We start from the raw sequence: 56,348 nt of genomic DNA, 5'->3' as shown, positions 1-56,348 counted from the left end.
CCAGGGTGGCCCGACTGCGTCCCAGGGTTTCCAGGTCCTCTCCCTCCGGCATGGGGGTGGCCCGGGCCGCCGTTCTGGTCAGCACCACGGTCTGGCCGACTCCGGGGACGGTGAACTCCCTGTTCAGCGCGGCCGCCGCGGCGGAGAAGGCGGGTACGCCGGGAACCATCTCGTAGTCGATCCCGGCCTCGTCGAGCCTGCGCATCTGCTCGGCCACCGCGCTGAACACGGCGGGGTCCCCCGAGTGCAACCTGGCCACGTCGAGACCGTCGCGGTGGGCCCGCTCGATCTCGGCGAGGATCTCGTCCAGGTTCATGCGTGCCGTGTCGACCAGCCGGGCTCCCTCCGGGCAGTCGTCCAGCAGTTCACGCGGAACCAGGCTGCCCGCGTACAGGCACACCGGGCAGGAGGCCAGGGTGCGTTGTCCCCGGACGGTGATGAGATCCGCCGCTCCGGGACCGGCACCGACGAAGTAGACCGTCACTGTTTCGTCACCGCCCACTGGGTCACGCGCAGAGCCGGGCGCCAGGCGGTGAACCCTCCGACCGCCCCCGCTCGTTCGACTCCGATCCTCGTCAGTTCCCCGCCCAGGCGGGAGTACCATTCGGTCACTGTCGACTCCGATTCCATGGTGACGGCGTTGACCACGAGACGCCCGCCCCGGGGAAGGGCGTCCACACAGGTCTCCAGTACGCCGGGAACGCTCACGGCCCCTCCGACGAAGACCGCGTCCGGGGTCTCCAGCCCGCGCAGTCCCTCCGGGGCGGACTCCCGGACGACCCGGATCCCACCGGCTCCGAGCGCCGCCGCGTTCCGGGTCACGCGTTCGGCCCGCCGTGGGTCGTGCTCGACGGCGATCGCCGTGCCCCCGCTCGTGCGCGTCCATTCGATCGCGACGCTGCCGGAACCCGCGCCGACGTCCCACAGCAGCTCTCCCGGGCGGGGGGCCAGTCTGGCCAGGGTGCTCGCGCGGACGTCGCGTTTCGTGAGCTGCCCGTCGTGTTCGTACAGCTCGTCGGGCAGTCCCGGCGCCACGGCGACCTCCGTCGGGGCGGGGGAGTCCGCACGGTCGATCGCGACGATGTTCAACGGTCCCGTCCGCTCCCGCAGGCGCGCCGCGAGTTCCCGGTGGATCCGCTCCCCGCGCCCGCCCAGGTTCTCCAGCACGACCAGTTCGCTGTCACCGAAGCCGTGCTCGCTCAGCAGGGCACCCACCTCGGCCGGGGTGTCCCCGTCGGAACTCAGCACCATGATCCGGTTGTTCCGGGCCAGTTCGGGCAGCAGGTTCTCCACCGGCCGACCCACCAGGTTGACCACGCGGACCTCGTGGGCGGGCCATCCGAGCCGAGAGCAGGCCAGGGTCACCGAGGAGGGGTGGGCAACGACGTGCAGTCTCTCCGGTCCCACCATCCTGGCCAGGGTCGCTCCGATCCCGTGGAACATGGGGTCTCCGCTGGCCAGTACGCAGATCGAACGCCCGGCGTGCTTGTCCAACAGTTCGCCCAGGGCGGGCAACAACGGGGAGGGCCAGCTCACGCGCTCGGCCGAGGTCTCCGGGATCAGGTCGAGCTGTCTGGCGCCGCCCATGACGACCTCGGCGCTCTCGATGGTGCGACGTGCCACGGGGGAGAGGCCCTCCCAGCCGTCCGCGCCGATACCCACCACGTGGATGGGTTCCCGCGCCCCGCTCTCCTCGGTGCTCACGGGCGCCCCACGAGCTCGGGGTCGCCGCACGAGCCGGTGGCGGCCGTGGATCCTCGACGGTCTCCGCTGTTCGGGGTGTCTACGCTCACGTTCGGCGGGCCTCCTGGAAGGTCGGGATCTCGCGGGCCGAACGGGCCCGTCCACGGGAGGGGAACACTCCGTGGGGAGGGTGTCCGGTCGACGGACACGGTGCGCTCTGCCGGCGTCTCGTGGGGACACCGCGGCTCTCGCGGAGGAGCTCCCCGGCCTGGGTGCGGAAGAACGGGTGAGCCCGTCCCGGACGTCGAGCGGAGAGAGCGCGGTTTCCGGATACTAACGCACCTCCGGGGAAGGTCCGAGGACTTCCTGTCGGATGGGGGAGAACTCACATCAGCTGACCACGACGGTCAGACTCCGCCGTCCCGGCTGCTCCACCCGCAGTCCTGCCCGGTGCGCGATCTCCGCCACCTCGGCGGGGGTCTCCGGTTCCCGTTCGGCGAGGGCCAGCGCCCTGGCCAGCCTGCCCTTGTGCGCCTTGTTGTGGTGGCCGACGGTCTTGCGGGAGCCGTTCGCGTCCTCGGTGACCACGCGGACCTCGACGGGATCGGGAAGCGCGGCCAGCGCGGCGTAGGCCCCGGAACGCAGATCCACCACGGGTCCGGGGACGGACTCCAGCACGCGGCTCAGCTCGGGACGCCACAGTCGACGGAGGCTGCCTATCTCCGGCAGACGGGATCCCGCCGACAGGCGGTAGGCCGGCACGGGATCGGCGCCGCGCAGCACACCGAACAGGGCGGAGACGACGGCGAGCCTCTCGTCGGCCCGTCGGCGTTCCTCCCCGGAGAGGGAGCCCACGTCGAGCGCGTCGTAGAGCACTCCGCTGTAGCGGTCCAGGGCGGCGAGAGTGGGGGAGTTCCACAGCTCCCCGTTGCGTTCGACCTCCTCGGACTGTCGTGACGACAGGCCGAGCGCTTCGAGACTGGCCGGAAGGTCCTCGCTCAACCGAACCAGCGTCTCGACGAGTCGTCCTCGGGTGGGGGTGAGTTCGGGGAAGGACAGCGCGTCCAGCCGCAACGGCGGCCCGGTCCCACCGGGCGACTTGGTCTCGGAAGGAGGCAGGAGTACGAGCATGTACGGGCAGTCTAGTCGCCCGCCGGTGGCGGTTCGGTGGGGAGCTCGGCGGGCGACGATGGGACGTTCTCGCTCAGCAACAGCTCCCAGCACTCGGGACAGGTCGGATACAGCAGCCACTCCACCGCGGAGACGGGGGCGGGATCGAGGCGGCGGCCGCACAGTGTCCCCCTCGGGGACCATCCGTCCGCCGGCGGCGCTCCGGCGAAGACGTGCCTGGTGCCGTCGGCTCGGCGCGCGGGGTACCAGAACCGTTCCGTGGGCCGCTCGGTACCCAATTCCTCGCCTCCTCCGAAACGGGGACAGTCTCCCCGATTGAGCCATATCCCCGTGGGGAGGAAATCACGGAGGAGAGAAACTCCCCCGAACGTGGGGCTCGGGGGCGGTGGGGAGAATGGGAGCTTTCCGCTGCCGGGCGTGTGTGCCGCGGTCGTCCACGGAGCTCGGGGCGTGCCCGGCGCGGGAGTCGTCGACACCCACGGTCGTAACACCCGCTAGGCTCTCCCGCGAGACGCGAGGAGAGCGCGAGGCGTAAAGGAGCGCGCAGCCTTGATCACGAGGATGTCCACGTTGTTCCTGCGTACCCTGCGTGAGGATCCGGCGGATGCCGAGGTGCCCAGCCACAGGTTGCTGGTGCGCGCCGGATACGTGCGCCGGGTAGCACCAGGCATCTACTCCTGGCTGCCGCTCGGACTGCGCGTTCTGCGCAACATAGAACGCGCCGTGCGGGAGGAGATGGAGGAGATCGGCGCCCAGGAGATCCATCTCCCCGCGCTACTGCCGAAGGAGCCCTACGAGGCCACGGGTCGTTGGACCGAGTACGGGCCCAACATGTTCCGCCTCAAGGACCGCAAGAAGGCGGACTATCTACTCGGGCCCACGCACGAGGAGTTGTTCGCCCAGACGGTGAAGGGCGAGTACAACTCCTACCGGGACTTTCCCGTCATCCTGTACCAGATCCAGACGAAGTACCGGGACGAGGAACGCCCGCGCGCCGGGATCCTGCGCGGTCGGGAGTTCGTCATGAAGGACTCGTACTCCTTCGACCTGGACGACGAACAGCTGATGACCTCCTACCGACTCCATCGGGAGGCCTACACGAGGCTGTTCGACCGGCTCGGTCTGCGCTACACCATCGTGGCCGCCACGTCGGGAGCGATGGGGGGCTCGGCATCCGAGGAGTTCCTGGCCGAGTGCCCCACGGGGGAGGACACGTTCGTACGCAGCAGCGAGTCCGACTACGCGGCCAACGTGGAGGCCGTGACCACTCCGCCCGCCCCGGAACGGTCCGTCGAGGGGCTCCCTCCCGCCGAGGTGCACCACACACCGGACACCCCGACGATCGAGACGCTCGTGGAGTTCCTGAACGGAGCGGGATGGGAGCGGACGTTCACCGCCGCGGACACACTGAAGAACGTGCTGGTCAAGACGCGGCGTCCGGGTGACACGGAGTGGGATCTGCTCGGAGTGGGGGTTCCCGGTGACCGTGAGGTGGACATGAAGCGGCTGGAAGCAGCCCTGGAACCCGCCGAGGTCGCCCTCGTGGACGACGAGGACTTCGAGGCACGTCCCTTCCTGGTCAAGGGCTACGTCGGACCGAAGGCGCTCCAGCACAACGGGGTGCGTTACCTGGTCGATCCCCGGGTCGCCCGGGGCACCGCCTGGGTGACCGGGGCGGACAAGACCGACCACCACGTGGTCGACCTGGTGTGTGGTCGGGACTTCGTTCCGGACGGCACGATCGAGGCGGCCGAGGTGCGGGAGGGCGATCCCTCGCCCGACGGGCGGGGGGTTCTCCAGTCCGCCCGGGGGATCGAGATCGGACACATCTTCCAGCTCGGACGCAAGTACACCGACGCGATCTCGCTGGACGCCCTCGGGCAGGACGGCAAACCCAAGCGGGTGACCATGGGCTCCTACGGGGTGGGGGTGTCCCGGTTGGTCGCGGCGATCGCCGAACAGCACCACGACGAGCAGGGACTGGTGTGGCCGCGTGCGGTGGCCCCGGCCGACGTGCACGTGGTCGTGGCGGGCAAGGACGAGACCGCCGCGGGCGAGGCCGAACGCCTCTGCGCCGAACTGGACACCGTCGGTGTCCGGGTGATCCTCGACGACAGGAACGCCTCGCCCGGAGTGAAGTTCGCCGATGCCGAGCTGGTCGGGGTGCCCACCATCCTGGTGGTCGGCAAGGGGCTCTCCAGGGGAGTCGTGGAGGTCAAGGACCGCGCCAGCGGTGAGCGCGTCGAAGTGTCCACCGACGGCGTGGTGGACCACCTCGTCGAGCTGGTGCGAGGCTGAGGGCACCTGCCGGCACGGCCGGCCTGGCCGACTCACGCGCGGAAGCCTGCCGGTGCGCGTGGGCGGGTCAGCGCACCGGCCGTGCGCTGTCCAGGATGCGGGGGACGAGTTCCTCGCCCTCGGCGGGCGGGGAGGAGTCCGGACGCAGGCTGTCCGCTCCGGCGAGAAGCACGACGTAGGTGTCCTTCGCCCGGATGACCAGGGTCGCGATCCTGGCCTTGGTGGGCAGACAGGGGGAGCTCTCCGGTACGCGCACCGTGCCGGAGAGTCGCACCGCCTCGAAACCTCCGACGTCGGTCGTGCTGGGGGTGCCCGTCTCCACCGAGACTTCGGACTCGGCGCCCCCGGCGGCGTAGAAGTTCCTCCCGGACCGGCGGAGGAACTCGCGCGCCGTCTCCGCCATGCTCCGGTCCGGCTCGACGGCGGTGCTCACCACCCGCCCCGCCGTGCGGCGTTCTCCGGCGCACTGGTAGTAGGGACCATCGACCAGGCCGTGGAACGTGACGTCTCCGAGGGCGGGGACCGAGTATCCCCGGGAGGGATCCAACACGTTCCAGTCGGAGGGAACGTCGTAGGCGAGCCGGTTCCGCGGGTTGTAGCCGACCTGCCAGCCGTGTATCCGGGGTGCGGGGGCTTCCGGAGCGTTTCGGGTGGTCGAGGGGGACTCCGTCCCGCCGGCGGGGGCCGCGTTGTCGTGGGAGGGCCGCACCGCACCGTAGTAGACCCCGAGCCCCACGGCGCCGACCAACAGCACGGCGGCGAGCGTGAGAGCCACGATCACACCCCGGTTCGGTCCTCCGGGAGGTCTGCTGCTCGCGGTGGGCTCCTCGAAAGTGCCGAAACCCCGGTAGACGGAGCCGCCCCCGGCAGCGGAGCGCGTCGGGTCCGTCTGCCACCCGTAGGGACTGGGGAGTCCTCCCGCGGAGTTCCTAGCGGGGGTGGGCCACCGGGCGGAGCCACCGCCCCGTGAGCCGAACCCCGGTTTCCCGGAGGTGCCGTCGTACCCACCGTATGGCTGTCTCACGAGATCGAGACTACCGGTGCGCGGCACTCGTCCCGGACGGGCGCGGTCCGTGCGGGCGAGACAGGGATCAACCCGCCAGGAAGCTCAGTCTGACCCGCCGTACGGGATTGTCGGTGTTGGTGTCCACAAGGCACACCGACTGCCAGGTTCCGAGTGTCATCCTGCCGCCGAGCACCGGAACCGAGACGTGCGGGGGTATCAGGGCGGGAAGGACGTGATCCCGGCCGTGACCGGGGGATCCGTGTCGGTGCTTCCAGCGGTCGTCGGCCGGAAGCAGGTCGTGCAGCGCCGCGAGCAGATCGTCGTCACTGCCCGCTCCGGTCTCGATGACGGCGACTCCCGCCGTGGCGTGCGGCACCCACAGGTGCAGCAGCCCCTCGTCCCCGCCGATCTCGCGCAGGAACCTCGTGCACTCCGCGCTGAGGTCGCGAACCGTCTCCCGGCCGCCGGTGTGTACCTCGACTTCCTCACTGTGCATGGTCGCGAGTCTAGGTCCGGTGCGACGGTGACACGCGGCACAGTGGAGGAGGACGATCGGTTAGGTTCCGGATATGAGAGAAGCTTTCGGAACATCCTTCGAGCTGGAACCGGGATACCTGAACACCGCCAGTATCGGTGTTCCCCCCGCCGTGGTGGCCGATTCGGTGAGCGCGGTCGTCTCCGGCTGGCGGGGCGGCCGACTGTCCCCGCCCGAGTTCGACGAGTACGTGGCACGCGCCCGCGAGGGTTTCGCCGCTCTCGTCGGCGTCCGCCCGGAACGGGTGGCCACGGGCTCCTCGGTGGGACAACTGGTGGGCGCGGTCGCCGCGAGCGTGCCGGACGGCAGCAGCGTGCTGGTGGCCGAGCGGGAGTTCACGAGCGTGACCTTCCCCTTCGCCGCTCAGCACGGACGCGGGGTGCGGGTCACCGAGGTGGCCCCGGAACGACTGCTGGACTCGTTGTCGGGACACGACGTGCTCGCGGTGAGCCTGGTGCAGTCCTCCGACGGAAGGGTGTTCGACCCCGAGTCCCTGCGGGAGGCGGCCGCACGTCACGGGGTGCGGGTGTTGCTCGACGTCTCACAGGCGGCCGGTTGGATGCCGTTGGAGCTGGACTGGGCCGACTGGGTGGTGGGATGCGCCTACAAGTGGCTGCTGGCCCCACGGGGAGCGGCCTGGCTCGCGCTCGGCGCGGACGCGGTCCGATCGACGCTGCCGGTCGGGGCGAACTGGTACGCGGGCGAGGACCCGTGGCAAAGCCTCTACGGGCTGCCGTTGCGCCTGGCCCACAACGCGCGTGCTCTCGACGCCTCCCCGGACTGGTTCGCCCAGCTCGGGGCCGCCGCCGCGTTGGACTGGTTGCGGACCCTCGACCTCTCCGCCGTCCGGGCACACTGTCTGGAACTGGCGGGCAGGCTGTGCGGGCAGCTGGGGGCGGCTCCGCCCGCGTCCCCGATCGTCACCCTCGACGTGGCGGAGGCTCTTCCGGAGCTGCGTGCCGCCGGGATACGTTGCGCGGAACGCGACGGGCGGGTGAGGTTGTCCTTCCATCTCTACAACACGCGGGAGGACGTGGATCTCGTGCTGGACGCGCTGTCCCGGGCGGATCCGAGGTCGTCGCGGTGACGTCCTGTTCTGCCCCCGATCGTTACCCGCTACGGTAGGTGTCTGTGTCGGATCACCACGGCGCACCCGAACAGATGACAGGGTCGCAGCAGAACTTCGAGCGCGGGGACACGGCGCCACTCAACGCGATCCGTGACGGAGGGGGAACCCCACCTGATCGGATGAGGCAGGGGTGGGGTTCGGGGGCGCGTTCCGAGGGTGCGGCCGGCGAGCGCACTCGCCCGGCCTTTCCCCTGTCCAACCAGGTGAGTCCCCACGCCGCCTCCTCGCCGGCGGCGGGATCCGGTCCGGTACCCGCGCCCGGCCCAGGACCGGCGGCGAGCGGCGCCGGCCTCGTGTCTCCGAAGGCGGGCACGGGAACCGGCGGCGAAGGAGTACCGGCCGGTCCCGACGGTGGGGGGAGTCCGGAACCCGGGGGTGTCGGCCCGACCGGGTGGTTGCTCCGGGCCCTCGTGCTGTGTGCCGTCTCGGTGGTCTCCGGCCTGCTGTGGCTGGCCGTCAAACCGAGTCCGCCCTCGCCCCCCTCCCCCGCTGCGGAGAGCTCCGGGACGGACGAGCCGGACACCGAGTACGAGTTCGACCGCTACATGCTCGACGAGCCGTCGAGCTGCGCGAAGCACTCGACGATGAAGGTCGCGGAGTTCTTCGCGTCGAATCCCTGTTCACACGCCACCCGCGCTCTCTACACCACCCGCCTGCCGAACGGGGAACGGGTGCTGACCTCGGTGGTGACCGTGTTGATGCCCGACCAGTCCTCGGCGACCGAGCTGGAGGAGCTGGTCACCAGGAACAACACGGGCAACATCCGGGATCTCGTCTCGGCGGGGCACGAGGTTCCCGAGGACTATCCCGACCTCACGCACGACTACGGCTACGCCTCGGAACAGCGGGACAGGCTCGTGGTCATCGGGGAGTCCTCGTACTTCCACCGCAGTGACCGGGACGACGGCAGGTTGAAACACGTGACCACCGAAGCCCTGCTGCTGGGGCCGGACCAGGACCGCGATCCGGGCTGAGTGGCCGTGGGCGGATGACACCTTCGGTCCTCAACCCGGCCCGGCGGCTCGTTCCCGAACGGCCCCTCACTCCCTCCCGGGGAAGGGCGGGACACTCGGCCGTTCGCCGAGCTCGACCCGCCACTTCGTGGCTCGTCTGGCGGCCCCGGTGAGTCCCCGCAGGGCCAGTTCGCTCAGCTCAGTGCTCCGCGAGCGCTCCAATACGGCCATCCAGCCGACCGAGCAGTCCCGCTCCACCGCCAGCAACGCGTGTAGCGCCGAGTTCCGGTCCCGCACCGGTGAGGGAGTGCGGTAGGCCGCTCGGGGAGCCGGTGGCGTGGCCCCCGCCGCGCGCAGCAGTGTGCGCGCGCGGTCACGGTGCTCGCGGTGGGAGGAGGCTCCCGCCTCCACGGTGGAGCCCGTTTCGGACTCCGGGACGAAGGCCCTCGCCAGGCCGTACACCCACACGGCCGCGTGCTCGGCGCCGAGAGCTCGTTCGAGGGCCCCGCTGCCGTCCTCGCTCAGCTCGGTGGAACTCATCACACGACCTCCAGCAGGCTCGCGCAGGCCGCCGAGACGGAGCCCACCAGTCCCGCCTGGTGACCGGAGACCAGAGGAACCGTCTCCTCGGCCCGCCCCTGCGCCTCGCGCAGTGCGGAGCGCAGCCGCGCCCGCCCGGGCTTCGTGGAGTCCGAGCCGGGGGAGGGAGGTGAGGTGTTCGTCGGCGTGCCCGGATCGCCCCCCAGTCGTTCGATCTCCCGGCGCAGCGCCTTCGCGTGTTCGGCACGCACCTGGGCCACCAACTCGGCCTGCTCGGAGAACTCCGCCTCCGCAGCCGTGGCCCGGGCGAGTCTCTCGTCCTCGGCGGCGTTGGTGGCCAGTGGCACGAGCGGTTCCGGGCTCGGTGCGCCGGAGGCGGAGCAGCCGAGCAGTACCGGAGCCCACGGAAGCAGGGCGGACAGACCCAGCAGTCGGCGTCTGTTCAGGGAAACGGAGCTGGACAGGGTGCCGCGAGGGATATCCACGGTCTCCATCCTGCCAGGGTGTCCGGAGACCCCGTCACCGGCGATCCCGGTCCGGTGGGGGGATCGCTGTCGGGAGTCCTCTCCGTCGCGACCGGGGGCGCGTGCCGCGCTTTCCTCCGGAAGGACGCGATACCCTGGTAGACCACGGTTCCATCGGTGTACTCGGCCGTGGAGCTTCGCTCCCGCGAAGCGAGCGACGTCGGATTCGTGACGAGGATCCGGGACGTCGCCGTGCATCGGACAACTTCAACCGTCAGACGTTTTTGGAGTGCCAACGTGTCCAGCCCGCCGCGGGACGAAATAGTCGCGCACCTGAGGCCCACCGTGTCGCGAACCGTCGCCGAGGTGGGGTTCGATCTCGAAGAGCTCGATGTGCAGCAGTCCGGTCGTCGCCGTCAGCTCAGGGTGATCATCGACGCCGACGACGGAGTCGGACTCGACGACATCGCCAAGGTGAGCAGGGCTCTTTCCCAGGCGTTGGAGGAGTACGACCACGTGCTCGCCGGGCCCTACACCCTGGAGGTCACCTCTCCGGGAGTGGACCGCCCGCTGACGAGGTCGCGGCACTGGCATCGTGCGCGCAACAGGCTCGCGAGGATCCGACTGACCGACGGTGGCGAACTTCTCGGCAGGGTCGGTCCCGCCGAGGAGACGGGAGTGTGGGTTCTCGTCGACGGCCGGGTGCGGCGGTTGGTTTACGGTGACATCGAGCGCGCGGTGGTCGAGGTTGAGTTCCAGCAGCCACCGGCGGAAGAACTGGTCAAGCTCGATCGGGCTGCGGACGTCGCCGCCGAGGGCGACGGAAAAGACACGGAGGAGTCGAGGTGAACGTCGACATCGCCGCGCTGCGGGCGATCGAACGCGACAAGGACATCCCATTCGAGACGGTCCTTCAGGCCATCGAGTCGGCCCTGCTGACTGCCTATCGGCACACCGAGGGACACCAGCCGCACGCCAGGGTCGAGGTGGACCGCAAGACCGGCGTGGTGCGTGTGATCGCACACAGCCTCACCCCCGAGGGGGAGGTCGCCGAGGAGTGGGACGACACCCCGGAAGGGTTCGGCAGGATCGCGGCCACCACGGCACGCCAGGTCATTCTGCAGCGTCTCCGGGACGCCGAACACGAGAAGACCTTCGGCGAGTTCTCCACCAAGGAGGGGGAGATCCTCGGCGGTGTGATCCAACGCGACGCCAAGGCCAACTCGCGTGGTATGATCGTGGTGGAGGTCGGTGACAGTGAGGGTGTGATCCCGGCCGCCGAACAGGTTCCCGGGGAGCGCTACGAGCACGGGACCAGGATCAAGTCCTACGTCGTGGGAGTTTCCCGGACCGTGCGGGGTCCCCAGATCACGCTGTCCCGGACGCATCCGAACCTGGTCCGCAGGCTGTTCGCCCTGGAGGTCCCCGAGATCGCCGACGGAACGGTGGAGATCCCTTCCGTGGCTCGGGAGGCCGGGCACCGTTCGAAGATCGCGGTGCGTTCCACGGTCGAGGGGGTCAACGCCAAGGGAGCCTGCATCGGCCCCATGGGGGCCAGGGTGCGCAACGTGATGAACGAGTTGGGACAGGAGAAGATCGACATCATCGACTTCTCCGAGGATCCCGCGACGTTCGTCGGTAACTCGTTGTCGCCGGCTAAGGTAGTCTCGGTGGAGGTCGTCGACGAGCGCGCGAAGACGGCGCGGGTGATCGTGCCTGACTTCCAGCTTTCGTTGGCGATCGGCAAAGAGGGACAGAACGCCCGACTGGCCGCGCGGCTGACCGGGTGGCGCATCGACATCCGGAGTGATGCGGACCCGAGTTCGCCCACGACCATGGCTGGGCATCCGGACGCCGAACCCCCCGGTGTCGAGGGTTTCGTCCCACCGATGGACGATCTTCCCACGGTGGGTTCGGCAGAGTGACAGCGGCAGGTTAGAATCACAGGTGGCTCAACGAGAGGGAGCGAGAATCCGTACACGATCAGCTGGTGCCCGTGGTGGAACTCACGAGCCGATTCGAACGTGTATCGGGTGTCGGACCCGAACGTGGGCCGCCGATCTGCTGCGAGTGGTGGCCGAGGACGGTTCCAGGGCCGTCCCCGATCCTCGGCGCAGGCGCCCGGGTCGAGGTGCCTGGTTGCACCCCGATCCCGTGTGCCTGCGTTCGGCCGAGCGGCGTCGGGCCTTTTCACGTGCTTTGCGTGTACAAGGACAACTCGACAGCAAAACAGTGCAGGCCTACGTGGAGCAGGTTGCTCACGAGCAAGCCGATGCGAGAGTTTCTCGTGCCAGGCAGTTGAAGGAAGCAGGTCGACCCGTCATGAATCAGCCGTGAAGCTGAAGCCATGAACGCGTACCGGCAGTAGGACGAGGTCGAGCGGGTCTGCCGCCCGACCTCACCAGACGAGGAGAGTAGTGGCAGGCAAGGCCCGCGTGCACGAGCTCGCCAAGGAGCTCGGCGTTACGAGCAAGGATGTACTGAACAAACTCGCCGACCAGGGCGAGTACGTGAAGTCCGCGTCGTCCACGGTGGAGGCGCCGGTGGCGCGCAGACTGCGGGACGCGTTCGCGAAGACGGACGCGTCGTCCAAGCAGAAGTCGGGTAACGGCGGTCCCTCCGGAAGCACGGGGACGAAGTCGGAGAGCGGCGCGGCGACGAGGCAGGAGACGAGTGCCTCCTCCGGGACCGCGGGTTCGGAGGGGCAGGGCGAGAAGCCCGCCTCGAGGGTCCCCAAGCCGGGACCGCGCCCCAAACCCGGACCGCCTCCGCAGACCCAGCGGCCGGCTGCGGAGTCCGCCGACGGAGCCGGAGAGTCCTCGACCCCGGCCGCGGGTGCCGCCGCGCCGTCGCGGGGCGACTCCGGGCAGAGCGAGCAGAAGTCCCGCAAGTCCGAGCAGGCCCCGGCGGCGAAGTCCGAGCAGCAGAGTGCTTCCGGTTCGGCCAAGACGGAGCGTTCGGTACCCAAACCGGGACCGCGCAACGTTCCCAAGCCGGGACCGCGTCCGTCCAAGCAACAGCAGCAGTCCGGCGGTACCGACGGTGGCGAGGGCAGTGTCGTTCCGCCCAAGCCCCAGGCTCCGAAGCCGGGACCGCGTTCCCCCCGTGTCGGCAACAACCCGTTCGGTGTGGGAGCCGGTTCGACCGCACAGCGCGGTTCCGGTGGTAAGCAGCAGGGCGGACAGGGCGGTCAGCGCCAGTCCGGACGTGGCCAGGGTGGGCAACGTCAGGACAAGGGCGGTCAGCGCCAGGACAAGCAGAGCGGCCAGCAGGGGACCGAGCAGCAGGCCCCCGCTGCCAAGTCCGGCCAGGGGCAGCGGCCGAATCCGGCCATGATGCCTCCCCGGCCGAACCCCGGCATGATGCCGTCGCGTGCTCCCAAACAGGGCAGCGGTTCCGGAAGCGGCTCGGGCGGTGGTCGTGGTGGCCCCGGTGGCGGTCGCGGCGGTCCCGGTGGCGGCCGTGGCGGCCCGGGCGGCGCTCCCGGTGGCGGTGCTCCCCCGAGTGGTGGCTTCCGTGGCCGTCCCGGCGGTGGTCGCGGTGGCGCGGCCGGTGCCTTCGGCAAGCCGGGCGGTCCCTCCCGGCGCGGGCGCAAGTCGAAGCGCCAGAAGCGTCAGGAGTACATGGACAACATGCAGGCGCCCTCGGTGGGTGGGGTGCGTCTGCCTCGCGGCAACGGGGAGTCGCTGCGCCTGCGTCGGGGCGCCTCGCTGACCGACTTCGCCGAGAAGATCAACGCCAATCCGGCTTCGCTGGTGCAGGCCATGTTCCATCTCGGTGAGATGGTCACCGCCACCCAGTCCGTCTCCGACGAGGTGCTCGAACTTCTCGGTCAGGAGATGAACTACAAGATCGAGATGGTCAGTCCCGAGGACGAGGACCGGGAACTGCTGGAGTCCTTCGACCTCACCTTCGGGGACCCGGGCAGCAGCTCCGACCAGCTCGTCTCCCGGCCGCCGGTGGTCACCGTGATGGGCCATGTCGATCACGGTAAGACCCGTCTGCTGGACACCATCCGCAAGTCGAACGTCCAGGAGGGCGAGGCAGGCGGAATCACCCAGCACATCGGTGCCTACCAGGTGCAGACCGAGCTGGAGGGGGAGAAGCGCCCGGTCACCTTCATCGACACTCCCGGTCACGAGGCCTTCACGGCCATGCGTGCCCGGGGGGCGAAGTCGACGGACATCGCCGTGCTGGTGGTGGCGGCCGACGACGGGGTCATGCCCCAGACGGTGGAGGCGATCAACCACGCGCAGGCGGCGAACGTGCCGATCGTGGTGGCGATCAACAAGATCGACGTGCCCGGCGCCAACCCGGACCGGATCAAGCAGCAGCTCACCGAGTACAGCCTGGTCGCCGAGGAGTACGGCGGCGAGACGATGTTCGTGGAGATCTCCGCGAAGCAGGGCGAGAACATCGAGGGGCTGCTGGAGGCGATCCTGCTGACCGCCGACGCCATGCTCGACCTGCGGGCGAACCCGGACATGCAGGCCCAGGGAGTCGCGATCGAGGCCCATCTCGACCGTGGTCGCGGCCCGGTGGCCTCCGTGCTGGTGCAGCGGGGAACGTTGCGCATCGGGGACTCGGTCGTGGCCGGTGGCTCGCACGGTCGGGTGCGTCGGATGATCAACGAGTACGACCAGGACGTCACCGAGGCGAAGCCCTCCCAGCCGGTGCAGGTGGTCGGTTTCACCTCGGTGCCGGGTGCCGGTGACACCTTCCTCAAGGTCGACGAGGACCGGGTGGCCCGTCAGATCGCCGATCGTCGCGCCGCCAGGGCGCGGGAGGCGCAGAACGCGGCCAAGCGCAAGCGGGTCAGCCTCGAGGACCTGGACAAGGTGTTGCAGGAGACCAACCAGCTCAACCTGATCATCAAGGGTGACAACTCCGGTACCGTCGAGGCGCTGGAGGAGTCCCTGAACAAGATCGAGGTGGGCGACGAGGTCGAGCTGCGGGTGATCCACCGGGGTGTCGGCGGGATCAACGAGAGCGACATCAACCTGGCGACCGCCGAGAACACCATCGTGCTCGGGTTCAACGTCCGTGCCGAGGGCAAGGCCGCCGAGGTGGCCAACCGCGAGGGTGTGGAGATCCGGTACTACTCGGTCATCTACCGCGCCATCGAGGACATCGAGCAGGCTCTCAAGGGCATGCTCAAGCCCGAGTACGAGGAGGTCCAGCTCGGCAGGGCCGAGGTCCGCGAGGTGTTCAAGTCCTCGAAGGTGGGTGTCATCGCCGGTTGCATGGTGCGCGGCGGGATCGTGCGGCGTAACGCCAAGGCCCGTCTGCTGCGCGACAGCGTCGTGATGGCCGACAACCTGACGGTGAACTCCCTCAAGCGGTACAAGGACGACGCCACCGAGGTGCGGGAAGGCTTCGAGTGCGGTCTGACCTTGGGGTCCTACTCGGACATCAAGGAGGACGACGTGGTCGAGGTCTACGAGATGCAGGAGAAGCCGCGGGTCTGAGCGGCTGTGTGGGGCGGGGTCGCTCTCGACGGCCCCGCCCCCACACTCGTCGACACTGTGCTGTTCGCTGATGTATGTCGGTACTCTCGAACTGGACGTGCTGTTCGGTGACGTCCGTTCGCTGAAGCAGAAGCGTGCGTTGGTCCGTCCGTTGGTCTCCGAGCTGAGACGACGTTTCGAGGTGGCCGTCGCCGAGGTCGGTGGGCGGGATCTCTACCGTCGTGCGGTTGTGGGGGTCTCCGCCGTGTCCGGCGAACCCGGACAGGTTCGTGAGATCCTGGAGGCCTGCGAGCGCACCGTCGCCGGTTACCCCGAACTGGAGCTGCTTTCGGCTCGACACCGCATGTTCGGTCCCGAGGACTGAGCTTGTTCGGCGGTGCGGTGGTGTGCTCTGCTTCCGCGGTGAGGCGAGTCCGTTCCGGCGGGTTCGCGTGGATTTCGGGTGACGAGGACGAGTGTTTCCGTCCGTCAAGTGGCGGAGCGACAGAGGAGGTGCGCCGTGGCTGATACGGCGCGCGCCCGCAGGCTTGCCAAGCGCATCGCGCAGATCGTGGCGTCCGGGTTGGAGTACGAGGTCAAGGACCCACGGCTGGCCATGGTGACGATCACCGACGCGCGGCTCACGGCGGATCTGCGGGACGCGACGGTTTACTACACCGTTTTCGGTGATGACGCCGACGAGGCCGCCACGGCGGCCGCGTTGGACAGCGCGACGGGGGTGCTGCGTTCCCGGGTGGGAAGGCAGACCGGTGTGCGGTTCACCCCCACGCTGACCTTCGTCGCCGATTCGGTGCCTGCCAACGCCCGTCGGCTGGACGAGGCCCTGGCCAGGGCCAAGGAGGCCGATGCGGAAGTGGCGCGGCTGGCTTCCGGGGCCGCTCCCGCCGGGGAGGCCGATCCGTACCGGAAGCGGGAGGAGTCCGTCGAGGCGGACGGCGTTTCCGGGGCCGGGGAGGACGAGCGGGACGGCGAGGTCTGAGGAGGCCCTCCTCCCTCGTGCGGAGGTGGGTTCCTCGCTGCCGGAACGGTTCGTTGCCGGCCTGATCCGGGCGGGCCGTTCCGGGGATTCCGTGGGGCCGCCCGCCTGGTGTGGGAGCCGGATCCGAGGCGGAGCCCCACCGTTCTCAGCCGCGTCGACGTTCGCGGAAGGCGGCCACGTGAACCCGGTTCGCGCAGCGTGTGGAGCAGAACCTCTTGTTCCGTCCGGTCGAGGTGTCCAGGAAGTAGGAGCCGCAGTTCGGTGCCTGGCACCGTCCCCAACGGTCGGTGCCGTGCAGCACGATCCCCTGCGCCATTCCCCAGGCCGCCGCGGCGGCGATCTCGGTGCTCGGAGGCTGCTCGGGGTCGGCGACGTGGATGTGCCAGCCGGGGTCCTGCCCGTGCCCGTGCCTGGACAGGCTCGGCCGGGGCGGGTACTCGCGCAACAGACTGTTGACCTCGGTTGAGAGCCTGTCGGTTTCTCCCGTGGTCGCGGATTCGAGTGCCCTGCGAAGACGGGCCGCCACATCCCGCAGCAGTTCCAGGTCCCGCCCGGTGAGTCGGGAGGACCACCACGGCTCGTCGCGCAGTTCGGCGCGCAGGCTCTCCAGGTCGTCCGTGCTGGCGTTCGCGAGACGCAGCGCACTTTCGATGTAATCGGCATTGTCCATGTGATCCCCTTACTATATCCTCCTTGTCAGGGGATAAGTCCGCATGTGCAGCTTACAGGAGGTCGGGTGTCCGAGACCGCCGAACGTGTTCCGGTGCGGCGACTGCTCGCACTCGCGATACCGGCGTTGGGAGTGTTGGCCGCCGAACCGCTGTACGTGCTGGTGGACACGGCGGTGGTGGGACACCTGGGGGCCGTTCCCCTGGCCGGACTCGCTCTGGGGGGAACGCTGTTCACCGTCGTTTCCAGCCAGCTGACCTTCCTCTCCTACGGGACCACGGCGCGGGCCGCCCGACTGCACGGTGCCGGGCGACGTGCCGACGCGCTCGCGGAAGGAGTCCAGGCGAGCTGGTTGGGAGCGGGGGTCGGTGTGGTGATCCTGCTGCTCGCGCAGGTGCTCGCCGCTCCCGTGGTGGGGTTGATGACCGGCGGAGGCGCGATAGCCGAAGCCGCCGTCGGCTGGCTGCGCATCGCTCTGATCGGGGCGCCGATGGTGCTGATCAGCCTGGCCGGGCACGGATGGATGCGGGGAGTGCAGGACACGGTCCGCCCTCTGCGTTACGTGCTGGCGGGCAACGGTGTCTCGCTGGTGCTGTGCCCGGTGCTGGTCTACCCGGTCGGCTGGGGACTGGAGGGCTCGGCGGTGGCCAACGTGGCCGGGCAGACCGTGGCGGCCACGTTGTTCGTGCGCGCTCTGCTCGTGGAGGCAGGGGCGCGACGTCCGGACACGGAGGTGATGCGTGCGCAACTGGTGCTGGGCAGGGATCTGATCCTGCGCACCCTCGCCTTCCAGGCCTGTTTCCTGTCCGCCACCTCGGTGGCGGCACGGACCGGTGCCGACACCGCCGCCGCCCACCAGGTGGTCTGGCAACTGTGGACCTTCCTGGCCCTGGTGCTGGACTCGCTGGCCATCGCCGCCCAGTCCCTGGTGGGGGCTGCTCTGGGCAGGGAGTCGGCCCGGGAGGCCAGGGCCATCGGCAGACAGGTGAGCTGGTACGGACTGGGCTTCGGGATCGTGCTGGGAGTGTTGTTCGCGGCACTGTCCGGCTTGCTGCCGCACGCCTTCACCAACGATCCCGCCGTACTGGCCGAGATCCCCTACGCCTGGTGGTTCTTCGTGGGGCTGCAACCCGTCGCGGGGGTGGTGTTCGCCCTCGACGGCGTGCTGCTCGGAGCCGGGGACGCCGCCTATCTGCGCACCGCGACCATGCTCAGCGCGGCGTTGGGGTACCTGCCGCTCATCTGGCTCTCGTTGGTCTCCGGGTGGGGCCTGGCCGGCATCTGGACCGGGCTGAGCCTGTTCATGTTCGGCAGACTGCTCACCCTGCTGCTGCGGGCCCGTTCCGGACGCTGGGCGGTTGTCGGGGCCACCCGTACGAGCGAGCCGAGCTCGACCCACTCCTGAAACCGCGCGGACGGAGCCCCACCGGCTGTGGGAACGCCGCTCGCGGCGGGGCACCGGACGCCTCCCGTCGCGCTCAGCCCGCCTTCCAGAACCAGTCGGTGGCGCGGACCTCCTTCAACGCGGAACGTCGCCGCTCGGGGTCCAGGCGCTGGAGGTAGACGATCCCGTCCAGGTGGTCGGTCTCGTGCTGCAGACAGCGGGCCATCAGTCCCGAGCCGGAGACGGTGACCGGCTCGTTGTGCAGATCCACTCCGCGCACCACGGCGTGTTCCGCCCGGGTGGTGGGAAAGCTCAGACCGGGCACCGAGAGACAGCCCTCCTCGCCGTGCTGTTCCCCGGAGGTCTCCACCAGCTCGGGGTTGAGCACGTAGCCGCTCCGCCCGTCGACGTTGTAGCTGAAAGCCCGCAGGCTCACCCCGATCTGCGGAGCGGCCACCCCGGCCCTGCCGGGCTCGGCCACGGTGTCCAGCAGATCGGAGACCAACGCGGTGAGCCTGTCGTCGAACACCGTGACGGGATCCGCAACCGTACGCAGTACCGGGTCACCGAAGCGCCGGATCGGCCTGATCGCCACCGTCGAACCTCCCGCTCGTCACGACGCACCACCGTAGCGAGACCCGACGGCCGGACCTCCGCGGGGGAGGGTACGGCCGGTTCCGGAGAACTCCGGGGGATCGGGGATGATGGGGCGCCGTGTCGCGACAGAGTCGGAAATCCACGCAGCGGACAGCACCGGCCGGTTTGCTGGTCATGGACAAGCCTGCCGGGATGACGTCGCACGACGTCGTCGCCCGGGTCCGTCGCATCATGGGAACACGCAGAGTGGGACACGCGGGAACCCTGGATCCGATGGCCACCGGGGTGCTGGTACTGGGGCTGGAGCGAGCCACCAAGCTGCTCGGTCATCTCGCCCTGGACACCAAGGCGTACCTGGCGACCATCCGCCTGGGTTCGGCCACCGACACCGACGACGCCGAGGGGGAGCCGTTGTGGTCGGCGGACCCCTCGGAGGTCTCCGAGAAGGACGTCACGGAGGCAGTGGCCGGGCTCACCGGCGAGATCGAGCAGGTACCCAGCGCGGTCAGCGCGGTGAAGGTCAACGGAAAACGCGCCTACGAACTGGCGCGGCGGGGTGAGCGGGTCGAGCTGGAGCCCCGTGCGGTCACGGTGTCGCGGTTCGACCTGCTCGGACTGCATCACGCGGAGGGACGGGTCGACCTGGACGTGGTGGTGGAGTGTTCCTCCGGAACCTACGTGCGTGCCCTGGCCCGTGATCTGGGGAGTTCACTCGGAGTGGGGGGGCATCTCGCCCGACTGCGCCGCACCCGCGTGGGTCCGTTCGGTGTGGCCTCCGTGCGGACTCTGGAGGAGTTGGAGCAGAGCCCGGGACTGTCCATGGATCTGGACCAGGCGGTGGCCGCGGCCTTTCCCCGGGTGGACGTCGACGCGGAGACCGCACGGGCCGTCTCCCACGGCCAGACCGTCGCCGGGGCCGGTCTCGCCGGGACCTACGGGGTTTTCGCTCCGGACGGTGGGGTCGTCGCCCTGATGCGGCAACAGGGGAGGGGCGCCAGGCCCGTTCTCGTGCTGCGTCCGGCCGGGTGAGCCCCGCGTCGTAGCCGGCTTCCGTCGATCCGCCCCGATTCCCGTGATCGACGTGCTAGGGTCCGCCTCCGGTACGCGGCTCACTCCGGAGGATCGTCGTTTGTTCACCGTACGTGTCTAAGGTTTGGGGCACTCCTATCGGGGACGTCGGGCGCTGGAGAGCGTCGACACGGCCCTGCCGCTGGGGGTGACGGCGTTGTTGGGGCCGAACGGGGCGGGGAAGAGCACCCTGTTGGGGGTGTTGTCGACGGTGTTGTCGCCGCAACGGGGCAGGGTCGAGTTGAACGGCCTGGATCCGGTACGGGATCGGCGGCGGTATCGGGAGTCGTTGGGGTTTCTGCCGCAGCAGTTCACCGCACCCGCCCACTTGACCGTCGCGGAGTTCGTGACGCTGTCGGCGTGGTGGCGTCGGGTGCCGCGTCGGGAGCGTGCTTCCGCGGTGGAACGGGCCTTGGAGTCCACGGGTTTGGGGGAACGTGCCCGGAGCAGGGTGGGGCGGCTTTCCGGCGGGATGCTGCGGCGTGTGGGGATCGCCCAGGCGTTGGTCAACGAGCCGCCGGTGCTGTTGTTGGACGAGCCCACGGTGGGGTTGGACCCGCGTCAGTGCAACGCGTTGCGTGGGATGATCACCGAGCTGGGGCGGGAGCACACGGTGCTGTTGAGTACGCATCTGACCGAGGACGTGGCCGCGACCACCGACCGGGTGGTGGTGCTGGACGAGGGCCGGGTGGTGGCCGATTCCACGCTGGCTGAGCTGACGGGGAAGGCGGCTCCGACCGCGTCCGATCTGGACGAGGTGTACGAACGAATGCTGGGGGTGGGGCAGCCGGTATGAGTGTGTTGTGGATCGCGCTGCGCCGTAGCGGTGCGGTGTGGGCGGCGGTGCCGGTGTTGGTCTTCACCTGGGTGGTGGCCCGGGACCGGCCGGAGCTGTGGAACGGAGACTGGTCGATGGCCTCGGGGCATCTGAGTGCCTCGGTGCTGTGGCCGGTGGCGTTGGTGGCCGCGGTGGCCGCCTGGGACACCTCGCGGATGCGCCGTCTCGGGGCCGAGGTGCTGGAGCGTAGCTATCCCCGGTCGGGGCTGGCCTATCTGCTGGTGGCCGGGCTGCCCGCCCTGGTGCTCGGCGGTGCTGTGCTCGGCGGTGCTGCTGTCGACGGTGGCGCTGTCGATGCGGGATGGGGGCCAGCCGCTGTGGACCTATCTCGCGGTGGCCGGAACGGTCTTCGTCGCCGGTGTGGCGGTGGGCGTGGCCGGTGGCTACGTGCTGCCGCGCTATCTGGCCGCCCCCGTGGTGGGCATCGGGCTGTGGCTGGTGATGGCCTACGGCTCGATCAGCGACAACAAGTACGTCCGCGCGCTGGTGGTGCGGGACATCCAGTGCTATGACGTCTCCCAGAAACCGTTGCTGGTGACCCTGGTCGGCCAGTGGTTGTGGCTGGTGGCGGTGATCGTCGACTGCGCGGCGGTGCTGTGCTGGCGCCGGCCCCGACTGGCCGTGCGGGTCGGCCTGCTGGCGCTGGTGGCGCTGCTCGGCTCGGGCAAGTTCTTCACCGAAGGACATGTCCAGCTCACCACGATGCGCCAACCCGACCAGGGCATCTGCCGACAGACCCCCGGCGGGGCGCGGGTGTGCGTGTGGCCGGCCCACAGCGCCGACCTGGACCGCTGGAGCCGGGTGATCGACGACTACCGGCAACGGTTCCCCGAACTCGACCCGGCCGAGAGCTACGTCGAGAAAGGCCTGGACTGGTCCGGCGGCTCGGCCCGCATCGGCCCCATCGCACCGGGCACCCCGGACACGAAACTGCTGAAGCAAGTGGCCATGCGGACGGTGGGCCGCCCACCGGAGTGCGCCCGCTCCTCATCCGCCGAGGCCAGCGCCTCCGGGCAGCACCAGACCGTCAGCTACCGCCGCTACCCGGGAACGCGCGCTCGCGCGCTGCTGCGGGCCTGGATACTGCACCGGCTGCATCCCGAGAGGAACATCGAGCGGCTCGATCCCCCACCCGACCGGGCGCGGGAGGTCGAACGACTCCTGACCGCCCCGCCCCAGCAGCGACAAGCCTGGGTACGTCGGGCGGTGCCCGCCGTCAACGACTGCACCACCCCCATGCCGGAGCTGCCCACATGAGCCCGTTCCGGCTGCTGCTGCGCGCCCACCACTGGCCGCTGTACCTGCTGGGCTGCGCGGGGATCGCCCTGGTCAACGCGCTGCTCGGGGCCGAACGGCTGCCCGTTCCCGTGCCCAACGTCGACCAACTCGACGTGCCGCTGGGACTGTTCAGCCCGCTGCTGCTGGCCTGCATGCTGGTACTGCATCTACGCCCGCCCACCCCCCTGTGGGACACCGCACCCCGGGCCCACACAGTGATCCGGCTCGCACTGCTGGGCACGGCCACGCTACCGGCCGCGCTGGCCTGCCTGCCCCTGTGGACACACGACCCCGGGCTGGCCCTGAGCGGGCTGCGCAACCTGGCCGGACTCACCGGCATCACCCTGGCCACCGCCACACTCGCCGGAGCCACCCGCGGCTGGATGAGCGCCTTCCCCTACGTGCTGCTCGCCCTACTGCTGGGCACCCACAGGAGCAGCACCACGGGAGGCCACGCCCACCACCCCTGGTGGGCCTTCCCACTCGAACCCGCAGGTGATGTCACCGCGGTGGCGCTGGCCGTGCTGGTGTTCGGGACCGCCATCGCGAGTTACTCCCTCCGTGGGACCCGTCCCGAGCGGTGATACCCGGGAACCTCTCCGCGACACGCCGAGGTCGCGGCGCCGCGACGCGCACCGGTCGATACAGTGGGAACCCGTGCAGCGTTGGCGTGGCTTGGAACAGCTTCCGGGTGGATGGGGCAGGTGCGTGGTCACCATCGGTGTCTTCGACGGGGTGCACCGTGGGCACCAGCGGTTGATCAGCCAGGCCGTGCGGCGGGCCAGACAGCGGGACCTGCCTTGCGTGGTGGTCACCTTCGACCCGCATCCCGCTGAGGTGGTGCGTCCGGGAAGCCACCCCGCTCAGCTGACCACCCTGCAACGCAAGGCGGAGCTCGTCGAGGAACTCGGAGTGGACGTGTTCTGCGTGCTGCCGTTCACCCCCGAGCTGTCCAAGATGCCCCCGGACGAGTTCGCCCACGAGATCCTCGTGGAGCGGCTGCACGCCGCGGTGGTCGTGGTCGGTGAGAACTTCACCTTCGGGCACAAGGCTGCCGGAAACATCGACTCGTTGCACACTCTGGGGCAGCGTTTCGGGTTCGAGACCGAGTCGGCGGATCTGCTGGGAGGCCACACCGACGGTCTCGACCGGGAGGAGTCCCCGGTCACCTTCTCCTCCACGTTCATCCGTTCCTGTGTGCACGCCGGGGACGTGGGCGCGGCGGCCGTGGCCCTGGGGCGGTATCACCGCCTGGAGGGGATCGTGGTGCGCGGCGTGGGCCGGGGAGGTCGGGAGCTCGGTTTCCCCACGGCCAACCTGTCCATGCCGGAGTTCGCCGCCGTTCCGGCCGACGGTGTCTACGCCTGCTGGTTCACCCATCGGCAACGCGGTGCCACTCAGCCGGAGAGCACCCTGCCCGCGGCGGTCTCGGTGGGGAGCAACCCGACCTTCTCGGGGACCGAGCGTACGGTCGAGGCCTTCGTGCTGGACGTGGACCGTGACTTCTACGGGGAGTACGTGGAGCTGGACTTCGTGCGCAGGCTGCGCGGCATGGTGCGTTTCGACTCCGCCGAGGAGCTGATCGAGCGGATGCGGGCGGACGTGGCCGAGACCCGTGCCTGCCTGCTGGGCTGAGCACTCCGCCGCACCGTCCGGGCACGCGCCCCGCTGCTTCCCGGCGCCTCCCGTGTATGTCAAGCCGTTATGAACGTTTTTTCGTGTTTCGGACCTCCCGGTGCGGCCGGGCTGGCACGATGCGAGACCCGAGGGTTCTGATTCGACACGGCATCCGGGGGAGCCAAGGTGCAGGAAAGGGAGATCGTCCAGCGGAACCTGGCCTTACAGCGTCAGTGGTACGGGGAGCCGTTGGGCGATCGGGTACGGCGGCTGATCGTCGCCTACCGGACGTCGCAGACTCAGCTCGCCGAGGTGCTGGGGATCAGTCCCCCCATGCTCAGCCAGGTGATGAGCGGCAGACGAGCCAAGATCGGAAACCCCTCGGTGGTGGCCAGACTGGTCATGCTGGAGCGGAAGGTGTTCACCCCGGGGGTGCTGGCCGGGGAGCCCGAGGCCGTCGAACAGGCGTTGCGGGACGTGAAGGGTTCCCGCCCCGCCCTCGGCAGGGACAGCGTTCCCGTGGAGCACCGGGCCGAGGACGAGGAGACGGCCTGGCCGGTTCTGCGCAGCGTGGCTCGACCCGAGGAGCTGGAACACGTGGCCGAGCTGCTCGACGAGCACCACCCCGCCCTGGCCGGGCTGCTCCGCAGGGCAGCACACGCCGACGGCGCCTCCCCGTGATCCACCGGCCCTTCCCGCCTCCGACACGCGCCGTTCCGGGCTTCCACACCCGTTCCCCCGGGGATCCGATACGTAGTGGTATACGGGGACCATGCGTGTGTTCACCGCCTTGTGGCCTTCGGAGGCCGCTGTCCGGGACCTGTCGGAAGTCCTGGACGAGGAGCGGACCGTCTGGTCCGCGCTGTCCGGTGAACTGCGTGGTTTCCGGTTCGTCTCCGCCGGTCAGTGGCATCTGACGCTGTGTTTCCACGGCGACGAGGCCGACCCCGACGAGGTGGCCGAAAGGCTGCGTACCGGTGTGGCCGCACTGCGGGAGAGCGACTCGGAGTTCACCGTTCCGGGATTGAGGCTGGCGGGAGCCGGAACGTTCCGGGGGGTGCTCTGGACGGGGGTCGTCCCCGGTGGTGAGCCCGAGACGCGGGACCGAACGGACCGTCTGTTGCGTGCACTGGCCAGGACGGCCGGGGCCGACCCTCGGCGCTTCCGGCCGCACGTTACGGTCGCCCGGTGGGCGCGGGGTACACTCGACCCCAGCCGGATTCCCCACCGGCTGACCGAGTACACGGGGCCGGTCTGGTCCGCCGGAGAACTCGCCGTGGTCGCCAGTGAACGTGGGCGGGGCGGGTTGCGGTACCGAACGGTGCACCGGATTCCACTGCTTCCGTCGTGACACGCCGTGTGGGTGTCCCGCTCGTGGCGGGCCCTGCTGTTATGCTCGGTGGCAAGCCTCGGCTGCGGTCCGTGGTGGCCGGGGATCAACCCGACGGGTGATTGTCGACGTGAACAGTCCGACTGTCAGCCTGACGGTGACGATACGTAATTCGATGTCGTGTTTCGGCGGCATCGACGACACGGGACGCGAACAAGGAGATTCACTCGTGGCGCTGTCCACTGCCCAGAAGCAGCAGATCCTGACCGAGTACGGGTTGCACGAGAAGGACACCGGCTCGGCCGAGGCGCAGGTGGCCCTGTTGACCCACCGGATCTCGGGGTTGACCGAGCACCTCAAACAGCACAAGCACGACCACCACTCCCGACGTGGTCTGCTGTTGATGGTCGGTCGACGTCGTCGGATGCTCAACTATCTGACGCGGACCGACATCGAGCGCTACCGCTCGCTGATTCAGCGACTGGGACTGCGCCGCTGACAGCTGCCGAGGGGAGTGGCCGTGAGCCACTCCCCTCGCTGTATGGCACGGGCCTCCGCGAGGGAGTCTCCCGGACGGCACAACAGGCAAGTGAGACGGGCTGCCGACACACAGAGTCCACACCGCTGCTCAGCAGGGGCCTTCGCCGGTCCTCGGTAGTGGCCGCAGGGGGACGCGGTTCCCCTGGGCTTCGATCGATGACCGGCCCCGTCGGACCACGCTGCGTGCGGTTGTTGTGGCCTCTGCGTTCCCGGCCCGTCGGACTAGGAGTACGACATGACCGAGGCACAGTCCTACGAGGACGGGGTCTACGAGAGCACCGCCGTACTGGACAACGGCGAGTTCGGCAAACGCACCGTCCGTTTCGAGACGGGCAAGCTGGCCAAGATGGCCGCGGGCAGCGTGGCCGCCTACCTGGACGACGGCACGATGCTGCTGTCGGCGACGACCGCCTCCAAACAGCCCAAGGAGAACCTCGACTTCTTCCCGCTGACCGTCGACGTCGAGGAACGCATGTACGCGGCCGGGCGGATCCCCGGTTCGTTCTTCCGGCGGGAGGGACGTCCCTCCACCGACGCCATCCTCACCTGCAGGCTGATCGACCGGCCGCTGCGGCCCACCTTCGTCGAGGGGCTGCGCAACGAGGTCCAGGTCGTGATCACCGTCATGAGCCTCGACCCCGAGGACTCCTACGACGTGTTGGCGATCAACGGCGCCTCGGCGTCCACCCAGTTGTCCGGGCTGCCCTTCTCCGGGCCGATCGGCGGAACCCGCATGGCGTTGATCGACGGACAGTGGGTCGCCTTCCCCACCCACGAGCAGCTCAAGCGGTCCGTGTTCAACATGGTCGTGGCCGGCAGGATCGTCGGTGACGACGTGGCGATCATGATGGTCGAGGCCGAGGGAACCGAGGAGAGCGCCGAGCTGATCGCCGCCGGAGCGCAGGCTCCCACCGAGGAAGTGGTGGCCGGTGGCCTGGAGGCCGCCAAGCCGTTCGTCCGCACCCTGTGCGAGGCACAACAGCGGTTGGCCGAGGCCGTTCCCCCCGCCGAGGAGGAGTACCCGGTCTACCCGGACTACGCCGAGGACGCCTACACCGCCGTGGAGCAGGCCGTTTCCTCCGAGCTCGCCGAGGCCCTGACCATCGAGGGCAAGCAGGAGCGCGAACAGCGGCTCGACGAGCTCAAGGAAGCCACCCTGCAACGCGTGGGCGTGGGTGAGGGCGAGGCCTTCGCCGGCAGGGAGAAGGAGATCGGTGCCGCGCTGAAGGCGCTGACCAAGAAGCTGGTCCGCCAACGGATCATCCGGGACAAGGTGCGCATCGACGGTCGGGGACTCGCCGACATCCGTCAGTTGTCCGCCGAGGTCGGTGTGGTTCCGCGGGCCCACGGCTCGGCGTTGTTCGAACGCGGTGAGACCCAGATCCTGGGGGTCTCGACGCTGAACATGCTCCGGCTGGAGCAGACGATCGACAGTCTCGGGCCGGACACCAGCAAGCGCTACATGCACCACTACAACTTCCCGCCCTACTCCACCGGGGAGACCGGAAGGGTCGGTACCCCGAAGCGGCGGGAGATCGGGCACGGTGCGCTCGCCGAACGGGCCCTGGTTCCGGTGCTTCCCAGCCGTGACGACTTCCCGTACGCGCTGCGGCAGGTCTCCGAGGCCCTGGGCTCCAACGGCTCGACCTCGATGGGCTCGGTGTGTGCCTCCACGCTGTCCCTGCTCAACGCAGGTGTTCCGTTGAAGGCTCCGGTCGCGGGGATCGCCATGGGGCTCGTGTCCGACGAGGTGGACGGCCAGACGCACTACGTCGCGCTGACCGACATCCTCGGGGCCGAGGACGCCTACGGCGACATGGACTTCAAGGTGGCCGGCACCAGGGAGTTCATCACCGCCCTGCAGCTGGACACCAAGCTCGACGGTGTTCCCTCCGAGGTGCTGGGTCAGGCGCTGTCCCAGGCCAGGGACGCCCGTTTCACCATCCTCGACGTGATGTCGCAGGCCATCGGGGAGCCGGACGAGATGAGTCCGCACGCCCCACGGGTGACCGCGGTCAACGTTCCGGTGGACAAGATCGGTGAGGTCATCGGCCCCAAGGGCAAGATGATCAATACCATCACCGAGGAGACCGGCGCCGAGATCACCATCGAGGACGACGGGACGATCTACGTGGGAGCCTCGGACGGGCCCTCCGCCGAGGCGGCGATCGAGCGGATCAACGCCATCGCCAATCCGCAGCTTCCCAAGGTCGGCGAGAGGTTCCTGGGCACCGTGGTGAAGACGGCGGCCTTCGGTGCCTTCATCTCGTTGATGCCGGGCAAGGACGGCTTGGTTCACATCTCGAAGCTGGGCAACGGCAAACGGATCGGCAAGGTCGAGGACGTCGTCAACGTCGGCGACAAGCTCCGCGTGGAGATCGCCGACATCGACAGCCGGGGCAAGATCAGCCTCGTGCCGGTCGACGAGGACGGCGACTCCGGCGATGCCGGCAAGGACACGGCCCAGAGCGAGACCGAGAAGCAGTGAGGCACGCGGACGCTACCTCCTGAGCCGAGCGCGGCGGCCCTTCCGGACTCCCGGGAGGGCCGCCCGTTTCTCGTGGCCCCGGGGACGGGGGGACGGGAGGCCGCGGTGGAGAATCGGTGCGACAGCGTGTCCCGGACACGGCAGGAAGCCTGGAGGGAGTCGAATCGGTGGAGTCGATCAGGGTCGGAGTGCTCGGAGCGCACGGCAGGATGGGAAGCGAGGCCGTTCGTGCGGTGAACGAGGCTCCGGACACCGAACTGGTCGCCGAGGTCACACGTGGGGACCCACTGCGGGAACTGTCCGACTCGGGGGCGCGGGTGGCCGTCGATCTGACCCACCCGGACTCGGTGATGGACAACCTGGCCTACTGCGTGGAGAACGGTGTTCACGCGGTGGTCGGCACCAGCGGGGTCGGCGAGCCCGAGCTGGAGACCCTGCGCGGCTGGCTGGGTGAACGGCCGACGACGGGGGTGATCGTCGTGCCGAACTTCGCCATCGGGGCGGTGCTGTCGATGAGGTTCGCCGAGATCGCCGCCAGGCACTTCGAGTCGGCGGAGATCGTGGAGATGCACCATCCCCGTAAGGCCGACGCTCCCTCGGGAACGGCGGCCCGGACCGCACACGTGGTCTCGCGGGCGCGTGAGACCGCCGAGCTGCCCCCGATGCCCGACGCCACCACCAGGGACCCGGACGGGGCCCGGGGGGCGAACGTGGACGGAGTGCCGGTGCACGCGGTCCGGATGGCCGGACTGGTCGCCCACCAGCAGGTGCTGTTCGGCACCGAGGGGGAGACGCTGTCGATACGACACGACTCCCACGACCGCCGCTCGTTCATGCCGGGGTTGTTGCTGGCCGTCCGTGAGGTCGGGAAACGCCCCGGGGTGACCGTGGGCCTGGATCCCCTGCTGGGGCTGTGATGGCCGAGAACGGTTCACGTCCCCGCTGGTTCGGTCCGCGTTTCTCGGCCCTACTGGTCGCGGTGATCCTGCTCGGCTACCTGGTTCTGATGGGCAGCCGCGCGCTCACGATGCTGCTCAGCGGCAAACCCGTGGTGATGCTGCTGGGAGCGGCCGTGCTCGTGCTGCCGATCCTCGGAGTGGTGCTGGTGGTCGATCAGCTTCGTTTCGGGATGAGCACGCAGCGCCTCGCCGCGAGGCTGGCCGAGGAGGGACGGTTGCCGGACCACTCGCACCTGCCGCTGCGTCCCTCCGGACGCGTACGACGCGACGCCGCCGACACCTGGTTCGAGCAGAAGCGGGTCGAACTCGAGGAGACCCCCGGGGACTGGCGGGCCTGGTACGCCCTGGCACAGGCTTACGACCTGGCCGGTGACCGCAACCGGGGCAGGAAGGCCATGCGCAAGGCCATCGACCTGGAGCGGTGCGAGGGCACGGAAACCTGATCCCGGACCCCCTCCGGTGAGAGCCCTCAGGCCAACCGTAGGTCCAGGCCTCCGGTCAGCCTCAGCTCCCGCACCGGACGTCCTCCGGCGTCGAGGGTGCGGACCGTCCCGTCCGGTTCCCACCCGATTCCCCGGTAGAAGGACATGGAGGCCTCGTCGGCTTCCGGGATCCAGGTGATCGCTCTGGTGAGCCCCTCCGCGCGCAGGCGTTCGGCCAGATGCCAGAGCAGCCTGCCCCCGTGGCCGCGTCGCCCCCATCTGGGTTCGACGAGCAGAGCACTGACCAGTCCCACGGTGTCCGCGTCCTCCGGAACACCTCCGTGGGCGTCGGCCGACTCGCCGCCGGGGGCTTTTCCTCCGGCGCAGAACCCCACGGGCCAGCCACCCTCGAGGGCGAGCAGGACGGTGGAGGAGTCCTCGCCGATGGCCTCGGCCCACTGGCGTTCGGTGTCGTCCCGGTCCAGCCTCTCCAACACCTCGTCGGGAAGGATCCCGCCGTAGGAGGTGCGCCACGTGCTCAGCTGGATGCGGCCGATCTCCGCGGCGTCGGCGGGGACGGCGGTCCGTACTTCGGCTTCTGCCATGGCCGACAACCTAACGTGTCCTCGTGGCGGCACGAGGTCGTCTCCCCTGTTCTCTCGGCCACCGGAACTGACTCGTCCGGAGTGTCGGGCGACGATGGCATGATCGGGGCTCGTGCGGACCATGAGCTCGGCGGAGGCACGCAGGACCGCGTTGGCCGCCCAGGGATTCACCGATGCTTCGGTTTCCGGCGTCCCGGATCGCAGACAGCTGCGTCGGGTGCTGGCCCGGACCGGTCTCTTCCAACTCGACTCGGTCAGTGTGGCGGTTCGCGCCCACTACATGCCGCTGTTCAGCAGACTCGGCCCCTACGACAGGGAGCTGCTGGACTCGGCCGCCTGGAACCCCACCCGAAGGCGCCCCAGGATGCTGGTGGAGTACTGGGCCCACGAGGCCTCGTTGCTGCCGGTCGCGGACTGGCCGCTGCTGCGCTGGAGGATGCGGGAGCTCGGCGATCCCCGACGACGTGGCAACAGGGAACTGCTGGAACGTTCCCCCAAACTGCCGGACGAGATACTCACGGCGGTCAAGGAGGCGGGACCGGTCAGCGCGGGTGCGCTGGAGCGCGAACTCGGCGGCGGAACCCGGAGCGGCAAGGGGGTGTGGTGGAACCGTTCGGACACCAAACGTGCCTGCGAGCTGCTTTTCGCCGCGGGCGAGCTGACCACGGCCACCCGTCGTGGGTTCGAACGCCTCTACGACCTGCCGGAGCGGGTGCTGCCCCCGGAGGTGCTCGCCGAGGAACCCGACGCGGAGGAAGCGAGCCTGCACCTGGTCTCGCGTGCCGCCCGGGCCCAGGGCGTGGCCACGGAACCGGACCTGCGCGACTACTACCGTCTGTCCGCGCGACGTTCCCACGCCGCCGTCTCCGAGTTGGTCGAGCGGGGCGAACTGGAGCCGGTCCGGGTGCGCGGGTGGTCGGAACAGGCCTACCTGCACCGTGGCGCGCGTACTCCGCGTTCGGTGCGTGCCCGGGCGTTGCTGTCCCCCTTCGATCCTCTGGTCTGGTACCGCCCCAGGGCGGAACGCGTCTTCGGCTTCCACTACCGGCTCGAGATCTACGTCCCGCGGCAGCACCGCAAACACGGCTACTACGTGTTTCCCTTCCTGCTGGACGACGGACTGGTGGCTCGGGTGGACCTCAAGTCCGACCGGAAGTCCGGACAGCTGTGGGTTCCCGGCGCCTTCGCCGAACCGGGAGTGGACACGGGCAGGGTGGCCCGTGAGCTGGCCGCCGCGCTCCGTGAGATGGCCGGATGGCTGGGGCTGCACCGGGTCCGGGTGGGACAGCGAGGTGATCTCGCTCCCGTGCTGCGTGCGCTGTGTGACTAGCGGATCGTGTCGGTGCTTTCGCGGGCGGGGCTTGCCGGTGCTCGCTTTCGGGTCTCGTCGAGCGGATGGGGTGGGGAAGGGCGACGTCTGAGTCACAGCGCCGCTGTGAGCAGTGCCCGTCCGCTTCCGGTACGTCCGAACACGTGCAGCCGGGGCGGCTCGGAAGGGGGTTCGTCGTCGACCTCGAGTTCACTGGCCACGCTGCCGGTGGAGGAGACGAGATCCACCTCGGCGTGCACTCCCGCGCCGACGGCGACCTGGATCTCCCCTGATCCGGTGATCAGTTCCACCCGGCCCGCCGTTCCCTCCGCCACGGCGATGCCGCCGCTGCCGGAACGTACCAGCAGATCGTCACGGACCCGACCCAGCCACACGCTCCCGCTGCCGGTCACCACGGAGGAGGCCGCTTCGACTGCGGCGATCTCCACGGGGCCGCTGCCGGTGCGAGCCTGCACACCGGCGTGCATCTCGCCGAGCCGTATGCGCCCCGAACCGGTACGCACCGTGGTGGTGCCCGTGGTCTGTCCGGCCTCCACGGTTCCGGAACCGCTCTGCAGGCTCGTCCGCCCGGCACGTCCGGTCACCCGGATTCCTCCCGGGCCGGTGTGGATGTTCACCCGTGAATCCATCGGGGCCCGCACCAACACCGCGAGGGGAACGGTGCGCAGGGGCACGGTGGTCGGCGGGTGCACGGCCAGTCGGTGGTCGTTCATGTCGATCCGTGTCGTTCGGACCGCCTCGGCGGCGGTCTCGGAGACACGGTCGCTCTCACCGCCGTTGCCCGTTCCGAGACCGCTCTCGTTGATCTGCCCGCTGACCCAGCTCAACAACGCGCCGAGGCCGCCGCGCCAGTCGGGATAGCCGTGCTTCGGTTCGTGGCGCACCTCGACACGGACGATCTCGGTCTCGACCAGCTCCACCTCCACCGGACCCACCCCGTTGCTGAGTTCCAGCTCCACCGGCCCCGGGGCCGGGAACTCGCGGACACGGGACTCCTCCGCCGCTGCATCCGTTCGTTCGGCCATTTCCGGTCTCCTCACCCGTTCTCGCGGGGCTCAGCCCCGCACCCAGCCGTGGATCCGGGATTCCGTGGCCTCGGAGTCCGCCGGAGGCTCTCCCGCGGTCGAGGTGCCCTCCCGTTCCGGGGGACGGTCCCAGGGGCCCCGGGGCCGGTTCCCGTGCAGCGCCGACTGGACCGCTCTGGCCAACCAGGCGTTCAGGGACATCCCCTGGGCGGAGGCGGCCTGTTCGGCCTGACCCTTGATCTCGTTCAGCAGGCGCAGTGTGATTCTGCTGATGTCCCCGCTCTCGTTGCCCCGGGGAGATGGCGGGGGCTCCTCCTCGGTCTCGTTCCGGGAACGCGCCGGGCGGCTGACCACGGCACGTACGTCCCTGCCCTCGAGACGCAGGTCGACGACCTGCCCGTCCAGTTGGGTGGTCACTTCGGCGGCGAAGTCGGAGAGCGCGTTCATCAACGTCAGCCGCGCCGCCGGTTCCAGGGCGGCGGTGAGCAGGGTGGCCGCGTGTCGGGTCTCCTCGTCGCCCGTGGAGGCGGCCGAGGTGAGGTCCTCGCGCAGCTGGTCGATGTAGGCACTCAGATCCATGACGTCACTATGACGTCTCACTGGTGTCGGGACAAGGACGTGGTTTCCGTCTCTTCCGAGACGGTGCGCCCCACCGGGTACGTGCCTCACCCACGGCCAGGTGTTTTCGGGTCCCGCGTTTCCGCCGCCCGCGACGCGGAGGGTTAGGGTGTGACCTCGGGACGGTGGCCATCTCGCCCGGTGGGCGTCAGCCCCGTCATCAGGGGAGTCAGTGCCGGAGAACAGCCGGCTTCAGCATGCTGGAAAGGGGTTCGCCCATCGTGACCGAGATCGTTCCGCCGAAAGTACGGCTGATCGGCAAGACCGAGTTCTTCCCCCCGGAGGACGTGGACTGGTCGACGGATGCCGACGGTGGCCAGGCGCTGGCGGAGTTCGCCGGTCGCGCCTGCTACCAGTCCTGGAGCAAACCCAATCCCGCCACGGCGACCAACGCGGGATACCTGGCTCACATCATGGAGGTCGGCCATCTGTCCGTGCTCGAACACGGGACGGTGACCTTCTACATCAGCGGTGTCTCCCGGTCGCTCACCCACGAGCTCATCCGACACCGTCACTTCTCCTACTCGCAGTTGTCCCAGCGTTACGTTCCCGAGCGGGACGCGGGGATGGTGGAGCCGGAGGTGATCGCCGAGGACCCCGAGCTGCACGAGAAGTTCCTCGCCGCGACCAGGGCCAGTCTGGACGCCTACAACGATCTCCAACAGGCGTTGCAGGACAAGTTCGCCGACGAACCCAAGGCCACGTTGCGGCGGAAACAGGCCAGGCAGGCCGCTCGGTCGGTGCTACCCAACGCCACCGAGACCAGGATCGTGGTCACCGGCAACTACCGCGCCTGGCGGCACTTCGTCGCGATGCGCGCCAGCGAACACGCCGACGTGGAGATCCGCGCGTTGGCGGTCGAGTGCCTTCGTCAGCTCCAGAAGGCGGCACCGAACGTCTTCGGGGACTTCGAGATCACCGAGCTGCGGGACGGTACCGAGGTGGCCTCCAGCCCGTACGTCACGGAGGGCTGAGGTGCCGGCTCCGGTAGGGAGGTGCTACGGCGCTCCGTCGGGGCCGACGGGGACGCGGCCGCTCGACGACCGTGTCCCCCGGCGTCCCGCGGCGGGACGGCGCGGTCGTCTCCTTCCCGTCTCGGACGATCGTGATCGCTTTCGGTGCGCCGTCGACGACTCCTCGGTCGGCCGGGGGCTAGAGTGCGGGCATGGGTGTGGCCAACGACGAACGTCAGCAGTTGTGTGATCTTTTCGACCAGGTGGGCCCGGAGGCTCCGACGCTGTGCGAGGGGTGGTCCACGCGTGATCTCGCGGTGCACCTGGTGATGCGCGAACACCGCCCGGACGCCTTCGGCGGTCGCCTGTTCAGGAAGCTGGCAGATCGCGGTGAACGTATCCGGGCCGAGCTCGCCCAGCTGTCCTGGGGTGAGCTGATCGACAGGGTGCGCCAGGGGCCCCCGAAGTGGAACCCGCTCGGTCTCTCCGCCGTGGACGAGGCGGTCAACGGTGCCGAGTTCTTCGTGCACCACGAGGACGTGCGTCGGGCGCGGTCGGACTGGCAGCCCCGTCCGGAGGACCCGGATCGGGCGGAGGTGCTCTGGAAGGCCCTGTCACGCACCGCCAGGTACTTCTACGGGCGCAGCCCGGTCGGAGTGGTGCTGCGTCGGGAGGACGGTTACGAGATCGCTGCCCGGAACGGGCCGCGCACCGTGCGGATCATCGGCCCCTCCGAGGAGCTGCTGCTGCACGCCTTCGGGCGCAAACCCGTACGGGTGCGTGTCGAGGGGAACGAGGCGGACGTGGTCGCGGTGGAGGACCTGCGCCGCGGCCTCTGAAATCACGGACGTGTGCGGTGTTCCCCACATTCGGGTGTGATGTGAAACACTGTTCGTACGGGTGGAAGAATCGGTGCGTGTCCGGTTCGACACCGGAACAACGCCGGGTGACGGGCGAAAGCGTGATGATGTTTCCGCCGGACGTCTCCCGGCGTGTTCGGTGGTTCGAGGCGGTCACGCCGGACGGTTTCCTCGGAGGTAGCGTCGACAGCCATGACCGTGTGCCCCACAGCTACCGAAGGTCGTCCGTTCGGACGAGTTCTCACGGCGATGGTGACCCCCTTCGACACGGAGGGGAAACTGGATCTCGACCACGCCCAGCAGCTGGCCGCGTACCTGGTGGACCGGGCCGGAAACGACGGGCTGGTCGTCAACGGCACGACCGGGGAGAGTCCGACCACGAGCGACGAGGAGAAGGAGCGTCTGCTGCGTGCGGTCTCCGAGGCGGTCGGTGACCGGGCCACGGTGGTGGCGGGGGTGGGAACCAACGACACCGCGCATTCCGTGGAACTCGCCCGCGGCGCGGAGAAGGCCGGGGCGCACGGGCTGCTGGTGGTGACTCCGTACTACTCGAAACCTCCGCAGGAGGGGTTGTACACGCACTTCACCACCGTCGCCGACGCCACGGAACTGCCGGTGATGCTCTACGACATCCCGCCGCGTTCGGTGGTGCCGATCCAGGTCGACACCCTGAAGCGTCTCGCCGAGCATCCTCGGATCAGGGCCGTCAAGGACTCCAAGCACGACCTGCAGGCGGGCACCGAGGTGATGGCCGACTGCGATCTGGCCTACTACTCCGGGGAGGACCCGCTGAACCTGCCGTGGTTGTCGGTCGGGGCGGTCGGTTTCGTCAGCGTGATCGCCCACGTGGTCGGGGACCGGCTGCGTCGGATGCTGGACGCCCACGAGGCGGGGGAGGTGTCCACGGCACGCGAGATCAACCGCGGGTTGCTGCCGGTGTATCGTGCCATGAGCTCCGTGGGCGGGGTCGTGTTCGCCAAGACGGCCATGCGGCTGTGCGGCTACGAGACCGGCCAACCCCGCCTGCCGCTTCCCTCCGCCACCGAGGAGCAGGTACGCGTCATCACCAGTGATCTGTGGGATGCTGGTCTGGTCCTGGTCAATCCCGATTCGGCAACCGAGGTGACACCGCGTTGACAACACGCGCAACGTCGACCGAGAAGTACCCCCTGGCACCGACTTCGGCGAGTCCGGCGCCCCCACCGTTGCGGGAGGGGGGGCTGCGAGTCATGGCGCTCGGCGGTATCGGCGAGATCGGCCGGAACATGACCGTCTTCGAATACGACGGTCGGTTGTTGGTGGTCGACTGCGGCGTGTTGTTTCCGGAGGACGACGCGCCGGGGGTCGATCTGATCCTGCCCGACTTCGGCCCGATCGAGGACCGACTGGACGAGATCGAGGCCGTGGTGCTCACGCACGGGCACGAGGACCACATCGGCGCGGTGCCCTTCCTGCTGAGGCTGCGTCCGGACCTGCCCGTGGTGGGCTCCACGTTCACCCTGGCCCTGCTGGCCGCCAAGTGCCAGGAGCACCGGCTGGATCCCCAGCTGATCGAGGTCGCCGAGGGGCAGCGCAGCAAGCACGGAGTTTTCGACCTGGAGTTCTTCGCGGTCAACCATTCGATACCGGACGCGTTGGCGGTCGCGATCAGGACCCCGGCCGGGACCGTTCTGCACACCGGGGACATCAAGCTGGACCAGCTCCCGCTGGACGGGAGGCTGACCGACCTGGCCGGTTTCGCCCGGATGGGTGCCGAGGGCGTGGACCTCTTCCTCGTGGACTCCACCAACGCCGAGGTTCCGGGATACGTCACCCCCGAGCGGGAGATCGGGCCGGTTCTGGATTCGGTGATAGGGCGGGCGACCCAGCGTGTGATCGTGGCCTGCTTCGCCAGTCACGTGCATCGTGTTCAGCAGGTCCTGGACGTGGCGGTGGCCTACGACCGGAAGGTGTGCCTGGTCGGCCGGTCCATGGTGCGGAACATGGGGATAGCCGCCGAGCACGGCATTCTCCGGGTTCCCGAGGGGCTGCTGGTCAGTCTGGAGGAGGCGCTGGAGATGCCGGCCGAGTCGGTCGTGTTCGTCTCGACCGGTTCGCAGGGGGAGCCGTTGTCCGCGCTGTCCCGTATGGCCCGCGGGGAGCACAAGCAGATCAGCATCCGGCAGGGGGACACGGTCATCCTGGCCAGCTCGATGATCCCCGGCAACGAGACCGCCGTCTTCGGTGTGGTCAACGGCCTGGTCCGGCTCGGTGCCGAGGTGGTGCACCAGGGAAGCGCCAAGGTGCACGTTTCCGGGCACGCCTCGGCGGGTGAGCTGTTGTACCTGTACAACGCGGTGCGTCCCGGCAACGTCATGCCGTTGCACGGGGAGTGGCGTCATCTGCGGGCCAACGCCGAGTTGGCGAGGTTGACCGGTGTGCCCGCCGACCGGGTGGTGATCGCCGAGGACGGGGTCGTGGTGGACCTGGTCGACGGGATCGCCGAGGTCGCGGGAAGGGTGGAGGTCGGTCACGTCTACGTGGACGGTCTCTCGGTCGGTGACGTCGGCGAGTCGACGTTGTCGGACCGTCTCGTGCTGGGGGAGGGAGGATTCATATCGATCACCGTCGCGGTCGATTCGGTGACGGGGCGTGCCGTTTCCTCTCCCACGGTGTCCGGGCGCGGGTTCTCGGACGATCCCAAGGCGCTCGACGAGGTGGTCCCGCTGGTGGAGATGGAACTCTCGCGGACGGAGTCGGAGGGCATCACCGACACGCACCGCATCGCGCAGGCGGTGCGTCGGACCGTGGGCAAGTGGGTCGCCGACACCTACCGACGCCGGCCGATGATCGTTCCGAACGTGCTGCCGGTGACGTCCTGAACGTGTCCGAACCGCTCGGAGGGCCGGGGCCGTCGGGCTCACCCGCGGCGTCGCCGCGGGTGTTCCGGGAAACGTGGTGACCGGGTCTTCCGTTCTCGGGAAAACCCGCGACGGGCGGAAGTTGTCGCGAGGAGCGGATCCCTACTTTCACCTGTTCAGGCGATAAAGGATGCTCGCTGTCCGGGGTGCTTTTGTACACGGACTGTTTTTGTATACCCGATCGTGTGGTGTTGATATCTCGATGGTGTGAGTGCGCGCGCTTGGTTGGACCACTGGTGCCATCGTGAAAACAGCCGGTCGACGGAAAGCTTTCGCGGAAGGTTTCCCGCTTCCGTGCGTCGTTCCGGTGTTCACCACAGTCAAACAGATTGGGGTCCGATCGTGCGTAAATCGCTTCGTTTTCTCGCGGCGTCCGCCGCTACGGCCGGATTGATGGCAGTCGGTTCTCCCGCGTTGGCCGACAGTTATGACAACGACGGCATCAACATCCTCAACGACAACAACGTGAGCTTGGTGCCCATCCAGCTCTGTGGCAACAACGCCGCGGTGCTCGGCATCGTCGCGCCGATCGGATCACCGCAGTACACCCAGTGTGTCAACGCGCCGATCGTGGATTACTGAGGTGACACGGCGGTGGAGGCTCGGTGGTCCGGGGAGACCGCGCCTCCACCGTGAACACGATGTGGCTCGTGTCCGAGTGGGGCGCGGCCGACGTGAGGCGCGCGATTCCTGCCGTGGGACTCGCCTCGCGTGCGGGGAGGGGGCGTCGGCCGCGCCGAACCGGGCGAACCCTCGGTCCGTGCTGACGGGGTGGTACGGACGGAGTTCACCCACCCCCGGGCACCCGGCCACATCGGAAAGAGGGGGAGCGTTCGGCGCCGCACCGAGGTGCGGCGCCGAACGTTGTGTTGACCGGGCCCGCCGCGCGGGAACGAAAACCGGTCCCTCCCGGATCCGGGCACCCTCGCCGCGAACACCGCGGCACTCCTCGTCGACTGGTGTTACACGACCGACGGAGCACCGATACCGTGTTGAACATGGCCAGCGGCACGACGAACAAGGGCTCGGCGGGAGCACGGGGCAAGGGCACGCGAGGTCGTTCGTCCGGTTCGGGTACGAAGAAGTCCGGATCAGCCGCCTCCAAGTCCTCCGCATCCGGGTCCGACGGCAGGAACTCCCCGGCGATGAGGAAGAAAACGGACTCCTCCGCCCGCACCTCCCGTTCACGCGGCTCCGCCTCGAAGAACTCGGTCGGCCGGGGGACGAGGAAGCGATCCTCCACGGCGGGGACGAACTCGGCGGGCCCGGATCTCGGACGCGGTCTGGCCCGGGCCACGGGAAGCGTCCTGCGCGCGCTGGGCAGGACTCGGGAGTTGGACCCCGCTCACCGGCGGGACGGGATCGCACTCGTGTTCCTGGCCTTGACGGTGGTGACCGCGGCCGGGGCGTGGTGGCACGCCGGTGGTCCGGTGGGGCAGTGGTTGGACTGGTCGTTGCGTTCGGTCCTCGGTTCGGCCGTGTTGGTGCTGCCGCTGGTGCTGTTCGGGGTGGCCGTGCTGCTCATGCGCACCGAACACAACCCGCAGGCACGCCCCAGGATGGTGCTCGGGACCGCCCTGCTGCTGTTCGCCGCACTCGGCGTGTTGCACATCGGCGCGGGAGCTCCCCGCGAGCCCGAGCGGTGGCCACGCGCAGCCGGTGTGGTCGGCTACGTCGCGGGAGGGCCGCTGTCCAAGGGGCTGACCGGTGTGGTGGCGGTCGCGGTGCTGGTGCTGGTTTCGGTCTTCGCAGTGCTGCTGTTGACCGGGACGGCGGTACGCGACGTCCCGGCGCGTCTCCGCGCGCTCGCCCAGGCGGAGGAACCGTCCTCGGAGGACACCACTGAACTCGCTCCCTCCGATCCGGACAGCGCCGGGCGGCGTCGTCCGGCCAGGAAACGACAGGCCGCGACGGCCGGACAGGACGCGGAGCACTCCCCTGCCACCACCGACGGGAAACCCGCCGCCTCGGCCAGGGTGGAACGGACGGAGGGGGAGCCCTCGTCGGCGGCCGCCACGACGAAGGCCGCCCCGAGTGCCACCGCCGCGGAACGTTCGGTGCCGGAGGAACCCCAACAGCTCACGATCAGCCGCACCGTCGAGGGGGACTACCGGCTTCCCCCGCTGGACGCCCTGCAGGAAGGGGATCCGCCCAAGCGGCACAGCAAGGCCAACGACGCGATGATCGAGGCGATCACCGGCGTGTTGCAGCAGTTCCGGATCGACGCCGAGGTGACCGGGTTCGTGCGCGGACCGACGGTCACCCGTTACGAGGTGGAACTGGGACCGGGAGTGAAGGTCGAGAAGATCACCGCGTTGACCAAGAACATCGCCTACGCGGTGGCCAACGACAACGTCCGGTTGCTCGCCCCTATACCGGGCAAGTCGGCGGTCGGGATAGAGGTCCCCAACAGTGACCGCGAGATGGTCCGGCTCGGCGACGTGCTGCGTTCGAGCCAGGCGGCCAACGACACCCACCCCTTGGTCATGGGACTGGGCAAGGACATCGAGGGGCGGATGGTCACGGCGAACCTCTCGAAGATGCCGCACCTGCTGTGCGCCGGCTCCACCGGTTCCGGCAAGTCGAGTTTCGTCAACTCGCTGTTGGTGTCCCTGCTGGCCAGGGCGACCCCGGACGAGGTCCGGATGATCCTCGTCGATCCGAAAATGGTGGAACTGACCCCCTACGAGGGGATTCCGCACCTGATCGCTCCCATCATCACCGAGCCCAAGAAGGCGGCCTCGGCCCTGGGATGGTTGGTCGAGGAGATGGAGCAGCGCTACCAGGACATGCAGGCCAGCAGGGTGCGTCACATCGACGACTTCAACGCCAAGGTGCGTTCCGGGGAGATCACCACGCCGCCGGGCAGTGAGCGGGAGTACCGTCCCTATCCCTATATCATCGCGATCGTTGACGAGTTGGCCGACCTCATGATGACCGCTCCCCGGGACGTGGAGGACGCGGTGGTGCGCATCACCCAGAAGGCCCGTGCGGCGGGCATCCATCTGGTACTGGCCACACAGCGTCCCTCGGTGGACGTGGTCACCGGACTGATCAAGACGAACGTCCCCTCGCGGCTGGCCTTCGCCACCTCCTCGTTGACCGACTCGCGCGTGATCCTCGACCAGGCGGGAGCGGAGAACCTGATCGGTATGGGCGATGCTCTCTACCTGCCCATGGGGGGAGCGCGTCCGACCCGCGTGCAGGGCTCCTTCGTCAGTGACGAGGAGATCAACCGCGTGGTCGGTTACACCAAGGAACAGGCCGAGCCGGATTACGCGGACGGGGTCACCTCGACCAAGACGGGGCAGCAACGCGAGGTGGACTCCGACATCGGGGACGACCTGGACGTGCTGTTGCAGGCCGCCGAGCTGGTGATCACCAGTCAGTTCGGGTCCACCTCGATGTTGCAGCGCAAGCTGCGCGTCGGTTTCGCCAAGGCGGGAAGGCTGATGGACCTCCTCGAATCCAGGGGTGTGGTCGCCGCCTCCGAGGGATCCAAGGCCAGGGAGGTGCTGATCAAACCGGAGGAGCTGGACAGTGCGCTGAGCGCCATCCGGGGTGGCCCCGCTCCGGACGACTCCGAAGGGCAGTGACCTCCGGGGACTAGTCGCTCACGGAGTCCTTCGCCGAGGACAGCGCCTTCTCCACCGCCTCCGCCGTGCTCCGGCTCTGACCTCCGAACTGCCGTACGGCGAAGTAGTAGAGGTCCGCGGCCCGCTCGCAGAGCGCCTCGCCGGCGCAGCTGGAGTACATGTCGGCACGGAAGTTGTCGTCGATGGCACGTCGGTTCTGCTCGGTGAACCGTCCCTGTTTCCTGTAGTTGCGGTAGCCGAAGTCGTGTCGTTGGCAGCTGGCGGTGAACTCGTATCCGAGGGGTTCGTCGGGGGAGTAGGAGCACGCGTCGGAGGACCAGTCCAGCTCGTCCGGGTGTGGACGTTCGCTCCGGACGTGCACGAACTCCTCCAGGGTGATCTCGAAAAGGTAGTGGTCGGTGAGCGCGCGTGGGTCCTGGCCGGTGGTCGCGGCGTGCGCGGTGGTGGTTCCGCCGAGCAGGGCCGCGCACAGGGTGGTCAGCACTGTCAGGCGCAGGCGCCCGTGGGGGTTCTTCCCGAAGGACACGAGATTGCTCCTGTGGGTGGACGATCCGGTTTTCGGATCAGTCTTACCGTGTCGAGCAAGCGCTCGCTTGGTGCGTTCGGGTGGTGTTGTGTCCTCTTTTCCGAGGACGGGATCGTTCAGTCCTCCAGCCGCAGCAGCATCCGCGTGTTGCCCAACGTGTTCGGTTTCACGTAGGGAAGATCGAGGAACTCGGCGACGCCGGTGTCGGCGGATCGACGCATCTCCGCGTACACCTCGGGGGTGACCGGGGTACCCGTGATCGGCTCGAAGCCGTGCCTGGCGAAGAACTCGGTCTCGAAGGTCAGCACGAACAGCTTGGGCAGCCCCAGGTCTCTGGCCAGGTCGATCAGTCGACGCACCATGCGGTGCCCGACTCCGTGGCCGCGTACGGTCGGTGAGACCGCGATGGTGCGCAGCTCCCCGAGGTCCTCCCAGAGCACGTGCAGGGCTCCGCATCCGACGATGTCGGTGGACCCGTCGCCGAGGTCCTGTTCGGCCACCCAGAACTCCTGGACGTTCTCGTAGAGGGTGACGAGGTCCTTTTCCAGCAGCACCTGTCCGGCGTAGGTGTCCACCAGCTGCTTGATGGCCCGGACGTCGACGATACGTGCGCGCCGTATTGTTATCCCGGATGACGCATAGTCATGCATATCTTGATTTTACCCGACCCGCCGGGAAGCCGAGGCACAGGACGGTTCAGCGGCCGAAAGCCGCACCCCGCGGCGGAGACGGTGCCCGCTTTCCACGGAGGGCCGCGTACCCTGCATCCTGCCGGGGAGCGGGATCGACGGTCCGCCGTTCGGGGGCTCGTGGTGCCCGTGGTGGACGGCACGGAGGCGATCCCCGACCCTGGAGACGAGGCAGTACGGGACACCCGTGTGCGGCAACGGTGCGAGGAGTTGTCATGACGGCGGAGAGCGCGGCATCCGATCGGGCCGCTTCCGGAGGCGGTGGTGCCGACGGAGCCGAGAGAGGTGCTCCCCTGGTCAACATAGCCAACGCGCTGACCGCCTCGCGACTGGTCCTCGTGCCGGTCTTCCTCGTGGCGCTGTTCTGGGGCGGAGGACAGGAGCCGCTCTGGCGCTGGTTGGCCACGGGAGTCTTCCTGCTCGCCTCGGTGACCGATCGGATCGACGGGGAACTGGCGCGCAGACGGGGGCTGGTCACCGATTTCGGCAAGATCGCCGACCCACTCGCGGACAAGGCGCTCACCGGGGCCGCGTTGCTCGGGCTGAGTGCACTGGGGGAGCTCCCCTGGTGGGTGAGCGGAGTGATCGTTTTCCGGGAGCTTCTGGTCACCCTGTTGCGCTTCTGGGTGATCCGCCACGGTGTCATTCCCGCGACCAGGGGCGGCAAGCTCAAGACCCTGCTGCAGACGGTGGCCGTGGGACTGTATCTTCTGCCGCTCGGCGCGGCCCTCGATCCGTTGGAGTGGGTGGTCATGGGAGGAGCCGTTCTCGTGACCGTGGCCACGGGGGTGGACTACGCCGCGCGTGCCGTCCGACTCAGGGTGGCGGGGCCACCGACACGGGACGGACGGGGCTGATGGGCCCGGAATGGCTGACCGAGCAGCATCGACGGGTCGCCGAGATCCTGGCGCTGCTGCGGACCTCCGGCCGGACCGTGGCCACGGCCGAGTCACTGACCGGTGGACTGGTCGGTGTGCTGTTGACCGAGGTGAGTGGGGCCAGCGCGGTGGTGCGTGGCGGGCTGGTGGTGTATTCCACCGCCTTGAAGCACGAGCTCGCCGGGGTCGACGCCGAGCTGCTCGCCACTCGGGGTGCGGTCGATCCGCTGGTGGCCGAACAGCTGGCCGAAGGGGCCCGCACGCGCTGCGGGGCCGACTGGGGCATCGGCCTGACCGGTGTGGCCGGGCCGGAGCCCCAGGACGGCAGGGAGCCGGGAACGGTGTTCCTCGGTTTCTCCGGCCCCGAGGGGCGGTGGGTGCGTACGGCCAGGCTTTCCGGGGGACGTCACGAGGTCCGGGAAGCCGCGGCGGCAGCGGCTCTGGAACATTTCGGGACGTTGTTGCGTTGACCGGAACGAGGCCGAGGTGGTGTGCGGCGATGACGCGCCTCTTCCCGTCCCGTGGGATATTGGTGGTGTGAGACTCCGTCTTTCGGTTGAGAAACGTTCGCCCTCGGCGGACTCGTGAGGAACGAGACGTACTTTGGTGTCGTGTTGAGTAGTGTGGGGCGTTGACGCGTCGCGCAAGATGTAGGCGACGGAATGGAGGCGCGCGATGACCGTGTTGTTGCGGGAGGCGGTCGGAGAACGACTGCGCCGCGCGCGGGCCGCTCAGTCCCGCACCCTGCGGGAGGTTTCGCGCGCGGCCCGGGTGAGTCTCGGCTACCTGTCCGAGGTGGAACGTGGCCGTAAGGAGGCGTCGAGCGAACTGCTCGGCTCGATCTGTGATGCCCTGGATCTTCCGCTGCCCGAGCTGCTCGTGACCGTGGCCGGTGACCTGGACTCCCCGGAGCGGATGGTGGCCCCCTCGGTGGTGGAGCAGACCGCCCCGGCGGACCTCGAGGGTGGTCGGTTGGTGCCCAGCCTGATCGAGTCCGAGCTCGCCGAGACCGGGATGCCCGAGGAGGAACCGGAGGTCGTCCCGGCGTGCTCCGATGGTTCGGACCCGGCCGTCGAGGACCCGGAGCAGCAGGACCGCCGGCTGCAACCCATGCTCAGCCAGCGGATAAATCCGCCGGACCGGACTTCCAACGGGGTGGTTGTGGCCGCTTGAGGCTGAGGCGGCCCCGCGGGCTCCACGGTTGTCCGGAATCTCGCGGGGCTTGGTGGAACTCCTCCGGTCGAGCTGACACGATGGGAGGAAACGCCAGAGTCGGTGTTCGGTTGCGGTATGTGGCGTGTGGGGTTCGACGGCGCGCGGGCTCCCCGTCGCGGACGCCGTTCTCCGGCGACCCGAGTTCTCGGTGTGGGCGCAACCGGTAGGACAGAAAGCAGGCGGAGGAGATGGCCAACCCGTTCGTGAAGTTCTGGAAGTACCTCATGGCGTCGTTCTCGTCCAAGGTCGACGAGCACGCGGACCCGAAGGTACAGATCCAGCAGGCCATCGAGGAAGCTCAGCGGCAGCACCAGGCACTGTCGCAGCAGGCCGCCTCGGTCATCGGGAACCAGCGGCAGCTGGAGATGAAGCTCAACAGGCAGCTCAACGAGGTCGAGAAGCTGCAGAGTTCGGCCAAGCAGGCGGTGAACATGGCCGACCAGGCTCGTGCCGAGGGAGACGAGGCGAAGGCCCAGCAGTACGAGGAGACCGCCCAGCAGCTCGCCAGCCAGCTCGTCACCGCCGAACAGAGCGTCGAGGACCTCAAGACTCTGCACGACCAGTCGCTGCAGGCTGCCGACCAGGCCAAACAGGCCGTGGAACGCAACGCGCAGATGTTGCAGCAGAAGATCGCCGAGCGGACCAAGCTGCTCAGTCAGCTGGAACAGGCGAAGATGCAGGAGCAGGTCGCCGGTTCGTTGCGGCAGATGAACGACATGGCCGCCCCCGGCAACACCCCCTCGCTCGACGAGGTCCGGGAGAAGATCGAGCAGCGCTACACCACCGCGCTCGGTCAGGCCGATCTGGCCCAGAACAGCGTGCAGGGCCGGATGATGGAGGTCCAGCAGGCGGCCACGGACGCGGCCGGGGCCAGCAGGCTCGCCCAGATCCGGGCTTCCATGGGCACGGAGACCCGCAAGCAGATAACCGGGGACGACACGCAGCAGGGGGACGCCCCTGCTGCGCAGCGCCAGCAGCGACAGAATCCACAGTCAGACCAGGCGTGACCCCCCGTGGACAGGCGGAACTACGGTCCCGGTGACTGGGGGAAGTACGCACTGGAACAGTTGCGCGGTCCGGTGGCCGACGACATCAGGAACCGCCTCGCCGCTTGGCGGGATCCCCGTGCGCGTCTGTTGCGGCGGAGGAGACGCGCGAAGCGGTTGGCCGTGGGCAGCGGGACCACCACCGGCGTGTTCGGTGGTGGTGCCTACCTGGCCTACGCGCCGCAGAGCCTCGGATGGTCTCCCGCTCCGCCGGTGGAGACCCTGCTCGACCTGACCTCCTTCGGCTTGGGAGGAATGGCGCTGGCTGCCGGGGTCGGGACCTTCGGCGCGCTGCGGAGGTATCGCAGACTCAAACGCACCCCCCTGCCGGAGTCCGCTCCTCGTCCGGCCCGGCTTCCCGCCTCCGGCTCGGTGGCTCGGCAGCCCATGAGACGCCTGCGGGAAGCCGAGACCGACCTGCGGGATTCGCTGGACCGGTTGGCCGAGACGCTCGGTTACGAGGACGACTCGGTGGCCGGTGCACGTTCCACGGCCGCCTCCGTCGCCGAGGAGCTGCGTACGTTGGCCGAGCGTCTGGAGGCGGTGGAAAACACCGTCGAGCACGCTCCCGGAGAGCAGCGTGCGGATCTGGAGGCAGACGTCCGTCGGATGCGTGCGGAGCTCGACGAGGGGGTCGAGCGGTACGGCGCGTTGGTGGCCGCCGCGGGCAGGGCGGTGGCCGCGAGCCGCAACGATCCGTCCGAGCACCGTCTCCAGGAGGCGACGGACCGCCTGGCCGGGCTGTCCGAGGGACTGCGGGAGCTGAACGGGGAGGAGTACCGCCCCGACCGGCGTCGGGATCCCGGCCGTCCTCGCGCGGACGGGGACGAGCCCTCGGAGTAGCTCCCGGGGGCGTCGACGACAACCCACGGGTTCCCCCGTCCGTCCTCCGGAGACGGGTTCGCCGGTGTTTCGCGAAGCGCCCGGCGTTACGGAGCAGGATCCGCCGCCGGGTGAGGCCAAGTGTTGTGAAATAGTGATCTTCGCGGTTGTTGTTTCCCGGATTCCTCCGATCCGACGTGGCACACGGGGAGGACGATGTGGCTTTGTGGGCCGTGCACGGCAACGGTCGACACCCGTCGGACGCCGTGGACGTGGCTACGGACGAGCGGCTCAGCTGGCCGCTGACCGTCGGCATGGGGGTCCAGCACCTGTTCGCCCTGTTCGGGGCGACCGTGTTGGTTCCACGCCTCACCGGCCTGCCCGTCTCGACCACACTGCTGGCCTCCGGCGCGGGTACTCTGCTTTTCCTGGTGCTGACCCGTAACCGGGTTCCCGCCTGCCTCGGAGCCTCCCTCGCTTTCGTCGTTCCGCTGGGAGCGGCCGCGGAACGTTCCGGAGCCGGGCCCAGCGTCCTGGTGGGCGGCATCGTGATGGTCGGTCTGCTGGTGACCGCGGTGGGGGTCGCGGTCAAGGCGCTGGGGGTGCGGTTGCTGGAAACCGCCATGCCGCCGGTGGTGACCGGAGGAGTGGTCGTGCTGGTCGGTTTCGGAATGGCCGGGCACTCGGTCGACTCCTTCGAGAGCGGTCCCACGAGTGCGGCGGTGACCATGGCGGTCATCCTGCTGCTGGCGCTGACGGGGCGTGGTCTGTTGCTCCGCGGCTGTGTACTGATCGGTATCGGGGTCGGATGGCTCTACGCGGCCCTGAGCGGGACACTGCCGGCGGCGCGGGTGGCCGAGTTGCACCGGGCGTCCTGGATCGGACCGCCCGAACTGCTCACGCCGCAACTGCACCTGTCCGTGGCACCTTTCGTGGTTCCCCTGGTGATCGTCGTGGTGGCCCACCAGGCCGGGGTCGTCAAGGCCGTGGCGGCCGCCAGCGGCAGGGAGTTGGACGGCAGCGTCGGCGACGCGCTGATCGGCGGTGGACTCGCCACCACCCTGTCCGGCTCGGTGGGTGGCTCGGGGCTGATCGGCTATGCCGAGAACACGGGCGTACTGGCGCTTACCAGGGTGTATTCCACGGCGGCCTGTCTGGTCGCGGCTCTCACGGCGATGTCGTTGGCGTTCTCCCCCAAGCTCACGGCGTTGTTGGACACCGTTCCGCTCGGAGTGGTCGGTGCCGCCTCGATGGTGCTGCTCGGCACGGTCGTACTGATCGGGGTGCGTATCTGGACGCACGCTCGGGTGGACTTCACCGACCCCCTCAACCTGGCAGTGGTGGGCACCACCCTGGTGGCGGGGGCGGGGGACCTGACCCTCACCGTCGGCAACGTCCGTCTGGACGGTCTCGTCTGGGGACCGTTGGTGTTGGTGCTGCTACACCCCATGCTGTCCGCGCTGGCCGGCAGGGTGCGGAGCGCTCCGGACCGGTGAGGTCCCGACGGGCGGGAGCTGTCCGGTCCGGTCGAGGCGCGGACCTCACTCCCAGTCGTCGTCGGTCTCGTCCTCCTCCGCGACCGCCCGGGAGCGACCTGCCCGGAGCGTTCTGGCCAGCAGCAGGTTGAACGCCAGCGCGACCTCCCGTGCCCCCGGGGTCCCCCACTGGTGGATGGGGACACAGGCGCCCTGGGCCTGCTGCACGGCCAGGCGGTCGGGAAGGGCCACCGGCATGACCAGGGGGCCGAAGATGTCCCGGAGTTCCTCGACACGGAACTGGTGTTCCTGGGAGCGGGCTCGGATCCGGTTGACCACCACTCCCAGCGGTTGCAGCCGTGGGTTGTTGGCCGTGCGTTCGGCCTGTACCGCTTCGAAGGCGCGTTGCACACCGGAAACGGCGAAGATCGTCGGTTCGGTGACCAGCAGGGCCCTGTCCGCCGCGATCAGTGCCGAACGGGTCAACCTCCCGAGGGAGGGAGGGCAGTCCAGCAGGACCAACTGGTACGGAGGACCCTCCTCGTCGTGGGTCAGTTCCGTGAGGGCCTCGGTGAGCGTTCCGAGACCGTTCTCCGCGTCCTCCCGCTGCCCGTTGTGGATCTCGGCGTCCTCCGAGCCCACGAGCACGTCCACGTCCTCCCCCCAGGAGCTGGCGGCGATCGCTCGCGTGACCGTGTCCGCGGTGGGGTTCGCCAGCACGTCGCTCAGCCCCGCCGTGGTCGCCTCGGGCTCCAACGAGGCCGTCGCGTTGCACTGCGGGTCCAGGTCGACCACCAGAGTGCGGGCGCCCTTGCGCATGGCCGCCGAGGCCAACCCGAGTACCACAGTCGTCTTTCCCACGCCGCCCTTGAGGCTCAGTACCGCCACCGTGTGCACGCCCGTAGCCTACGGACCACGCCAACACCCTTGTGTCCTCGCCGGGTGTTCCGGGACCGGCTCCTGCCGGGCCGGGATCCCGGTGGGGTGCTTCGGCGGGGACTCCGGATGTCGTGCCACCCGGGGGCGCGGATTACGCTGCCCCCATGAAGTCCGACGCCGTGCACCGGGTGCTGGAGAACGAGTTGGCCCAAGCGCGCCACCGACGTGGCGGTGTCCCCGAGGTTCTCGACGTGGGGGGTGGCAGCGGGGTGTGGGCGGTGCCGCTCGCCGTGGCGGGATGTTCGGTCACCGTTGTCGATCCGAGTCCCAACGCGTTGGCGACGTTGCAGAGGCGGGCCGCCGACGCCGGGGTCGGGGAGCGTGTGTCGGCCGTGCAGGGCGACACCGACGCGCTTCGTTCGGCGACTCCCTCCGGAGGGGCCGATCTCGTGCTCGGTCACGGGCTGCTGGAGTACGTGGACGACGTCACCGTGTCGCTGCGGGAACTGGTGGGTGCCGCGGCTGTCGGGGGCGCTGTCTCGGTGCTGGTGGCCAACAGGTACGCGGCGGTTCTCGGGCGAGCGCTCACCGGGAAGGTGTCCGAGGCGCTGCGGCTGTTCAACGACCCGGACGGACGTATGGGCGGTCCCTCCGGGGAGACGGTGCGTCGTCGGTTCGACACCGAGCTGCTGCACCGGATGCTCGACGACTCGGGGCTCGTCGTGGAGCTGATCCAGGGGCAGGGTGTGGTGAGTGACCTGGTCCCCGGCTCCGTACTGGAAGCCACGCCGGGGGCCTGGGACGCCTTGGAGGGGCTGGAGACGGCCGCCGCCGCTCACCCCCCGCTGCGGGACATAGCCACCCGGCTGCACGCTCTCGCGCGTGTTTCCGACGGTCACACGACGCAGTGAGGAATACCTCTACAGGATGATGTTGAGCGGTTATTATCGAAACAGGGGCGGGACCGGGTAGTCGTCTCGTCGATGGGCCCGTATCCTCGGATACGACGCCCCCATAAGCGTTCACCGGAGCTTCGTGAAACGGAGTGATTGGGGCTTCGGTGACACGGACCCAGTGTGCCGGAGGAGGAGCCATGCCACTCTCCGAGCACGAGCAGCGAATGCTCGACCAGATCGAGCGCGCGCTCTACGCCGAGGACCCCAAGTTCGCCTCCAACGTGAGTGGAGGGGGATTGCATCGCCCCTCCAGGCGCCGCCGTTTCCAGGGCGGTGCCGTGTTCGTGTTGGGGCTGATCCTGTTGGTGCTCGGTGTGGTGATTCCGGTCACCGCGGCCGGGATACCCGTTGTGAGCGTGGTCGGCTTCCTCGTGATGTTCGGTGGAGCAGTGATCGTCCTGTTCGGGATGCGCGGCAGTTCGGAGGATCCCGGTAAGCAGGAGGGCTCGGGAGGATCGTCCGGTGCGAAACGCAGGAGCGGGAACTCCCTGACCCAGCGTATGGAGGATCGCTTCCGCAAGCGTTTCGAGCAGTGACGAGCGACCGGCCGGTGTACGCGGAAAGAGGCATCGGCGGGGTGATGCGCCCGGGCTGAGTCGGTCCGGGCGCTTCGAGCCGCTCTCCGGAGAAGGCTCTCTCCTCCTCCCAGGGGCTGTACTGTTGCCGTCCCGTCCGTTTCGCTCGACGGCTCACTTGTCGAGGTCGTGTTCCGGTGCCGAGGAGTGGTCAGCGACCGTTGGTCTCGGGCCCGCGCCGGCGGGAGAGTCGCGTAACCGTGGAGGAGTCACCGTCGTCCGGTGTGGCGGCCTGTCACCGACCGGGGGAACAGTCTCTCGCTCGGTTTCGGCGGTCGGGAGGTCCGCATCCCGGCAACGGCTTCGTCCAACTCCCGCGTGGTCACCGTCCCCGGGTGGGGTCCGTACAACTCGCGTTCGAGTTCCCGGGTGAGGTCGCGCACCGCCTCGGCAGGTCCGGGGGTGAGGGCGTACTCCCGGATCAGTCGTTCCGAGATCCCGCGAGGCGTCGCACCGGCCTCGGGTGGGGGAGAGCCGCGGTCGAGGTTCTCGTCGAGCAGTTCCCGCCACGCCGCCCCCGTGTGCCCGGCCAGCCCCGTACGGATCGCGGCCCGACGGCGACGTCGTCGCACGTTGCGCACCAGAGCCGGTGCGCACGTGCCCATCAACAGGGTGAGTACCGTCGCCCCTCCCGCGATCCACAGGCCGGGTGCCGTTCCTCCCCGGTCCGCTGTGACGGGCTGTTCCCCCCGGGGACTCTCCCGCTCCGCGCTCTCCCCGGGTGAAGGGGTTCCGCTCCGCTCGGAGGACTCCGAGGTTCCCTCCTGCCCGGAAGTTCCGGACTCGAGATAGGACGGGGTGGACGAGCGGTCGTCCGTCAGGGGGGTGGGGTCGAAGGTGATCCAGCCGTGCCCGGGGAAGTAGGCCTCCACCCAGGCGTGCGCGTCCTCGGTGGTGATGATCCGGTGTGTTCCCTCGGACTCACCGGGCGTGAAGCCCACCGCCACCCTGGAGGGGATGCCCACGGCCCGCAGCAGTACCGCCATGGCCGAGGCGAACTGTTCGCAGTACCCCCGTTTCCCGTCGAACAGGAAGTCCTCCAGGGCGTTCGCGGAGGAGGCCGGGGCGGTCCGCAGGTCGTAGGTGAATCCGTTCGACCGGTCGGTGAAGTACCTGTTCAGCGCGACAGCCTTGTCGAAAGGGGTGTGCTCGTCCGCCGTGATGCGGTGGGCCAGTTCGGTGATCCGGGGCGTCGCCCCGCTGGCGTCGGAATAGGCGGGAGGGACCCGGGGGCTGCCGTGCGCGTTCCGCAGCGCCCGCCGATCCGGTTCGGGAAGGACGGCCAGTTCGGTGTACTCCTCCACCTCCGGGCTCTGTCGGGTGAAGGCGGTTCCGGACACGGGGTCGTAGCGCCAGCCGGGTCCGGTTCCGGAGACCTCGACGGGGATCCCGAACACCGGTAGCCACGCGTCCTCGTACTCCAGCGGTTCGATGTCGATCCTGGTGGGTTCGGTGTCCTGCTCCGCGACTCCGGGAGGCAGCGGCAGCCGCCCGCTCAGGGGCACCCCCTCGGACAGTCCGGACAGCCTCCAACCGCTGTCCGGGTCGAAACGACGCAGCGTCATGGCACGCAGGTAGGAGTCACCGGGCAGTCCCTTCACCCGGAAGAGTCGTACGCTCCCGTCCCGGGACAGTTGCCCCCTCAGCGAGGTGAACGGACGGAGCCCGATCTCTCCGCTCTCCGAGTCGTCCGCGTCGTTCTCGGAACCGGGTAACCTTCCCTGGGTTCCGACCCCGGTGAAGACCGACCCGGCCAGGAGGGCGAGCACGGCGGACACCGAGATCACGAACACGGGCAGTGGTGGGGAGGCCGTTTTGGTGGCGCGTCGTGCTCGGCCCGCTCCGTCGAGAAGCAACAGCCCGGCGAAGCCGACTGCCCCGCCCAGAAACGCCCACCACGGAAGCAGCCGGTCGGACAGTGAAGCGGGTACGGCGAACACGCACAGCAGCACGAGCCCGGAGACGGCCGGAGCGCGGTGGGACACCGTGATCCGGTCCACCAGCACGGTCACCAACCCCGTGCCCAGACAGATCAGGCACCGCATCCCCGCGGTGGCCGGAACCGGGGGCACTCCCGTGCGGATCGTCTCGACGGCGTTTCCGAGCAGCTCCGCCAGCTGCCCGAACGTCGCCGGTGTGGGAAGAAAACCGAGCAGGGGGTTCCGGCCGAACAGGATCGTGAGCATCACCAGCAGCACACCCAGCTGGAGCGGGAGCGTCCAGGCACGCCCCAGGCTCGTCCGGGCCGCCACGGCTCCCGCCGACACGGCTGTCACCGTGAGCGCCGCGGGTGGGAACCAGCGCCAGTCGGAGAGAACGGCCGAGAACGCCGTGGAGGTGGCCAACACGGCGAACAGCGTCACGAACGTGACCGACAACCGGGGTGCGTCCTGCGTTGTCACGGTTCGCTCCCGAGGGCGTCGAACGGCTCGTCCCGCGCGTACAGTCTTTCCCAGGCGTGCGAGACGGAGGTGGCCGGGCTGTCGACCGTGGTGACGTTCCACCCCGCGCGACGGAAACGGTGCGCGGTGGCGGAGACCATGTCGCGGTGTTCCCCGCCTGGCTCGGTCCATCCGGTCGTGTCCAGCAGTATCACCGCCCCCCGTGTGTTCTCCGGACGTGCCGAGGTCAGCGCCTCCGCTCCCGCCGGAGTGGTGTTCCCGAGTATCGCGACGAGATCCCGGTCGGTGTCCGGGGCCCCGTCCGGGAGGAGTTCCCTGCTCGCGGTGGGTTGCAACAGGGCCAGGGACTCCAGGATCGGATCCTCGCCCCATCCGCCGTCGGGATGACCGGAGAACTCGCCGGGACCCAGGTGATTGCCCGCCACGTCGACGAGCCGCACCCGTCTTCCGCACTCCCGAAGGTGGAGGCAGACGCTGGCAGCGGCCGAAACGGCCCACTCCAGACTGGACTGGTTTCCGGTGCCCCGGTGGGCGGCGGACCTGTGGTCCAGCAGCACGGTGATCGCCCCGTGCTGTGGGGTCTCCGTGACACGCACCATCAGCTCGTCCCGGCGTGCCGTCGTCTTCCAGTGCACGCGCCGTAGGTCGTCACCGTGGCGGTACTCCCGCAGTGTGGCGTCGTCGGCACCGTGTCCGGCGCGCGGCGTTCCGGAGTTCTCTCTCCCACCTTCCCCCCACGGTGGCGAACCGGTCAGCGGCACCACCTCGGGCACCGCCACGAGCCTGCTGGTACCCGCCAGGTGCCGGTCGAAGACGACCAGTCCGAAGGGATCCTCGACTCGGCAGCGTGCCGGTCCCAGCCGGTGCACCCCCCGGAGCCGCGGACGCACGGTGTACTCGACGAGGCTCCCGCTCGCGGGCAGCAACCCGTTCAGGCGGTACCGGACGGGTCCGCCGAGCCCGTGGGGAACCTCGTCGAGCACCACGGGATCGCTCGGAGGCAGTCCCCCGGTGCTGGTCAGACGCAGTCGTACCGACGTCTCCCCACCCACCTCCACCCGTTGGGGAGTGAGCTCACGTCGGGCGTGGAGGCCCGTGCGGGCCGACAGCGAAACCACCAGAGCCAACAGGGGCAGGGCCGCCGCGAACACGGCCACTCGCAGCAGATCCCGCTCGTCCAGCACCAACGCGCAGACCACGGCGGCGCACGAGGCGGCCAGCAGACAACGTCCCCGTACGGTGAGCGCGGACAACACGCCGGTGCTCATCGTTGACCATCCCTGGTCCGTGGGACGGGAACTCGTCTGAGCAGTTGCCGGACGAGGTCGGCGGCGCTCTGTCTGGCCGCCCTGGCCTCCCCGCTCAGGACCAGGCGGTGGGCGAGTACCGGCACCGCCACCCGCTGGACGTCGTCCGGGACCACGAACTCCCGGCCGGACAGTACGGCCTGGGCACGTGCCGTGCGCATCAGCTGTAGGGTCGCACGCGGGGAGGCGCCCAGACGGAGTTCGGACAGTTCCCTGGTCGCGCTCACCAGCTCGATCACGTAACGCCGGAGCTCGGGGGAGACGTGGATCCTGCGTACCGTCCGCAGCAGCTCGGTCACCTCGCTGGTGGTGGTGACCGGGGAGAGTTCCGCCACGGGGTCGTGGCCCGCGTGCCCGTCGAGCATGGCGAGCTCCGCCTCCTGGTCGGGGTATCCCAGGGAGATCCGGCAGGTGAAGCGGTCCCGTTGCGCTTCGGGAAGCGCGTAGGTGCCCTCCAGCTCGACCGGGTTCTGGGTGGCGATCACCATGAACGGCGTGTCGAGGGGATGACGGTGTCCGTCTATGGTGACCTGGTTCTCCTCCATGCACTCCAGCAGGGCCGACTGGGTCTTCGGCGAGGCTCTGTTGATCTCGTCGCCCACCACGATGTTGGCGAACACGGGACCGCCCCGGAACTCGAAGCTCCCCGAGCGCCGGTCGTACACCGACACGCCGGTGATGTCGCTGGGCAGCAGATCGGGAGTGAACTGTATTCGGTTCGTCGTGCAGTCCACCGAGCGGGCGAGCGCCTTGGCCAGTGAGGTCTTTCCCACTCCGGGAACGTCCTCCACGAGCAGGTGTCCCTCGGCGAGCAGCGTCGTCAGTGCCAGACGGATCACTTCCCGCTTGCCGGAGAGGACGCTTTCCACATTGGAGATGACCCGGTTCAGCGTGTCGTGGGCGTGTTCGATCGAACTGGTTCCCGTCGGCGGAACCGTCCCCCCGGTGCGAGCGTGGGCCGTGTCGTCCTCCGGCGGAGTGGACGTGACGTTACCGGATGAGCTCGTCTCGGGAGTCACACAACCTCCAGGTGTCGTTCGTGCCGGCCCCACCGGAGTGTCCTGTTCCGGGATCGCCGGGGCGGGAAGCCGACAGGGACACTCGTGGTGCGGCGTGTCACGAAGTGTCTCAGATACCCCGCGTACTTCCAGCGCCGTACGCACAGCGAATCGAGGTTTTCGGTATCCGGGTGGGTCGGTAGTCCCACGTCCGGGGCCGCGTCCTCCCCGGCGCGCGTTTTCGGTTGACGCGGGTCGATGGTGGGGTAGTGTGACGGACATCGGGGGAGATCTTTTTCCGGCGTGGGCACCCGTGAGAACGGGTCACGGGCGACCGTTCCGGCCGGTCGGGTGACGTCGCGGAACGGTTGTTCGGGCGGCGGGTCCGTCGATCCCGTGGTCGCCCCCGGGCAGAGTCCAGTCAGGATGTTCCGCCCTCCCGTGTCGTAGGCCGGACGGGAGCGGGCGAGCGGGGATCATCGGGTGTGTCGGTCAGGCGAGGTGGCCGGCTCGTTCCTCGGTGGATACGGGAAGGATGGGAAGTGACGGTGCCAGAGGATCCGGTCCCGGGAGCCGACGCGGGGGAGGGGGTCGAGCCCCAGGACCGGCCGGACGGCGAGGCCGCGGGACTTCATCGTCCCGTGTTGCTGGAACGCACGGTCCGACTCCTCGAACCGGCGTTGGACGGGCGTGCCGGAATGGTGCTCGACGCGACGCTGGGGATGGGGGGACATGCCGAAGCGCTGTTGCGTTCCTTCCCGCACACGACCCTGATCGGCCTCGACCGGGATCCGCAGGCTCTGGAACTGGCCCGACGGCGTCTCGAACCCTACGGAGAGCGTGTGCGGTTGGTGCACGCCGTCGCCGACCGGATTCCGGAGGTACTCGCCGAACAGGGGGTGTCCCGTCTCGACGGAGTCCTGTTCGACCTCGGGGTCTCCTCGTTGCAGTTGGACGAGACCGCGCGCGGCTTCTCCTACGCCAGGGACGCTCCGCTGGACATGCGCATGGACACCACCTCGGGAATCACCGCCGCGGAGGTGCTCAACACCTACTCGCAGTCCGAGCTCACCCGGGTGCTGCGCGAGTACGGGGAGGAGAAGTTCGCGGCCAGGATCTCCGCGCGGGTGGTGCGCGAGCGGAAGCGGGCTCCGTTCACCGACAGCGCGCGCTTGGTCCAGCTCGTCTACGACAGTGTTCCCGCCGCCAGCAGGCGCAGCGGGGGACATCCCGCCAAGCGGGTGTTCCAGGCGCTGCGGATCGAGGTGAACGGGGAGCTGGAGGTACTGCGACGAGCGCTTCCGGCGGCGATCGACG

The 56,348-nt window shown here is 69.2% G+C and carries 56 protein-coding genes (2 of these 56 only partly in view); 37 read left to right on the top strand and 19 right to left on the bottom strand.

All coding sequences use genetic code 11. The features are described 5' to 3' along the window. From cobM to ACTMO_RS0111255, 4 genes are all read right to left on the bottom strand, one after another. Positions 1–484 carry the 5' portion of a precorrin-4 C(11)-methyltransferase gene (cobM, locus tag ACTMO_RS0111270; protein WP_019854801.1) on the bottom strand. Its footprint begins 260 nt before the window's first position, so only the first 484 of its 744 coding nucleotides appear in the window; it begins with the start codon at positions 482–484; its stop codon lies off the left edge, out of view. Then, positions 481–1,704: a precorrin-6y C5,15-methyltransferase (decarboxylating) subunit CbiE gene (gene cbiE, locus ACTMO_RS0111265; RefSeq protein WP_019854800.1), complete on the bottom strand. Its 1,224-nt coding sequence runs from the start codon at positions 1,702–1,704 to the stop codon at positions 481–483. The genes cobM and cbiE overlap by 4 nt, the downstream gene beginning before the upstream one ends. A gap of 369 nt (positions 1,705–2,073) precedes the next feature. Then, positions 2,074–2,814 carry a peroxide stress protein YaaA gene (yaaA, locus tag ACTMO_RS0111260; RefSeq protein ID WP_026449113.1) on the bottom strand — a complete coding sequence of 247 codons (741 nt, stop codon included), beginning with the start codon at positions 2,812–2,814 and terminating at the stop codon, positions 2,074–2,076. A gap of 11 nt (positions 2,815–2,825) precedes the next feature. Then, the gene (locus tag ACTMO_RS0111255; protein WP_019854798.1) at positions 2,826–3,092 is read right to left on the bottom strand and encodes a hypothetical protein; all 267 of its coding nucleotides are present in this window, start codon (positions 3,090–3,092) and stop codon (positions 2,826–2,828) included. Positions 3,093–3,363: 271 nt separating this feature from the next. Between ACTMO_RS0111255 and ACTMO_RS0111250 the strand changes: the two genes are divergently transcribed. Then, on the top strand, positions 3,364–5,112 hold the full coding sequence (locus tag ACTMO_RS0111250) for a proline--tRNA ligase (protein WP_019854797.1): 1,749 nt from the start codon (positions 3,364–3,366) through the stop codon (positions 5,110–5,112). Positions 5,113–5,179: 67 nt separating this feature from the next. Here the strand turns inward: ACTMO_RS0111250 and ACTMO_RS0111245 are convergent, their stop codons facing one another. Both ACTMO_RS0111245 and ACTMO_RS0111240 read right to left on the bottom strand, forming a co-directional pair. Continuing rightward, a complete protein-coding gene (locus tag ACTMO_RS0111245; protein ID WP_245556135.1) occupies positions 5,180–5,887 on the bottom strand; it encodes a DUF8017 domain-containing protein in 708 nt (235 codons plus the stop codon). Positions 5,888–6,203: 316 nt separating this feature from the next. After that, on the bottom strand, positions 6,204–6,614 hold the full coding sequence (locus ACTMO_RS0111240) for a YjbQ family protein (protein ID WP_019854795.1): 411 nt from the start codon (positions 6,612–6,614) through the stop codon (positions 6,204–6,206). Between the two features lie 73 nt (positions 6,615–6,687). Between ACTMO_RS0111240 and ACTMO_RS0111235 the strand changes: the two genes are divergently transcribed. After that, a complete protein-coding gene (locus tag ACTMO_RS0111235) occupies positions 6,688–7,740 on the top strand; it encodes an aminotransferase class V-fold PLP-dependent enzyme (RefSeq protein WP_019854794.1) in 1,053 nt (350 codons plus the stop codon). 452 nt (positions 7,741–8,192) lie between these two features. Further along, positions 8,193–8,756 carry a hypothetical protein gene (locus tag ACTMO_RS23710; protein ID WP_245556133.1) on the top strand — a complete coding sequence of 188 codons (564 nt, stop codon included), beginning with the start codon at positions 8,193–8,195 and terminating at the stop codon, positions 8,754–8,756. 66 nt (positions 8,757–8,822) lie between these two features. On the opposite strand, the gene ACTMO_RS0111225 is transcribed toward ACTMO_RS23710, so the two are convergent. Both ACTMO_RS0111225 and ACTMO_RS0111220 read right to left on the bottom strand, forming a co-directional pair. Then, the gene (locus tag ACTMO_RS0111225) at positions 8,823–9,275 is read right to left on the bottom strand and encodes a ferritin-like domain-containing protein (protein WP_019854792.1); all 453 of its coding nucleotides are present in this window, start codon (positions 9,273–9,275) and stop codon (positions 8,823–8,825) included. Then, a complete protein-coding gene (locus tag ACTMO_RS0111220) occupies positions 9,275–9,769 on the bottom strand; it encodes a hypothetical protein (protein ID WP_019854791.1) in 495 nt (164 codons plus the stop codon). Before ACTMO_RS0111220 ends, ACTMO_RS0111225 begins: the two co-directional genes overlap by 1 nt. A gap of 267 nt (positions 9,770–10,036) precedes the next feature. Between ACTMO_RS0111220 and rimP the strand changes: the two genes are divergently transcribed. From rimP to rbfA, 6 genes are all read left to right on the top strand, one after another. Continuing rightward, the gene (gene rimP / locus ACTMO_RS0111215) at positions 10,037–10,588 is read left to right on the top strand and encodes a ribosome maturation factor RimP (protein WP_026449111.1); all 552 of its coding nucleotides are present in this window, start codon (positions 10,037–10,039) and stop codon (positions 10,586–10,588) included. Beyond that, positions 10,585–11,664: a transcription termination factor NusA gene (gene nusA / locus ACTMO_RS0111210; RefSeq protein ID WP_019854789.1), complete on the top strand. Its 1,080-nt coding sequence runs from the start codon at positions 10,585–10,587 to the stop codon at positions 11,662–11,664. The genes rimP and nusA overlap by 4 nt, the downstream gene beginning before the upstream one ends. Before the next feature lie 46 nt (positions 11,665–11,710). Then, entirely contained in the window at positions 11,711–12,076 is a 366-nt protein-coding gene (locus ACTMO_RS22400) for a YlxR family protein (RefSeq protein WP_342670134.1), read from the top strand. A gap of 80 nt (positions 12,077–12,156) precedes the next feature. Then, complete coding sequence (gene infB, locus ACTMO_RS0111205) at positions 12,157–15,207, top strand: translation initiation factor IF-2 (RefSeq protein WP_019854788.1); 3,051 nt, start codon at positions 12,157–12,159, stop codon at positions 15,205–15,207. Between the two features lie 70 nt (positions 15,208–15,277). Next, positions 15,278–15,571 (top strand): DUF503 domain-containing protein, encoded by a 294-nt coding sequence (locus ACTMO_RS0111200; RefSeq protein ID WP_019854787.1) that lies wholly within the window; start codon positions 15,278–15,280, stop codon positions 15,569–15,571. A 135-nt stretch (positions 15,572–15,706) separates the two neighbouring features. Next, positions 15,707–16,186: a 30S ribosome-binding factor RbfA gene (gene rbfA, locus ACTMO_RS0111195; RefSeq protein ID WP_019854786.1), complete on the top strand. Its 480-nt coding sequence runs from the start codon at positions 15,707–15,709 to the stop codon at positions 16,184–16,186. 145 nt (positions 16,187–16,331) lie between these two features. Here the strand turns inward: rbfA and ACTMO_RS0111190 are convergent, their stop codons facing one another. Further along, on the bottom strand, positions 16,332–16,856 hold the full coding sequence (locus tag ACTMO_RS0111190; RefSeq protein WP_019854785.1) for a CGNR zinc finger domain-containing protein: 525 nt from the start codon (positions 16,854–16,856) through the stop codon (positions 16,332–16,334). A 66-nt stretch (positions 16,857–16,922) separates the two neighbouring features. Between ACTMO_RS0111190 and ACTMO_RS0111185 the strand changes: the two genes are divergently transcribed. Next, positions 16,923–18,260, top strand: a complete 1,338-nt coding sequence (locus tag ACTMO_RS0111185; RefSeq protein ID WP_019854784.1) for an MATE family efflux transporter — start codon at positions 16,923–16,925, stop codon at positions 18,258–18,260. A gap of 73 nt (positions 18,261–18,333) precedes the next feature. On the opposite strand, the gene def is transcribed toward ACTMO_RS0111185, so the two are convergent. Continuing rightward, complete coding sequence (gene def / locus ACTMO_RS0111180) at positions 18,334–18,834, bottom strand: peptide deformylase (RefSeq protein WP_019854783.1); 501 nt, start codon at positions 18,832–18,834, stop codon at positions 18,334–18,336. Between the two features lie 119 nt (positions 18,835–18,953). On the opposite strand from def, the gene truB reads away from it, so the two are divergent. From truB to ACTMO_RS0111125, 11 genes are all read left to right on the top strand, one after another. Further along, entirely contained in the window at positions 18,954–19,865 is a 912-nt protein-coding gene (gene truB, locus ACTMO_RS0111175; RefSeq protein WP_084792111.1) for a tRNA pseudouridine(55) synthase TruB, read from the top strand. Positions 19,866–19,989: 124 nt separating this feature from the next. Next, the gene (locus ACTMO_RS0111170) at positions 19,990–20,700 is read left to right on the top strand and encodes an ATP-binding cassette domain-containing protein (RefSeq protein WP_019854781.1); all 711 of its coding nucleotides are present in this window, start codon (positions 19,990–19,992) and stop codon (positions 20,698–20,700) included. A gap of 294 nt (positions 20,701–20,994) precedes the next feature. Next, a complete protein-coding gene (locus tag ACTMO_RS0111165) occupies positions 20,995–21,999 on the top strand; it encodes a DUF7224 domain-containing protein (protein WP_019854780.1) in 1,005 nt (334 codons plus the stop codon). Next, the gene (locus ACTMO_RS0111160) at positions 21,996–22,604 is read left to right on the top strand and encodes a hypothetical protein (RefSeq protein WP_019854779.1); all 609 of its coding nucleotides are present in this window, start codon (positions 21,996–21,998) and stop codon (positions 22,602–22,604) included. Before ACTMO_RS0111165 ends, ACTMO_RS0111160 begins: the two co-directional genes overlap by 4 nt. Before the next feature lie 73 nt (positions 22,605–22,677). Beyond that, entirely contained in the window at positions 22,678–23,655 is a 978-nt protein-coding gene (locus tag ACTMO_RS0111155; protein WP_084792110.1) for a bifunctional riboflavin kinase/FAD synthetase, read from the top strand. Positions 23,656–23,823: 168 nt separating this feature from the next. Continuing rightward, positions 23,824–24,318 carry a helix-turn-helix domain-containing protein gene (locus ACTMO_RS0111150; protein ID WP_019854777.1) on the top strand — a complete coding sequence of 165 codons (495 nt, stop codon included), beginning with the start codon at positions 23,824–23,826 and terminating at the stop codon, positions 24,316–24,318. A gap of 91 nt (positions 24,319–24,409) precedes the next feature. After that, complete coding sequence (gene thpR / locus ACTMO_RS0111145) at positions 24,410–24,988, top strand: RNA 2',3'-cyclic phosphodiesterase (RefSeq protein WP_019854776.1); 579 nt, start codon at positions 24,410–24,412, stop codon at positions 24,986–24,988. 208 nt (positions 24,989–25,196) lie between these two features. Next, the gene (rpsO, locus tag ACTMO_RS0111140) at positions 25,197–25,466 is read left to right on the top strand and encodes a 30S ribosomal protein S15 (RefSeq protein ID WP_026449110.1); all 270 of its coding nucleotides are present in this window, start codon (positions 25,197–25,199) and stop codon (positions 25,464–25,466) included. A gap of 276 nt (positions 25,467–25,742) precedes the next feature. Then, positions 25,743–27,995 (top strand): polyribonucleotide nucleotidyltransferase, encoded by a 2,253-nt coding sequence (locus ACTMO_RS0111135; protein WP_019854774.1) that lies wholly within the window; start codon positions 25,743–25,745, stop codon positions 27,993–27,995. A gap of 167 nt (positions 27,996–28,162) precedes the next feature. Beyond that, positions 28,163–28,912: a 4-hydroxy-tetrahydrodipicolinate reductase gene (gene dapB / locus ACTMO_RS0111130; RefSeq protein WP_033401892.1), complete on the top strand. Its 750-nt coding sequence runs from the start codon at positions 28,163–28,165 to the stop codon at positions 28,910–28,912. Further along, on the top strand, positions 28,912–29,397 hold the full coding sequence (locus tag ACTMO_RS0111125; RefSeq protein ID WP_019854772.1) for a tetratricopeptide repeat protein: 486 nt from the start codon (positions 28,912–28,914) through the stop codon (positions 29,395–29,397). Before dapB ends, ACTMO_RS0111125 begins: the two co-directional genes overlap by 1 nt. A 26-nt stretch (positions 29,398–29,423) precedes the next feature. Here the strand turns inward: ACTMO_RS0111125 and ACTMO_RS0111120 are convergent, their stop codons facing one another. Next, positions 29,424–29,981, bottom strand: coding sequence for a GNAT family N-acetyltransferase (locus ACTMO_RS0111120; RefSeq protein WP_019854771.1), 558 nt, complete (start codon positions 29,979–29,981; stop codon positions 29,424–29,426). 121 nt (positions 29,982–30,102) lie between these two features. Between ACTMO_RS0111120 and ACTMO_RS0111115 the strand changes: the two genes are divergently transcribed. Beyond that, positions 30,103–31,311 (top strand): winged helix-turn-helix domain-containing protein, encoded by a 1,209-nt coding sequence (locus tag ACTMO_RS0111115; protein ID WP_019854770.1) that lies wholly within the window; start codon positions 30,103–30,105, stop codon positions 31,309–31,311. Positions 31,312–31,403: 92 nt separating this feature from the next. Here the strand turns inward: ACTMO_RS0111115 and ACTMO_RS0111110 are convergent, their stop codons facing one another. Both ACTMO_RS0111110 and ACTMO_RS0111105 read right to left on the bottom strand, forming a co-directional pair. Next, entirely contained in the window at positions 31,404–32,336 is a 933-nt protein-coding gene (locus tag ACTMO_RS0111110) for a DUF4097 family beta strand repeat-containing protein (RefSeq protein WP_019854769.1), read from the bottom strand. 30 nt (positions 32,337–32,366) lie between these two features. Beyond that, on the bottom strand, positions 32,367–32,915 hold the full coding sequence (locus tag ACTMO_RS0111105) for a toxin-antitoxin system HicB family antitoxin (protein WP_019854768.1): 549 nt from the start codon (positions 32,913–32,915) through the stop codon (positions 32,367–32,369). Between the two features lie 260 nt (positions 32,916–33,175). Here ACTMO_RS0111105 and thyX point away from each other — a divergent pair, with 260 nt between their 5' ends. The 6 genes from thyX to ACTMO_RS0111075 all read left to right on the top strand — a co-directional run bounded on the left by thyX (position 33,176) and on the right by ACTMO_RS0111075 (position 41,263). Continuing rightward, positions 33,176–33,928 (top strand): FAD-dependent thymidylate synthase, encoded by a 753-nt coding sequence (thyX, locus tag ACTMO_RS0111100; protein ID WP_026449107.1) that lies wholly within the window; start codon positions 33,176–33,178, stop codon positions 33,926–33,928. Between the two features lie 191 nt (positions 33,929–34,119). Continuing rightward, entirely contained in the window at positions 34,120–34,746 is a 627-nt protein-coding gene (locus tag ACTMO_RS0111095) for a TIGR03085 family metal-binding protein (RefSeq protein ID WP_019854766.1), read from the top strand. Positions 34,747–34,959: 213 nt separating this feature from the next. Then, positions 34,960–35,904, top strand: coding sequence for a 4-hydroxy-tetrahydrodipicolinate synthase (dapA, locus tag ACTMO_RS0111090; protein ID WP_033401530.1), 945 nt, complete (start codon positions 34,960–34,962; stop codon positions 35,902–35,904). Positions 35,905–35,996: 92 nt separating this feature from the next. After that, complete coding sequence (locus tag ACTMO_RS0111085) at positions 35,997–37,628, top strand: RNase J family beta-CASP ribonuclease (protein ID WP_019854764.1); 1,632 nt, start codon at positions 35,997–35,999, stop codon at positions 37,626–37,628. A 432-nt stretch (positions 37,629–38,060) separates the two neighbouring features. After that, entirely contained in the window at positions 38,061–38,249 is a 189-nt protein-coding gene (locus tag ACTMO_RS0111080) for a hypothetical protein (protein WP_019854763.1), read from the top strand. Positions 38,250–38,665: 416 nt separating this feature from the next. Then, on the top strand, positions 38,666–41,263 hold the full coding sequence (locus ACTMO_RS0111075; protein WP_211212946.1) for an FtsK/SpoIIIE family DNA translocase: 2,598 nt from the start codon (positions 38,666–38,668) through the stop codon (positions 41,261–41,263). 10 nt (positions 41,264–41,273) lie between these two features. Here the strand turns inward: ACTMO_RS0111075 and ACTMO_RS0111070 are convergent, their stop codons facing one another. Beyond that, on the bottom strand, positions 41,274–41,789 hold the full coding sequence (locus ACTMO_RS0111070) for a phospholipase (RefSeq protein ID WP_019854761.1): 516 nt from the start codon (positions 41,787–41,789) through the stop codon (positions 41,274–41,276). 116 nt (positions 41,790–41,905) lie between these two features. Further along, positions 41,906–42,439, bottom strand: coding sequence for an amino-acid N-acetyltransferase (locus ACTMO_RS0111065; protein WP_033401529.1), 534 nt, complete (start codon positions 42,437–42,439; stop codon positions 41,906–41,908). A 254-nt stretch (positions 42,440–42,693) separates the two neighbouring features. On the opposite strand from ACTMO_RS0111065, the gene pgsA reads away from it, so the two are divergent. From pgsA to ACTMO_RS0111035, 6 genes are all read left to right on the top strand, one after another. Next, on the top strand, positions 42,694–43,335 hold the full coding sequence (pgsA, locus tag ACTMO_RS0111060; protein WP_019854759.1) for a CDP-diacylglycerol--glycerol-3-phosphate 3-phosphatidyltransferase: 642 nt from the start codon (positions 42,694–42,696) through the stop codon (positions 43,333–43,335). Next, positions 43,335–43,826 carry a CinA family protein gene (locus ACTMO_RS0111055; protein ID WP_019854758.1) on the top strand — a complete coding sequence of 164 codons (492 nt, stop codon included), beginning with the start codon at positions 43,335–43,337 and terminating at the stop codon, positions 43,824–43,826. The genes pgsA and ACTMO_RS0111055 overlap by 1 nt, the downstream gene beginning before the upstream one ends. A 205-nt stretch (positions 43,827–44,031) precedes the next feature. After that, complete coding sequence (locus tag ACTMO_RS23920; RefSeq protein ID WP_019854757.1) at positions 44,032–44,529, top strand: helix-turn-helix domain-containing protein; 498 nt, start codon at positions 44,032–44,034, stop codon at positions 44,527–44,529. A gap of 230 nt (positions 44,530–44,759) precedes the next feature. Next, the gene (locus ACTMO_RS0111045) at positions 44,760–45,578 is read left to right on the top strand and encodes a PspA/IM30 family protein (RefSeq protein WP_019854756.1); all 819 of its coding nucleotides are present in this window, start codon (positions 44,760–44,762) and stop codon (positions 45,576–45,578) included. 6 nt (positions 45,579–45,584) lie between these two features. Further along, positions 45,585–46,460: a phage shock envelope stress response protein PspM gene (pspM, locus tag ACTMO_RS0111040; RefSeq protein ID WP_019854755.1), complete on the top strand. Its 876-nt coding sequence runs from the start codon at positions 45,585–45,587 to the stop codon at positions 46,458–46,460. A 197-nt stretch (positions 46,461–46,657) separates the two neighbouring features. Continuing rightward, the gene (locus tag ACTMO_RS0111035) at positions 46,658–47,935 is read left to right on the top strand and encodes a uracil-xanthine permease family protein (protein ID WP_019854754.1); all 1,278 of its coding nucleotides are present in this window, start codon (positions 46,658–46,660) and stop codon (positions 47,933–47,935) included. A gap of 45 nt (positions 47,936–47,980) precedes the next feature. Here the strand turns inward: ACTMO_RS0111035 and ACTMO_RS0111030 are convergent, their stop codons facing one another. Next, complete coding sequence (locus ACTMO_RS0111030; protein ID WP_026449101.1) at positions 47,981–48,811, bottom strand: ParA family protein; 831 nt, start codon at positions 48,809–48,811, stop codon at positions 47,981–47,983. A gap of 146 nt (positions 48,812–48,957) precedes the next feature. Here ACTMO_RS0111030 and ACTMO_RS0111025 point away from each other — a divergent pair, with 146 nt between their 5' ends. After that, a complete protein-coding gene (locus ACTMO_RS0111025; protein ID WP_019854752.1) occupies positions 48,958–49,704 on the top strand; it encodes a class I SAM-dependent methyltransferase in 747 nt (248 codons plus the stop codon). Positions 49,705–49,886: 182 nt separating this feature from the next. Beyond that, complete coding sequence (locus tag ACTMO_RS0111020; RefSeq protein WP_019854751.1) at positions 49,887–50,285, top strand: DUF3040 domain-containing protein; 399 nt, start codon at positions 49,887–49,889, stop codon at positions 50,283–50,285. A 248-nt stretch (positions 50,286–50,533) separates the two neighbouring features. Here ACTMO_RS0111020 and ACTMO_RS0111015 read toward each other — a convergent pair whose 3' ends face one another. From ACTMO_RS0111015 to ACTMO_RS20940, 3 genes are read right to left on the bottom strand one after another with little or no spacing between them, the layout of a single operon-like run. Further along, entirely contained in the window at positions 50,534–52,726 is a 2,193-nt protein-coding gene (locus ACTMO_RS0111015; RefSeq protein ID WP_157062866.1) for a transglutaminaseTgpA domain-containing protein, read from the bottom strand. Then, a complete protein-coding gene (locus ACTMO_RS0111010) occupies positions 52,723–53,994 on the bottom strand; it encodes a DUF58 domain-containing protein (RefSeq protein WP_019854749.1) in 1,272 nt (423 codons plus the stop codon). Before ACTMO_RS0111010 ends, ACTMO_RS0111015 begins: the two co-directional genes overlap by 4 nt. Next, positions 53,991–55,052 carry an AAA family ATPase gene (locus ACTMO_RS20940; protein WP_019854748.1) on the bottom strand — a complete coding sequence of 354 codons (1,062 nt, stop codon included), beginning with the start codon at positions 55,050–55,052 and terminating at the stop codon, positions 53,991–53,993. Before ACTMO_RS20940 ends, ACTMO_RS0111010 begins: the two co-directional genes overlap by 4 nt. A gap of 620 nt (positions 55,053–55,672) precedes the next feature. Between ACTMO_RS20940 and rsmH the strand changes: the two genes are divergently transcribed. Next, positions 55,673–56,348 carry the 5' portion of a 16S rRNA (cytosine(1402)-N(4))-methyltransferase RsmH gene (gene rsmH / locus ACTMO_RS0111000; RefSeq protein WP_026449100.1) on the top strand. It continues 254 nt past the right edge of the window, so the window shows 676 of its 930 coding nt (coding positions 1–676); it begins with the start codon at positions 55,673–55,675; the stop codon falls past the right edge of the window.

This window comes from Actinopolyspora mortivallis DSM 44261 (assembly GCF_000384035.1).
Lineage (GTDB): Bacteria > Actinomycetota > Actinomycetes > Mycobacteriales > Pseudonocardiaceae > Actinopolyspora > Actinopolyspora mortivallis.
The sequence above is the reverse complement of the archived record's forward strand: the minus strand, read 5'-3'. Positions and strand labels throughout refer to the sequence as shown.

What these genes read in the sequence shown, in the direction of transcription:
- ACTMO_RS23920 (WP_019854757.1), top strand. Translation starts at nt 44,032, where the DNA reads ATGACCGTGTTGTTGCGGGAGGCGGTCGGAGAACGACTGCGCCGCGCG.
- ACTMO_RS0111075 (WP_211212946.1), top strand. Translation starts at nt 38,666, where the DNA reads ATGGCCAGCGGCACGACGAACAAGGGCTCGGCGGGAGCACGGGGCAAG.
- ACTMO_RS0111080 (WP_019854763.1), top strand. Translation starts at nt 38,061, where the DNA reads ATGGCAGTCGGTTCTCCCGCGTTGGCCGACAGTTATGACAACGACGGC.
- ACTMO_RS0111225 (WP_019854792.1), bottom strand. Translation starts at nt 9,275, where the DNA reads ATGAGTTCCACCGAGCTGAGCGAGGACGGCAGCGGGGCCCTCGAACGA.
- ACTMO_RS0111160 (WP_019854779.1), top strand. Translation starts at nt 21,996, where the DNA reads ATGAGCCCGTTCCGGCTGCTGCTGCGCGCCCACCACTGGCCGCTGTAC.
- dapA (WP_033401530.1), top strand. Translation starts at nt 34,960, where the DNA reads ATGACCGTGTGCCCCACAGCTACCGAAGGTCGTCCGTTCGGACGAGTT.
- ACTMO_RS0111125 (WP_019854772.1), top strand. Translation starts at nt 28,912, where the DNA reads ATGGCCGAGAACGGTTCACGTCCCCGCTGGTTCGGTCCGCGTTTCTCG.
- pgsA (WP_019854759.1), top strand. Translation starts at nt 42,694, where the DNA reads ATGACGGCGGAGAGCGCGGCATCCGATCGGGCCGCTTCCGGAGGCGGT.
- ACTMO_RS0111105 (WP_019854768.1), bottom strand. Translation starts at nt 32,915, where the DNA reads ATGGATCTGAGTGCCTACATCGACCAGCTGCGCGAGGACCTCACCTCG.
- ACTMO_RS0111110 (WP_019854769.1), bottom strand. Translation starts at nt 32,336, where the DNA reads ATGGCCGAACGAACGGATGCAGCGGCGGAGGAGTCCCGTGTCCGCGAG.
- yaaA (WP_026449113.1), bottom strand. Translation starts at nt 2,814, where the DNA reads ATGCTCGTACTCCTGCCTCCTTCCGAGACCAAGTCGCCCGGTGGGACC.
- ACTMO_RS0111120 (WP_019854771.1), bottom strand. Translation starts at nt 29,981, where the DNA reads ATGGCAGAAGCCGAAGTACGGACCGCCGTCCCCGCCGACGCCGCGGAG.
- ACTMO_RS0111190 (WP_019854785.1), bottom strand. Translation starts at nt 16,856, where the DNA reads ATGGACAATGCCGATTACATCGAAAGTGCGCTGCGTCTCGCGAACGCC.
- thpR (WP_019854776.1), top strand. Translation starts at nt 24,410, where the DNA reads ATGCGTGTGTTCACCGCCTTGTGGCCTTCGGAGGCCGCTGTCCGGGAC.
- ACTMO_RS0111045 (WP_019854756.1), top strand. Translation starts at nt 44,760, where the DNA reads ATGGCCAACCCGTTCGTGAAGTTCTGGAAGTACCTCATGGCGTCGTTC.
- ACTMO_RS0111020 (WP_019854751.1), top strand. Translation starts at nt 49,887, where the DNA reads ATGCCACTCTCCGAGCACGAGCAGCGAATGCTCGACCAGATCGAGCGC.
- ACTMO_RS0111065 (WP_033401529.1), bottom strand. Translation starts at nt 42,439, where the DNA reads ATGCATGACTATGCGTCATCCGGGATAACAATACGGCGCGCACGTATC.
- ACTMO_RS0111240 (WP_019854795.1), bottom strand. Translation starts at nt 6,614, where the DNA reads ATGCACAGTGAGGAAGTCGAGGTACACACCGGCGGCCGGGAGACGGTT.
- ACTMO_RS0111025 (WP_019854752.1), top strand. Translation starts at nt 48,958, where the DNA reads ATGAAGTCCGACGCCGTGCACCGGGTGCTGGAGAACGAGTTGGCCCAA.
- ACTMO_RS0111135 (WP_019854774.1), top strand. Translation starts at nt 25,743, where the DNA reads ATGACCGAGGCACAGTCCTACGAGGACGGGGTCTACGAGAGCACCGCC.
- ACTMO_RS0111055 (WP_019854758.1), top strand. Translation starts at nt 43,335, where the DNA reads ATGGGCCCGGAATGGCTGACCGAGCAGCATCGACGGGTCGCCGAGATC.
- ACTMO_RS0111010 (WP_019854749.1), bottom strand. Translation starts at nt 53,994, where the DNA reads ATGAGCACCGGCGTGTTGTCCGCGCTCACCGTACGGGGACGTTGTCTG.
- ACTMO_RS0111085 (WP_019854764.1), top strand. Translation starts at nt 35,997, where the DNA reads ATGGCGCTCGGCGGTATCGGCGAGATCGGCCGGAACATGACCGTCTTC.
- ACTMO_RS0111220 (WP_019854791.1), bottom strand. Translation starts at nt 9,769, where the DNA reads ATGGAGACCGTGGATATCCCTCGCGGCACCCTGTCCAGCTCCGTTTCC.
- ACTMO_RS0111095 (WP_019854766.1), top strand. Translation starts at nt 34,120, where the DNA reads ATGGGTGTGGCCAACGACGAACGTCAGCAGTTGTGTGATCTTTTCGAC.
- ACTMO_RS0111115 (WP_019854770.1), top strand. Translation starts at nt 30,103, where the DNA reads ATGAGCTCGGCGGAGGCACGCAGGACCGCGTTGGCCGCCCAGGGATTC.
- ACTMO_RS0111200 (WP_019854787.1), top strand. Translation starts at nt 15,278, where the DNA reads ATGTATGTCGGTACTCTCGAACTGGACGTGCTGTTCGGTGACGTCCGT.
- ACTMO_RS0111235 (WP_019854794.1), top strand. Translation starts at nt 6,688, where the DNA reads ATGAGAGAAGCTTTCGGAACATCCTTCGAGCTGGAACCGGGATACCTG.